This window comes from Thalassotalea litorea, from assembly GCF_043642205.1.
In the GTDB taxonomy this organism is placed as follows: Bacteria; Pseudomonadota; Gammaproteobacteria; order Enterobacterales; family Alteromonadaceae; genus Thalassotalea_A; species Thalassotalea_A litorea.
Genome location: NZ_JBHZSG010000002.1, coordinates 75,709 through 133,379, shown reverse-complemented (window position 1 = coordinate 133,379; position 57,671 = coordinate 75,709). Strand labels below are relative to the sequence as shown.

45 protein-coding genes and 2 pseudogenes (2 of these 47 only partly in view) are annotated in these 57,671 nt (G+C 41.5%); 26 read left to right on the top strand and 21 right to left on the bottom strand.

The window, feature by feature from the left end; translation table 11 throughout:
* The 4 genes from ACHUFQ_RS01715 to ACHUFQ_RS01700 form a co-directional block, all read right to left on the bottom strand.
* Positions 1-1,893: the 5' portion of a polysaccharide biosynthesis tyrosine autokinase gene (locus ACHUFQ_RS01715; protein ID WP_394172393.1), read on the bottom strand. It extends 330 nt beyond the left edge of the window; only the first 1,893 of its 2,223 coding nucleotides appear in the window; it begins with the start codon at positions 1,891-1,893; the stop codon falls past the left edge of the window.
* Positions 1,894-1,924: 31 nt separating this feature from the next.
* Positions 1,925-2,353: a low molecular weight protein-tyrosine-phosphatase gene (locus ACHUFQ_RS01710; protein ID WP_394172391.1), complete on the bottom strand. Its 429-nt coding sequence runs from the start codon at positions 2,351-2,353 to the stop codon at positions 1,925-1,927.
* A 12-nt stretch (positions 2,354-2,365) separates the two neighbouring features.
* Positions 2,366-3,487 (bottom strand): polysaccharide export protein, encoded by a 1,122-nt coding sequence (locus ACHUFQ_RS01705; RefSeq protein ID WP_455569338.1) that lies wholly within the window; start codon positions 3,485-3,487, stop codon positions 2,366-2,368.
* Positions 3,488-4,775: 1,288 nt separating this feature from the next.
* On the bottom strand, positions 4,776-5,192 hold the full coding sequence (locus tag ACHUFQ_RS01700) for a hypothetical protein (RefSeq protein WP_394172387.1): 417 nt from the start codon (positions 5,190-5,192) through the stop codon (positions 4,776-4,778).
* A gap of 755 nt (positions 5,193-5,947) precedes the next feature.
* Between ACHUFQ_RS01700 and ACHUFQ_RS01695 the strand changes: the two genes are divergently transcribed.
* The gene (locus ACHUFQ_RS01695; protein WP_394172385.1) at positions 5,948-6,502 is read left to right on the top strand and encodes an Hcp family type VI secretion system effector; all 555 of its coding nucleotides are present in this window, start codon (positions 5,948-5,950) and stop codon (positions 6,500-6,502) included.
* 178 nt (positions 6,503-6,680) lie between these two features.
* On the opposite strand, the gene ACHUFQ_RS01690 is transcribed toward ACHUFQ_RS01695, so the two are convergent.
* The 9 genes and pseudogenes from ACHUFQ_RS01690 to ACHUFQ_RS01650 all read right to left on the bottom strand — a co-directional run bounded on the left by ACHUFQ_RS01690 (position 6,681) and on the right by ACHUFQ_RS01650 (position 15,398).
* Entirely contained in the window at positions 6,681-6,950 is a 270-nt protein-coding gene (locus ACHUFQ_RS01690; protein ID WP_394172383.1) for a DUF3012 domain-containing protein, read from the bottom strand.
* Positions 6,951-7,700: 750 nt separating this feature from the next.
* Positions 7,701-9,716, bottom strand: coding sequence for a polysaccharide biosynthesis protein (locus ACHUFQ_RS01685; protein WP_394172381.1), 2,016 nt, complete (start codon positions 9,714-9,716; stop codon positions 7,701-7,703).
* Positions 9,717-10,143: 427 nt separating this feature from the next.
* Complete coding sequence (locus ACHUFQ_RS01680; RefSeq protein WP_394172379.1) at positions 10,144-11,067, bottom strand: nucleotidyl transferase AbiEii/AbiGii toxin family protein; 924 nt, start codon at positions 11,065-11,067, stop codon at positions 10,144-10,146.
* Positions 11,060-11,599, bottom strand: coding sequence for a type IV toxin-antitoxin system AbiEi family antitoxin (gene abiEi / locus ACHUFQ_RS01675; protein WP_394172377.1), 540 nt, complete (start codon positions 11,597-11,599; stop codon positions 11,060-11,062). The genes ACHUFQ_RS01680 and abiEi overlap by 8 nt, the downstream gene beginning before the upstream one ends.
* Before the next feature lie 481 nt (positions 11,600-12,080).
* Positions 12,081-12,479 carry a type II toxin-antitoxin system YafO family toxin gene (locus ACHUFQ_RS01670; protein WP_394172375.1) on the bottom strand — a complete coding sequence of 133 codons (399 nt, stop codon included), beginning with the start codon at positions 12,477-12,479 and terminating at the stop codon, positions 12,081-12,083.
* On the bottom strand, positions 12,476-12,763 hold the full coding sequence (gene yafN / locus ACHUFQ_RS01665; protein WP_394172373.1) for a type I toxin-antitoxin system antitoxin YafN: 288 nt from the start codon (positions 12,761-12,763) through the stop codon (positions 12,476-12,478). Before yafN ends, ACHUFQ_RS01670 begins: the two co-directional genes overlap by 4 nt.
* A gap of 433 nt (positions 12,764-13,196) precedes the next feature.
* Positions 13,197-14,099 (bottom strand): annotated as a pseudogene (locus ACHUFQ_RS01660) (nucleotidyl transferase AbiEii/AbiGii toxin family protein).
* Positions 14,096-14,866 (bottom strand): type IV toxin-antitoxin system AbiEi family antitoxin, encoded by a 771-nt coding sequence (locus ACHUFQ_RS01655; protein WP_394172371.1) that lies wholly within the window; start codon positions 14,864-14,866, stop codon positions 14,096-14,098. The pseudogene ACHUFQ_RS01660 and the gene ACHUFQ_RS01655 overlap by 4 nt, the downstream one beginning before the upstream one ends.
* Before the next feature lie 388 nt (positions 14,867-15,254).
* A complete protein-coding gene (locus tag ACHUFQ_RS01650; protein WP_394172369.1) occupies positions 15,255-15,398 on the bottom strand; it encodes a hypothetical protein in 144 nt (47 codons plus the stop codon).
* A gap of 773 nt (positions 15,399-16,171) precedes the next feature.
* Between ACHUFQ_RS01650 and ACHUFQ_RS01645 the strand changes: the two genes are divergently transcribed.
* The 4 genes from ACHUFQ_RS01645 (at position 16,172) to ACHUFQ_RS01630 (ending at position 22,657) form a co-directional block, all read left to right on the top strand.
* On the top strand, positions 16,172-16,669 hold the full coding sequence (locus ACHUFQ_RS01645; RefSeq protein WP_394172367.1) for a hypothetical protein: 498 nt from the start codon (positions 16,172-16,174) through the stop codon (positions 16,667-16,669).
* Positions 16,666-18,219: a site-specific integrase gene (locus ACHUFQ_RS01640; RefSeq protein ID WP_394172365.1), complete on the top strand. Its 1,554-nt coding sequence runs from the start codon at positions 16,666-16,668 to the stop codon at positions 18,217-18,219. Before ACHUFQ_RS01645 ends, ACHUFQ_RS01640 begins: the two co-directional genes overlap by 4 nt.
* Before the next feature lie 34 nt (positions 18,220-18,253).
* Positions 18,254-21,094 (top strand): hypothetical protein, encoded by a 2,841-nt coding sequence (locus ACHUFQ_RS01635; protein WP_394172363.1) that lies wholly within the window; start codon positions 18,254-18,256, stop codon positions 21,092-21,094.
* Between the two features lie 108 nt (positions 21,095-21,202).
* On the top strand, positions 21,203-22,657 hold the full coding sequence (locus ACHUFQ_RS01630; protein WP_394172361.1) for a hypothetical protein: 1,455 nt from the start codon (positions 21,203-21,205) through the stop codon (positions 22,655-22,657).
* A 136-nt stretch (positions 22,658-22,793) separates the two neighbouring features.
* Here ACHUFQ_RS01630 and ACHUFQ_RS01625 read toward each other — a convergent pair whose 3' ends face one another.
* Positions 22,794-23,309 carry a hypothetical protein gene (locus tag ACHUFQ_RS01625; protein WP_394172359.1) on the bottom strand — a complete coding sequence of 172 codons (516 nt, stop codon included), beginning with the start codon at positions 23,307-23,309 and terminating at the stop codon, positions 22,794-22,796.
* Positions 23,310-23,533: 224 nt separating this feature from the next.
* On the opposite strand from ACHUFQ_RS01625, the gene ACHUFQ_RS01620 reads away from it, so the two are divergent.
* The 3 genes and pseudogenes from ACHUFQ_RS01620 (at position 23,534) to ACHUFQ_RS01610 (ending at position 24,678) form a co-directional block, all read left to right on the top strand.
* Entirely contained in the window at positions 23,534-23,782 is a 249-nt protein-coding gene (locus ACHUFQ_RS01620; protein WP_394172357.1) for a type II toxin-antitoxin system Phd/YefM family antitoxin, read from the top strand.
* A pseudogene (locus ACHUFQ_RS01615) lies at positions 23,772-24,041 on the top strand (type II toxin-antitoxin system RelE family toxin); the annotation flags it as partial. The gene ACHUFQ_RS01620 and the pseudogene ACHUFQ_RS01615, both read left to right, overlap by 11 nt.
* 85 nt (positions 24,042-24,126) lie before the next feature.
* Positions 24,127-24,678 carry a site-specific integrase gene (locus tag ACHUFQ_RS01610; RefSeq protein ID WP_394172355.1) on the top strand — a complete coding sequence of 184 codons (552 nt, stop codon included), beginning with the start codon at positions 24,127-24,129 and terminating at the stop codon, positions 24,676-24,678.
* Between the two features lie 8 nt (positions 24,679-24,686).
* Here ACHUFQ_RS01610 and ACHUFQ_RS01605 read toward each other — a convergent pair whose 3' ends face one another.
* The 3 genes from ACHUFQ_RS01605 to ACHUFQ_RS01595 all read right to left on the bottom strand — a co-directional run bounded on the left by ACHUFQ_RS01605 (position 24,687) and on the right by ACHUFQ_RS01595 (position 28,654).
* Complete coding sequence (locus ACHUFQ_RS01605) at positions 24,687-25,940, bottom strand: type II toxin-antitoxin system HipA family toxin (RefSeq protein WP_394172353.1); 1,254 nt, start codon at positions 25,938-25,940, stop codon at positions 24,687-24,689.
* Positions 25,937-26,242, bottom strand: a complete 306-nt coding sequence (locus tag ACHUFQ_RS01600) for a transcriptional regulator (RefSeq protein ID WP_394172351.1) — start codon at positions 26,240-26,242, stop codon at positions 25,937-25,939. Before ACHUFQ_RS01600 ends, ACHUFQ_RS01605 begins: the two co-directional genes overlap by 4 nt.
* 1,095 nt (positions 26,243-27,337) lie before the next feature.
* Positions 27,338-28,654, bottom strand: coding sequence for an ATP-binding protein (locus ACHUFQ_RS01595; RefSeq protein ID WP_394172349.1), 1,317 nt, complete (start codon positions 28,652-28,654; stop codon positions 27,338-27,340).
* A gap of 243 nt (positions 28,655-28,897) precedes the next feature.
* Between ACHUFQ_RS01595 and ACHUFQ_RS01590 the strand changes: the two genes are divergently transcribed.
* The 8 genes from ACHUFQ_RS01590 to ACHUFQ_RS01555 all read left to right on the top strand — a co-directional run bounded on the left by ACHUFQ_RS01590 (position 28,898) and on the right by ACHUFQ_RS01555 (position 37,732).
* Positions 28,898-29,284 carry a hypothetical protein gene (locus tag ACHUFQ_RS01590; protein WP_394172348.1) on the top strand — a complete coding sequence of 129 codons (387 nt, stop codon included), beginning with the start codon at positions 28,898-28,900 and terminating at the stop codon, positions 29,282-29,284.
* 329 nt (positions 29,285-29,613) lie between these two features.
* The gene (locus ACHUFQ_RS01585) at positions 29,614-30,009 is read left to right on the top strand and encodes a helix-turn-helix domain-containing protein (RefSeq protein WP_394172346.1); all 396 of its coding nucleotides are present in this window, start codon (positions 29,614-29,616) and stop codon (positions 30,007-30,009) included.
* Positions 29,936-31,351, top strand: a complete 1,416-nt coding sequence (locus tag ACHUFQ_RS01580; RefSeq protein WP_394172344.1) for a type II toxin-antitoxin system HipA family toxin — start codon at positions 29,936-29,938, stop codon at positions 31,349-31,351. Before ACHUFQ_RS01585 ends, ACHUFQ_RS01580 begins: the two co-directional genes overlap by 74 nt.
* A 240-nt stretch (positions 31,352-31,591) precedes the next feature.
* Complete coding sequence (locus tag ACHUFQ_RS01575) at positions 31,592-31,870, top strand: zinc ribbon domain-containing protein (RefSeq protein ID WP_394172342.1); 279 nt, start codon at positions 31,592-31,594, stop codon at positions 31,868-31,870.
* A gap of 335 nt (positions 31,871-32,205) precedes the next feature.
* Complete coding sequence (locus ACHUFQ_RS01570; protein ID WP_394172341.1) at positions 32,206-33,435, top strand: Arm DNA-binding domain-containing protein; 1,230 nt, start codon at positions 32,206-32,208, stop codon at positions 33,433-33,435.
* An 805-nt stretch (positions 33,436-34,240) separates the two neighbouring features.
* Entirely contained in the window at positions 34,241-35,485 is a 1,245-nt protein-coding gene (locus ACHUFQ_RS01565; protein ID WP_394172339.1) for an ATP-binding protein, read from the top strand.
* 773 nt (positions 35,486-36,258) lie between these two features.
* A complete protein-coding gene (locus ACHUFQ_RS01560; RefSeq protein ID WP_394172337.1) occupies positions 36,259-36,516 on the top strand; it encodes a helix-turn-helix domain-containing protein in 258 nt (85 codons plus the stop codon).
* 1 nt (position 36,517) lies between these two features.
* Positions 36,518-37,732 carry a type II toxin-antitoxin system HipA family toxin gene (locus ACHUFQ_RS01555; RefSeq protein ID WP_394172335.1) on the top strand — a complete coding sequence of 405 codons (1,215 nt, stop codon included), beginning with the start codon at positions 36,518-36,520 and terminating at the stop codon, positions 37,730-37,732.
* A 1,015-nt stretch (positions 37,733-38,747) separates the two neighbouring features.
* Here ACHUFQ_RS01555 and ACHUFQ_RS01550 read toward each other — a convergent pair.
* Positions 38,748-41,819, bottom strand: coding sequence for a CHAT domain-containing protein (locus ACHUFQ_RS01550; RefSeq protein WP_394172333.1), 3,072 nt, complete (start codon positions 41,817-41,819; stop codon positions 38,748-38,750).
* A 569-nt stretch (positions 41,820-42,388) separates the two neighbouring features.
* Between ACHUFQ_RS01550 and ACHUFQ_RS01545 the strand changes: the two genes are divergently transcribed.
* Positions 42,389-42,964 (top strand): hypothetical protein, encoded by a 576-nt coding sequence (locus tag ACHUFQ_RS01545; RefSeq protein WP_394172331.1) that lies wholly within the window; start codon positions 42,389-42,391, stop codon positions 42,962-42,964.
* 70 nt (positions 42,965-43,034) lie between these two features.
* Here ACHUFQ_RS01545 and ACHUFQ_RS01540 read toward each other — a convergent pair whose 3' ends face one another.
* Positions 43,035-44,108, bottom strand: coding sequence for a Card1-like endonuclease domain-containing protein (locus ACHUFQ_RS01540; RefSeq protein ID WP_394172329.1), 1,074 nt, complete (start codon positions 44,106-44,108; stop codon positions 43,035-43,037).
* A gap of 205 nt (positions 44,109-44,313) precedes the next feature.
* Here ACHUFQ_RS01540 and csm6 point away from each other — a divergent pair, with 205 nt between their 5' ends.
* The 8 genes from csm6 (at position 44,314) to ACHUFQ_RS01500 (ending at position 54,789) form a co-directional block, all read left to right on the top strand.
* Positions 44,314-45,504 (top strand): CRISPR-associated ring nuclease Csm6, encoded by a 1,191-nt coding sequence (gene csm6 / locus ACHUFQ_RS01535; protein WP_394172327.1) that lies wholly within the window; start codon positions 44,314-44,316, stop codon positions 45,502-45,504.
* Between the two features lie 15 nt (positions 45,505-45,519).
* Entirely contained in the window at positions 45,520-47,010 is a 1,491-nt protein-coding gene (locus ACHUFQ_RS01530; RefSeq protein WP_394172325.1) for a CHASE2 domain-containing protein, read from the top strand.
* A gap of 2 nt (positions 47,011-47,012) precedes the next feature.
* A complete protein-coding gene (locus ACHUFQ_RS01525) occupies positions 47,013-47,867 on the top strand; it encodes a hypothetical protein (protein ID WP_394172323.1) in 855 nt (284 codons plus the stop codon).
* Between the two features lie 10 nt (positions 47,868-47,877).
* On the top strand, positions 47,878-48,696 hold the full coding sequence (locus tag ACHUFQ_RS01520; protein WP_394172321.1) for a hypothetical protein: 819 nt from the start codon (positions 47,878-47,880) through the stop codon (positions 48,694-48,696).
* A 2-nt stretch (positions 48,697-48,698) separates the two neighbouring features.
* Positions 48,699-52,022, top strand: coding sequence for a CHAT domain-containing protein (locus ACHUFQ_RS01515; protein ID WP_394172319.1), 3,324 nt, complete (start codon positions 48,699-48,701; stop codon positions 52,020-52,022).
* Positions 52,023-52,126: 104 nt separating this feature from the next.
* The gene (locus tag ACHUFQ_RS01510) at positions 52,127-53,422 is read left to right on the top strand and encodes a CHASE2 domain-containing protein (RefSeq protein ID WP_394172318.1); all 1,296 of its coding nucleotides are present in this window, start codon (positions 52,127-52,129) and stop codon (positions 53,420-53,422) included.
* On the top strand, positions 53,409-54,197 hold the full coding sequence (locus tag ACHUFQ_RS01505) for a hypothetical protein (protein ID WP_394172316.1): 789 nt from the start codon (positions 53,409-53,411) through the stop codon (positions 54,195-54,197). Before ACHUFQ_RS01510 ends, ACHUFQ_RS01505 begins: the two co-directional genes overlap by 14 nt.
* Entirely contained in the window at positions 54,184-54,789 is a 606-nt protein-coding gene (locus ACHUFQ_RS01500) for a hypothetical protein (protein WP_394172314.1), read from the top strand. The genes ACHUFQ_RS01505 and ACHUFQ_RS01500 overlap by 14 nt, the downstream gene beginning before the upstream one ends.
* 239 nt (positions 54,790-55,028) lie before the next feature.
* On the opposite strand, the gene ACHUFQ_RS01495 is transcribed toward ACHUFQ_RS01500, so the two are convergent.
* Positions 55,029-56,555, bottom strand: coding sequence for a hypothetical protein (locus ACHUFQ_RS01495; RefSeq protein WP_394172312.1), 1,527 nt, complete (start codon positions 56,553-56,555; stop codon positions 55,029-55,031).
* 398 nt (positions 56,556-56,953) lie between these two features.
* Between ACHUFQ_RS01495 and ACHUFQ_RS01490 the strand changes: the two genes are divergently transcribed.
* Positions 56,954-57,220: a hypothetical protein gene (locus tag ACHUFQ_RS01490; protein WP_394172310.1), complete on the top strand. Its 267-nt coding sequence runs from the start codon at positions 56,954-56,956 to the stop codon at positions 57,218-57,220.
* A gap of 105 nt (positions 57,221-57,325) precedes the next feature.
* Here ACHUFQ_RS01490 and ACHUFQ_RS01485 read toward each other — a convergent pair whose 3' ends face one another.
* Positions 57,326-57,671: the 3' end of a hypothetical protein gene (locus tag ACHUFQ_RS01485; RefSeq protein WP_394172308.1), read on the bottom strand. The gene runs 1,598 nt beyond the window's last position; only the last 346 of its 1,944 coding nucleotides appear in the window; its start codon lies off the right edge, out of view; the stop codon is at positions 57,326-57,328.

Here is a 57,671-nt window from a genome sequence, read left to right as displayed (position 1 = left end):
AATTACACCCCGAGTAACTAGATCTAGGCCCTCAACTGCAGTTGCTTTGATTGCACTTTTTTCGTCCAGTTGACCTAGCAATAATTCAGACAAACCATTATCCCAGTGCAAACCAAATACTTTTTGTATATAACCTTTGCGTAGATCTGCATCAATCAGGAGGACTCTCTTACCACTTTGAGCTAAGACTGTAGCTAAATTAGAGGCAACAAAGGACTTACCAACATTGGGACTTGCACCTGATATAGTAATGATATTATTTTTTGATTCTAGTAAAGCAAAATGTAAGCTTGTTCTGAGGCTGCGAATAGCTTCAACCGTCAAATCTTCTGGACTATCTGTTGACAGCAAAAATGCTTTCTCCTGAACCTTTTTGGCCTTAGAGAACTTGAGTTTTTCCTTTAGCTTTTGATTAAACCTTCTTTGTTTTTCACTTGCCGGAATATTCGCGTAAACGGATAGCCCTACATTTTCAAAGTCTTCAGAGTCTAATACACCTCTGTTAAATAGAGCACGGATGTAAGCAACAAATACTCCAAGTAAAAAACCAAGGAAAGTCAAACTCAAAATGATTAAAGGTTTCTTGGGACTTTCAGGGATTGGGAAAACTTCAGCCTGATCTAATATTCGTACATTCCCGACCGTACTTGCTTTGATAATTGCTAACTCTTGGGCTTTGTTCTGGAGTGCAAGATAGATCTGTTGATTGACTTCGAAGTCTCTCATCAAGCGTATAATAATTTGTTGTGTTTCTGGTAAGCCAGACGTTTTTTCCAAGATCCTATTTCTCTCTTGCACTAAACCTTTTTGCTGCTTCTGAAAAGATATATAGTTTGGATGTTGAGGTGTATAGCGTCTCGACAAATCTTGCTCAGAGATAACCATCTCATTTATTTGACTCTCCAAATCCACCAATTTTTCGAGAAGTGACTGAGTTTCAAAAGTCAGGTCAACTGAATCTCTTTCTAATTTATAGCGATTTAGGGCTTCTTCCGAACGGTTAAGCTCTTCGATCACCTTAGGGAGTTGCTGATCTAGAAAACTTAAACTATTTTCGGCCTCCGCAGCCATCCGTTGCACGTTTTGACTGAAGTACGTGTTGCTTATTGACTCAAGTGTTTTGGTAATATTACTTTTATTTTCACCTAGCAATGTAATATTAATAATACCTGTATTTTTACCTTGTTCATTTATTGAAAGTTCGTCCTTCAATTTCAAAAAGGTTTCCATGAATGAATATTTCACCACAGTAAAACTGTTATTTTTTCTAGCTCGAATCGAAGAAACCAAAACCGAGACTTCAAATTCTTCATTACTAGAAAGTTCTCCTACCTTACCTTTCAGTATAAACTCACCATCAAGCTCAATTACATAATACTCATCATCCATGATTATGAAGGTAAATTCTTTCCCAAGTAAACTATCACCAACATTGAAAATATCAAATTCTAGCTTTTCGCCACCCCAAGCAAAACCAGATGCAAACATAGGTTCGGCGAGGGTGTTCAATGTGTAATAGTTCGCATTGTAACGGCCCAATACGGGAAAATAGTCAGGTGTTACCTTTAGATCTAAACCAAGAGACTTTATTGTTTCGCCTAACACAAATCTAGATTTGATTATTTGAATTTCAGTATCAGCGGAACCTTCACTACTAAAAAGCTCTGAAACATCATTCAAGCCTGGTATAGCACCTGACTTTTCCTCAATCTGCAATAAAACGTTAGCTTTAAAGATAGGAGGCAAAGTAAAAGATAACACAATGGAAAAAATGAAAAAAATGCAGGATGTAGCTAATATGATTAACCGTCCATCCCAAAATGTGCTAATTAACTTCGCCCAATCCAACCCTTGTTCAGGTTCATTTTTCTGTATATGTGGTGATTCATTCATAATATTAGGTTCTATAAAGCCACTGGTGGGGTTAAAGACGTTTTTGCCAAAGCAAACTATTTGCTTTTATTAATTCAAAAGCCAGTTCAAACATTTCCTGACTGCGCTTGTAAGGATCAGGAACTTCTTCATCGTTATTCCATTTGCCAAGCAACATGGTTTTCCCTGATGCCGCTGGATATTTCTGGCGGATAGAATTTAGATGTTTTTGCTCCATCACCAGGATCAAATCAGCATTAAAAACAATCTCATTGCTGATTTGCCGAGCCTTGTGATTGGCAGAATCATAGCCTGCAGCATCGAGAAGCGCCGCAGCGTTCTCTTCAATGCCATGGTCAACAAGCGCGCCGAGACCGGCGGACGTGATCTTTTTATCAGGAAGCATGTATTGCAATATGCGCTCAGCACTGGGGCTGCGGCAAATATTGCCCACACAAACGATTAAAATATTGTTAAACATAGAAACTCTTATTTAATCTTGAAAACGGTCAATACCGTCACTTAAATTACGTATGGCAGTAAACGTTGGAACAAGTTGTAGCATTACCCGATTCCAGCGAGCGATTGGCGCCGACGTTACATAAACGATATCCATCGGTTGCAATTCAAACTGGGTACTTAAAATCAGCGCAGCACCATTCGATGCATCCAGCTGGTAAACATCTACTAACTTGTCAGTTTGTGTCGAGGCGCGAAGAACGAAGATGCCACTGGCATCTCCCGTACTTTCATTCATACCACCGGTATTATTTAGCGCTTCGGCCAGAGTCAGGCCTTCGCGGTCAATTCGTTGCGTCACAGGCTGTTCAACGTCGCCCATCACAAAGACTTTTAATGCGTCATTGCGCGGAACATGAATGATATCGTTATGAGACAACAAACGGTTTTGACTCATATCGCCTTTTTGATAAAGCGCGTATAAATCGAGTACTTCTTCTTTTGTGCCTTGTTCCGTTGAAGAGGTTAACACCACGGAGCGCCAGTCAGCATTCGGTCCCAAACCGCCGGTGGTGTTTAGTGCATCCAACAGTGTCATAGGTACGTTTGTAATGGGAAGTACGGCTGGTTGTTTGACTTCGCCGGTAACAAAGGTGCGCTGCGAGCGAAACGCGGCAACGGATACATCAATTTGTGGCTTTTCGATATAGCGACTTAAACGTTCGGTGACTAAATCACGCACTTTAGTCACGCTCAAACCTGCAACTTTAACCTTGCCAATATATGGATAGAATATTGTGCCGTCGGCATGAACCACGTTACCAGACTCACCGGCAGAGCGAAATTGCCCCGCAGGGATCGTTAATTCAGGATGATCCCAAACGGTGATATTTAAAACATCGCCATGACCGATAATATAGCTGTATTCATTCACTCGAGATTCAAGAGCTTGATTAACTTGAGCGCCAGGTTCTTGAGTTTTCAAACGATTGATTAGTTGAGGTGTAACCAGCATCGCGTTAATTTGGTTTTCGATATCAAACGCGTTTTCTGCATCATTGCGTTCAATATCATTAACATGGCCGCCAGGTACAACGGTACAAGCGGATAAGCCAGCAAGAGCGAGAGATAGAGTTAGTGCTTTAATTTTATTCATCATGCAGTTTCTTTATTATTAACTTTTAGGGGCTCGATGCGTGAAGGTTGTATTAGTCACTTCATCAAGGCACGCTTCCGCCCATGGGTTTAGCTCCCAAACAGCAAAAACAGTAATTTGTGGTTTTAAAACGAATAACATTTTTTCTTAATGAACACACTAAATCGCAAGCAGCCTTGCGCAGCGATTTATGTTTCATCGGGCAAACGAAAACAGAAAATCCGGCCATCGCTATCACACCAAAATGAGATAATGCTGGTCAATCATGATTATTTTCGTTGGACAGTATTCGTTAACGAACAATAAGTCCTGTATTTGGGTGGGATTAGCGCATCCCCCTTAAACACGTGTTTTAGAGCCATTTAATTATGGCTTTTGGACAATCGATACTAGTTGACAAGTCCCGTTTCATCAACAGATGTACAGGGCCGTATTCATTGAGGGGAGTAAAGAAAATCATTAGTCGGTAAAGGAATAGAAACGGATATCTATTCATATACTTAACATGACCTTTCCTTAGTCATTCATGCCTTCGAAATGGCTTCGAACCATTGGCAAGTCTACCTATAACGAGCTATCAAATGCTTCGTTAACCACCCTTCAATAACCTAGTATCGCCCGTTTACCTTTTATCAGGCTAAATACCTTCCAACCTGAGGCAAATTTTGAACACTAACGACTAATTTTTTTTATTGAAATGTCGTTAACACAAAACTTGAGTCCATGCTCTAAAACGAGAAAGATTATATGAAAAGTGTCGTAGAATTGCTACAAGATCCCACAGTTTTTTTTTATCGAAGCACGACAACAACGCTTGATTTTTCTAACCTCTTGAAAGGACGTGGGTTGAGGGCTAATACTTTGAGATTCTATCCCAAAGGTCAGTATCTCGAAGAAGGTGACCGATGCAGAAATCGACGCTGGATCAGGGTGAAAATTCGAAATGAAATTTCGAACGATGACGGTCTGACATCGAAGATTTCGGACAGGTGACAAGCTTAACGAAGGTGTCAGACGCTGCAAACTACACTACGTCAAGGTGACAATTCGAATTAGAATTTCGAACGGTGACAGTCCAAAATCAAAGATTCCGAACAGGTGAAAAGCCATCTTATTTCCTTTCTACAAAATCAGGCCATCCTGTGATTCTGCATACCTACTTCCGTGCAGGCAACCTTTCGACAACCTTAGACACCGTAAAGAAAGGTCGCAGGTTTCCTAGAGAGCAAAATCAAAAGCCTCTTGCCAAGCACCTGAATCCTGAGATCTGAGACCTGAGATCTGAGTCCTAGATCATCCCCTTCGCAACTTTCTGTAATGCCGGGGAAAGCTCACCAAATTTCACCACCTCATAGCCTTTATCTTTATATGAGGTGACCCCACGACCAACCGCATGGGCTAATTCTTTTTTCTGCTCATCGATAATGGCGAAACTTTGGTTTTCAAGTACTAACTTACGTGGCGCACGTTTCGTACCTGACACTTTGGTCGATTTAGAGGGTTTTGCGCCACCATTGCCAACAATGTCGGAAAATTCAAACCCTTCATTTTTTAATGCCGTTAACAATTTTTGCGAAGGAAGTTTTAATTTATTGGCAACCGACGATAATACTTTTTTGGCCTGAATCTTTTCTTCTACACTTAATTTTTTTATTTCCGCCGCTAATAATTTTTCATTTAGCAACGCATTTTTTAATACCGTCATTTAATTACCCCATTTAATTATTATTGAAATATATTAATCGAACATTAATAAACCTAATTTAAATTAATGGGTTATGCAAATTGGTCACGAGTTACATTGATAAATATATCTCTGCTTAATAGGTAAGCTTCCTGGGTTGCTACCTGCCCCGTCATTCCCAGATACTACTGGGAATCTAAAGCAAGAGCAGATCCCCACTTTCGTGAGGATGACGGCAAGGGCAAATCTACACCTGCGCAGCCACCCCGTCATTCCCAGACACTACTGGGAATCTAAAGCAAGAGCAGATCCCCACTTTCGTGAGGATGACGGCAAGGGCAGATCTCCACCTGCGCAACCATCCCGTCATTCCCAGACACTACTGGGAATCTAAAACAAAAGCAGATCCCCACTTTCGTGAGGATGACATTTTATGTGAGCTAATACTCTCATAAAGTGATGGTTCAAGCACACGATGCTGAGACAGTGAATAAACAACCAGGTTACAGACGCTACAAATAATGCAGCATCTTTAACCTTGCTTTTCAATCCCCCTAAGACCTCAAACCCAACCGTTAGGAATTAACGATTCGAAATTTGGTCAAGTCAACCGCGCATAAAGCAATACAAACATACACTTATTACTAATGGTGCTTATGTATTGCACTATGCTTAATGGGTGAGTTAACACTTACCTTTAGTTACATAAAACGAAAGTTACATGAAACGAAATTCAGTTTACACACCCTCTTTTTCTCAATCCTAAGGACTAAAATATGAAATTGCGCCGCCACCGTTCTACGTCTAAAAAACTCTCGGTGTTTAAAGCCCTGTTGCTCACTAACCTGATGGCGTTTAGCTCACTTGCACTGAGTTACTCAAATACATTTTTGCTGATAGAAGGAGTTAAGGGGGAATCTCAATACGCAAATTACAAAGGTGGCATTGAAATCGAGTCGTGGAGTTGGGCCACTTCACAGAGTGAGAAAGGTCGGTGTTTACTTGATATCCAGGATATGTCGATTACTAAATACGCGGATATCGCCAGCGCGCCATTGCTGATAGCCCAGGCCACTGGGGAAGTTTACCCGACAGCGGTATTAGTGGTGCTAGATTCATCAGCAGTAGGCACGGGTGGCGGTAATCCGGGTGAGTATGTCAGAGTGGAACTCACAAACGCGATGGTAACGTCGTTAGCAACGAACGGTACAAGCTCAGATTCCAGGTTGACAGAAGACTTAGAGTTGTCATTCGAACAATTGCAAATCACTTATACCTCACGTGATGGTAGCCAAAGCACGACCGCGGCGGTTAGTAATAATTGTAATTGATTCTTTGAAATCCCTACCTCCGGGCGGGATCTCGCGAAAAGTCGCAGGTTTCAGGTCGCAGGTCTCGGAAAGAGCAAAAGCAGCAGCTTCTTACCAAGTGCCTGAACCCTGAGACTGGAAACCTGAAACCTAGCCATTGCGAATCAACAATAAGCAATGGCGATTAAAGCAATGGCGACTAATCAATCACACAATGCTCTGCATAAGCCCCTGCCTCTCGGGTTGACCAGTCACCTTTTGACTTAGCGTCCATTTGCGCACACCATTCTTTCTTGCCAACTTCGCATTTGACCGTATAGTCCATCGATTCAAGCTCTTTAGCGTACACTTCAGGATTTTCTTTGACGTTTTCACACCAAATTCGTTCTCGTTCTTGTTTATTCTCTTCTTCGGTCATAAACCCGGTAAGAAAAAGAAAAGTTAAACAGATAAGGATGATTTGCTTCATAATTTTACTCCTGCACTAAGACTGAATAAAGCGTAGCAGAAGAAAAATAAAAGGTGGGAAACGGGCTAACGGTAAAACAGGTAGGGTTACAGCCGCGCCCTGCCCGTCATTCCCAGACACTACAGGGAATCTAGAACAAAAGCAGATCCCCACTTTCGTGAGGATGACGAAACGAGGGGTGAGCTAAAGCTAGTCTCTGGTGACTACCTGTACCGTCATTCCCAGACACTACTGGGAATCTAACGCAAGAGCAGATCTCCACCTGCACCACCTTTCCGTCATTCCCAGATACTACTGGGAATCTATAAAAAAAACAGATCCCCACTTTCGTGAAGATGACGAAACGAGGGGTGAGCTAAAGTTAGTCTCTGGTGACTACCTGTACCGTCATTCCCAGACACTACTGGGAATCTATAGCAAAAACAGATCCCCACTTTCGTGAGGATGACGAAGTTGGGGATGAGGTTGACACTTTATGTGACCTAATACTCTCTCAAAGTGACAGTTCATGCACACAATGCTGTGACAGGTGATAAACAACCAGGTTACAGACGCGACAAATAATGCAGCGTCAAGGTGACAAGCCGCGCATTTGCCTTTCTACAGAATCAAGCCATCCTGTGATTCTGCATACCTACTATCCATCTAGGCGCCCCTTAGATACAGTTAAGAACGTGCATTGACCTCAGGGGTCGAATCAAGTTTCCTGGTTGCTGAAACCTGAATACGTTGAGAGCGGCAAACTAAATGCTAAATCCGCTGCGATTTGATGTGTTTGGCTTTGGCCAAATACACCAGGTCGCAAATCTCATCCACCGGCTTAAATCCGGTCGGAGCGTTCAATAATAATTGTCGAATTTGCGTCTGGTCTTGATCTTCACAGGCCACTTTGAGCTCTTGCAAGACCGCTTGTAGCTCATACCAGGGCAAGAATTCTTCGTGCGCGGTCATGATCCGCGCATTGCCGGTTTCTTGTACGTTGTCGCCAATGAGCAACTCTTCATACAGCTTTTCACCCGGGCGCAGGCCCGTTTCGACAATCTCAATATCGCCATCTGGATTGCCAGCGTGTTTGAGGTGCAACCCGGATAAGTGGATCATTTTATAGGCCAGATCGTAAATTTTGACGGATTGGCCCATATCCAGTACAAAAACATCGCCGCCCATGCCCATGGAGCCGGCTTGGATCACTAACTGCGCCGCTTCCGGGATGGTCATAAAGTATCGGGTGATGTCTTTATGAGTCAACGTGATCGGGCCACCCTGTTTGATCTGCGATTTAAACAGCGGCACCACTGAGCCAGAAGAGCCCAGGACGTTGCCAAAGCGCACCATGCAAAACCGAGTATTGGGCACCGCATCATCGGCACGATGCGGGTATTCATCGGCCAGCGCCTGCAAAATTAATTCCGCCATGCGCTTAGTGGTGCCCATGGTATTGGTTGGACGAACCGCTTTGTCGGTGGAAATTAATACGAAGGTTTCCACCTCGCATTCCAACGCCGCAAGGGCACAGTGTAAGGTGCCAAAAATGTTGTTGTACACGCCTTCCACCACATTGTTTTCCACAATCGGCACATGCTTGTACGCCGCGGCGTGATAGATGGTTTGTACATGAAAGCTTTTGATCACCGACATCATTCGCGCTTTGTTTTGCACTTTCCCTAAAATCGCATGCAGTTCAATGGCCTGTGTCTTGGCCGAGGGGGCGCTTTGGATCACCTTTTCCAGCTCCTGATGGATGGCATACAGGTTATATTCGCTTGCCTCTAGCAACACGACCGTTTTGGGTTGTTGCATCAAAATTTGTCGGCAAAGCTCGGAGCCGATTGAGCCGCCGGCACCGGTGATCATCACCACTTTGCCCTCAATATCGGCATGCATCAATTCCGGGTTGGCCGGTACCGGATCGCGCCCGAGCAAGTCATCAATCGAGACTTCCACAAATTCATCAATTTTGGCCTTACCGGCGACAATGTCGGCAAGCCCGGGCACCGCGAGGACCTCAAGCTTGGTCTTTTCCAGCTCGTTTAACACTCGCGCGCGCTGATCATTAGTCGCCGATGGCAGCGCCAACAAGATTTTATCAACCCGTTTAGCCGCGATCACCGCTTGAATGTCGGTTGGTTTGCGCACACGAATGCCATTAATGGATAAGCCTTGCAAGCCTTTGTCATCATCGACAAAGGCGACCGGGTTGTATTCATTGCCGTTGCGCAACGCATTAACCAATTGAATACCTGAAGAGCCCGCGCCGTAGATCAGCACATTGATTTTTTGACGCCTCGAAATGCGATTGGCCCAATGGCGGATAAATAAGCGGCTACCGCCAACAAACAGCAACAAAAAGGCCCCAAAGATCACCGGGATGGAGCGTGGCACCTCAACGGCAAACACCATCGAACCAATGCCAACTAATGCGGCAGAGCCCAGCACACTTACGCTGACCGCGACCACCGCGGTCGAGCTCAGATAACGAATAACCGCACGGTACAAGCCCAGATTAATGTTAAGGATAATGGAGAAAAGAATAACAACACTCAGCATCGACCAAGTCGGGACATGGTAAAGATCGACCCCTTCACCAAGGCGTAAGAACATGGCAAACCAAAAGGCGATGATGATCGCCAGCGTGTCGATGCCGACACTTACCAGCCGTTTAAACGGACGAGACAGGGATAATAAAAACGTTAACATGGAATTTTTTCTTCTTTTTAACCGAATACAGCGCCGCACACGCTCATCGAGCCTTGCACGCCTTAGCATTGTAACAGAACCGGGTGGCGCCTACCGAAACTTTTCGGGTCTTGGCCTAGGACAGCACGCGAATACCATTGTGCCATCGCCGCTTCGATTACGCTACCCCATATTCGGCCTCTACCTCCAGCGCCCAAGAACCAAGGCCTTAGAACATAAGTTAGACACATCTTAGACAGTTTTTTATCGATTTTTCCGCGGATGGCGCTTGCCCAAATCAAACCAATTGATGCGAAAAGGACGATAAATTACGGACCAAGTTGCATGAAAATCTTCCTGCTGACGGTGTGCTCTGTCATGACAAGGCACCTCGTTCTAAGGTCCCTATCATGCCACGAACGTATGCGTATGACCTTGGCAGGCACCATAATTTGGCGAATAAGGATGCGCTTTAACCGACACTGACAGAGGCTTCCCGAAAACGGGTAACGGTCAGTTACATCGGAAAACCTGGACCGTCCGAGTTAACGCCCTCCAGCCCCTTTCTTGTGTCGGTAAGGATGGTTGTCAGTGATGCTAACAGGTAATCTTTGAATTTATCCGTTGCTAACGTGGCATCAAAGATCTCTCTTGGCAGGAATCGCTCCATCTCTTTGAGAAATGCGTCAGAGAACACGACGTCTTTTAGCGAATGGATGCGAGCATCGAGCATGTCCTCAAAGCCATCAATCTTGTAGTCTTCAATTTTCTGGCGCACCAATTCAATTTTCAGCGTAGCACCCTGTCGCTTCAAAAACACCAGATCCCAAACATCTCGGTGCCTAATGTATTTCTGAGTCGCCGGGAGGGAGATGATTTTATCAGCCATAACCTCATCCAGAGTTTCCGTGTAAATTAACGTGGATGAGTAACCATCTGGGAGGAAGTCATAGTTCTTACCCAGAGGTAAAGGTTCTTTGGTATAGGCAGGGATATTGGCAACTTCGAGTTTGATCCGTTGTTTGGGCATGTGTTTTTGCTCTGGCGACGTCACGACCGAAATTTGCCATTTATCAATATTTAGCTCAGTATACTTCGGATCTTTCATGAGCGAACTTGGCTCCTTGACGGTAACCTCAAGCCCGTAACGTTCTCCAATATAGGTCTCTATGACCTCTTTCATTTCCATCAACATTTTGCTACTGAAGTCTCTCCCACCAGCGAAATCTAAGTCTTCACTGTATCGATTGGACCCTCTGCATAGGCGCAAAGACGTACCGCCTTGAAAAACGAGCCGATCGAGCAACCCACCTTCATCCAGCGCAAACAAGATGTCGTAATGAAGAAGCTCCTTCTCAATGACAGGGCGCATATCCTTTGTCCCTCCCTGAGCGAGGGCCATCTCCACGAGCGTATCAAAATCTTCTTTGGTTTTAACCATCGGCCATCGCCTCCATATTAATCAAATGCGTATTACGTCCCACACGCTTCAAATCTCTTAAAGCGGCAACCTTCGATGCGATCCTTAGTGGCCTATTGGTGGTGATCACCTGTCTTAAAATGTCTGAAACGGAACGTTTGGTATGAGTGAACTCAATGACGCCGTAATTGGTCTTGTATGTCCCCGTTCTCCCGGTTGTCATTAAGGTGAGTCTGTCTACTGGCATTTGAGAAATAACCCCATATGAAGATAATGCCGACTCCAGGCTTACGTAGTTGTACTCGCCCCTTCTAAGCGCGATAGCAATCAACTCAATGGTCATTGAAGAGTTTTTGTTTTTTGATAAGCCGTACACATAGACACCTCTGGCGGGTCGTTCGAGTACACCTGTTTTTACTAAGCGGGCTAGGCTGTCGTTCAACGCACGGGGGGAGTCTTCGTGAAAAACTTTGGCTAAGTCTCGGTGCAAAAATACATAACGCCCTTGTAAATCTAGCTCGTTAAGTCTGCGAATGGCTAATGCTTGCTTCATCGATTAAGTCTACATTTATCACATTTATCACATTTAAAGGCAGTATAACCTGCAACTTAACCACACATCAACAAGTAGACGTGTATTACAGCTGTATACAGAATAAGTCATTACTTAAATCTAAAAATGACACCCAAGTAGTTAGTTAATACAGATTAAGCCGTAATAACCGCATACTTGATAGTTTCATTTAGCAACGAAGAGTGCTCATCATGGATGAAGTTGGCAAGCAGTAATGTGACGTGCTGAGCATATTTTTCAGTCATTTGTGGGTTTCCAGCTCTTTGGGGACTGTTTGTTGAATTGCATCCTAAATTGAGTCATTTTTAATGAAAGATTGGATTAGAAAGTGAGCCATTAATCTCCCACCAACAGGCTGATTTGTAAAACATAAGTTCATCTAGGGTGGATCAAAATTCAATGCACGTAGTGGATCAGTTTTAAGTGCAAATTAACAATTGGGCTATTAGTCCGTATCGATTTAATAGTTATGTCTAAATTTTTCAGCCATAACACCGAGTTTATACATGACATTTCTATCAAACGCTTGTTTATGCGCATTAGGGGATAAGATTGCCATCAGTAAATACGTGTCATCGTGTATCGCGGATGGACAATACAACAAATGTTGATCACTTGTTCGTTTAAACTGTAATAACTTAATTGGAAAAGGTGAATCCGCGCTCGCTAAATGGATATGTTGTACTTGCTCTGCTGTTATGATCGGTAACGTATTCGGGTGATCGTAAGCCACATCACGACCGAATAAATCAGGTAAAACACCTGTCAATTTGTATCGCTTGAAATCCTTTACTAAGTTATCGAGTTCATCGTCAGTCAATTGTTGACGTATCAATGCGCTTTTAAACACTCTTATCATTCAATAAATTCGCTTAAATCATTGTCATCCATCGATAGCAACAGCTTGGCGCCTTTTTCGGAGATTTCAGCGAATCTCGTTTGGCTAGGTCTAAATGTAGACGCAGCCGACTGTGTCTCTAATAGCTTTAACATCTGTTCAAATAAATCTGCGCTTAACGTATACCCAGTCGCTTTATTATTCGATAACACCGCAACAGGCTCATCGATAAAATAATCGCCAGGCTTTTTCCTTAACTCGGTAACAGAAACCGTTTTTTCTGCATATATAGGTTGTACGCTCATAGTGCACTCCTCAATATTATGTACAAAATTAAGTATACTATAACACACAAGAAGAGCTAATAATGATAACAAAAGCCTTTACAATGCCTTTTAGGTATTATGCCTGTTCAATTGCATCCTAAATTGAGTCATTTTTAATGAAAGATTGCATTAGAAAGTGAGCCATTGATCTCTCACCAATAGGCTGATTTGTAAAACATAAGTTCATCTAGGGTGGATTAAATTCCATTGCAAGTTGGGGATCCGTTTTAAGTGCAAATTAACAAGCCTGGTCGTTGCTATTGCCGCAGAGCCAACTTACATTGAATTTAGTGATTGTTCATTATTCGGTCATTAACCTGACCTTAGCCGTTATGCGAGTAAGCCAATAAACAAACGTCACTCGGAGGTACAACAGCTTGAAATTAAATCGGTCTCATATGTTCTCCCAACCTTATACATTTAGAACTTTCTTAAGTAGCTCCATATGCTGCTGGTGATCATCTGGTCTAGAGTCTTTAAATTTCTTAAGGTTAAGTAGTTTCCATTTTATCGATGGATAATGCTCAAAATTGTATATTGACCAGTCTGGCTCCGACATATTCAAACAAAGCAGGAAGTTCTTATCATCGTCATCCAAGCTATCGGATATTGTCTTAATTAAATCTAATCTTGTTTGTACAAAGTCAGCATACGTAAATTCAATGGGCGACATTCCTTGAAATTGATTTTCAAACGCTGAGCGTTGATCGGTTAGATTTGGATTGAGCAGTTCGTGGGTTGGTCTATTGCTGCACGCAAGGGAATACATGACGCCACGTTTGATTTCATTTGAATAATTGTTTTCTTGTAATAGTAGATGCACATCAAATAAGTCTCGTGGATGCTGTCTATCTAGCGCTGCACATATTTTTCCTCCATACAATTGTGCTAACGGCACGACATTTATTGCACAAAATGCATCGAATTGTTGTTGCGCCAATTCACACAACGGCAATTTGTTCTCAGCATCGCCAATAACGCCGCGCCCAACCATATTGACCTCGACTTTAATGTGCACACCATGCTCTTCAACCAAAAGCTTACAAATATTGTCTTTGTGTTCTACTCGTAACGATGGCCGTAGAGCAAGCACACGAGTCGCTATTTTCTACAGCGCACCATTTATGGTATCAATACTTTCTTGTCTATCTTGAATGTAGACATAGGTAAGATCGATATCAACAGACAGTCTTGGCATGTTTAAAATAAACAGGTTGATCGCCGTACCTCCATGTAACGAAAAGCAGTTCTCTTTCGCCACTTCAGGCAAAACATCAAGAAGTAACTTGACTTGCTGAGCATATTTTTCAGTCATTTGTGGGTTTCCAGCTCTTTGGGGACTGTTATTTGATACTTCGGGATATACACACCATCAGAAACGATTTGCCGCTTTCCTTTGCCAAGATCTACGTTGTCTTGATTTACATACGTCAGCCAGTCATGACCTGCTTTGTCAGCCATGTATAGAAATAATCGTTTAACTTTAACGGAAGAGCAGCTTTCTAATAACTTCTGGGCGGTTATTGGACGTATGTTATTTAGCCCTTCCATTAACTCATATACTTCGAGTAAGGGCTGTTCATTCGGGGCTAAATATAGACACTCCATTATGGCCCGAGCTGGGCTAGATATTTTTATCGAAAATGACGTATGTTGATATTCCACCATACCAAGATCGACTGGTAAAAATGATGAGATGCTACTTTCTAGTTTTACCTCCCAGTCACGTTTTTTGAACCAAGCGGGTAGCACTTCAGATTTGGCAGAGAATAATTGTGCCTTTTGAGTAGAAAATTCTAAGTAGTGAGATTTACCTTGCAGCACTAAAGCTGTCTTGGCAGCCGGGTGTACCGATAAATTGAGTTGAGTCTGTAAGGCTTGGATGCCTCCCAGATAATCAACGGTATCTCCATTGCGCACCAAGGCACCTCTGCCAAATGATTCGAACCATTGACTTTTTTTATACCTAGCTTGTAATTGTAAACTATAGCCTTGCGCTAGCAGCCATGAAGAAGTCAGTACGACGCCGTCGGGTGCGATAGAAAGCAGGCGGTTTAGTTTACTTTGATTTTTTATACTCACAGTATAAAAATAACCTAAATTTTAAACCCGATCAACCAAAAAGTTTATTTTTCATTGATTATTTATACTAATAGTAGATTTTTGATAGAAAAATTAAACCGTTTGATTTGTTAATTCTTAATAGTTCACTTTCTACGGAGTTCTCATTAAATAACTCAGTGTGAAGGGACACCAATTTCAGTAATACTGACAATATCTTGACTTTTCATTTTTATCCCCCTTACCAGTCCCGAGTCCTAGGACTCGGGACAGTACCCTTTAAACAATTTAAACATGTCAAGAATATTTAGAAGGAATACAAACAATCCCTTTTCTAGCTTGGTTATATTACTTCACCGCTTTTGCGTAAAGGGCTTTTACATCAGCTAGCAGGTTTCCAAATTTGCTTTTACGCCGTCGTATAAGTCCAGGGTGATACGCATTTCGGCGTAGTGTTTAGCTGTTCTTCGATAGTGCTAAGCTCAGCTTGTTTCTTCTCAAATGACTTGAGTTCTTTTCCGATACGCAGAGCTTCGGTGCCTGTGGCTTGCATATTGAATTGCATCCTAAATTGAGCCAGTTTTAATGAGTGAAACGGCGCGTCTAGGGACCGTTTCACGCCCTGAGACGTTCAGTCTTGGTAATTTTCGATGCACATTAACACTTCAGAGGGAGGGTTTTAGATGAGCATTTTGGTTGACTAAAAATCAGTCATGGGAGCAAAGACGAAGAGTTCCGACAGGCCCAGCAAATCAACATTCAATACGTTTGGTTGTTGATTGGAGCGAATTTGTGATTCTATATAAAATCTTTTTGATTTACTTAAGGTTAAGCAGTCGTAGACTTCCAGAATTGTTGAATTACATCCAAAATTGAGTCATTTTTAATGAAAGATGCATTAGAAAGTGAGCCATGAATCTCTCACCAATAGGCTGATTTGTAAAACATAAGTTCATCTAGCGTGGATCAAATTCCAATGCAAGTTGTGGATCAGTTTTAAGTGCAAATTAACAGGTATTGATCCAATCGGCCCTTTATTCATATTGACCTTTCACATCTAGCTCGTCATCAACAATGGCAGGCAAGCGGCCTAGTGCCGCGGCCGCTAGTATACAAAACTCCGACATTACCAGATCTGGTCATCGAACGATTCTCCATGAAGGATGTGCTCTTTTCATTATCGGAGTGAGCACACACGCCGTACCTGTCAGCTCACCAATTCAATGCCCCACGCCGAAGAAAAAAGACTAATTAAAAAAATTAATCCGTTAACGGATAAAAATACCCATAGAGAGGAGAGCGTTAAATCAAGAAAAGGAAAATACTATGCGTAAACCAACATTAAACCAGATCTGCGTCTCTAAGGTCATCGGCTACCACCCATTCTTAGAAAGGTTATTGGCGGATGAAGCGCCGCCAGCGCTACACGCGGATAACCCCGTGTTGAACGATATAGAGCTTCAACGCGCGTTAGTGAGCGCCGAGATGCTATTCGGCGTGAAAACTCCATCGGGTATTCAACTAATCAAACCCTCTTTGCTGGTTGAAGTTTGCCAACGCTCAACCGATAAATACCGCTTAAACGTTTTGGTGTTCGATCACCACTCCTCGGATTTACTCGACCTGATCCTTGCCTTAAATCTGCTTTTACCAAGTTTGGCGTATCCCTCATCACGCCACATTGGTCAGCGCCTGCACAGCCGTTTACACGCCTTAAAAACGCTAACGGCTTCCAACCAATTCCACCACTCATTGGCGATAAAAAAAACGACCCTAGAGCAAATTGCGCAAATGAGTGAAGGTGCCATAAGGAGACGCACATGAATCGTTATATCGAAAAATACCAGAGACAACGCGCCAGTGGCACCGGCATGCCCGATGCCATGCCGGTATTTAACACCCTCTTGGCCTTAATCGAGCACGGATCCGAAGACCCAAAATCCCGCAAGGCCTATACGCTGATCTTGTGGTGTTTTTTAACCGGCACGCGACCCAAGCAATTGCTCAGTTCTGCGGTGCCGATAAGAAAATATGCGACCGATCAAACCATTGGCGGTTATGGTTTGAGACTCCTTCGGTTGAAAAACACATCGTGGGTCGAGTACTCGTTAGGGGCCACCGTCAATGCGCGAACGACCTTGCTGTGGCTACCGGTGCCCCCGCCGCTCAATCCCTTTTTTGCGCAGGTATTACTCGAGGTGGACGGAGGGGATGTGGTGTTTACCCTACGGGACATCGAGCAAGCGATCCAGCTATTTAACAACATAAGGAAACAAGCGCGTCAATCGGCTCCACAGCCGCAGATGCGCCATACCATGGTTGCCACCCAACGCGTATTTTTTAGCTATATGAGCCGATGTGCTAACGCCGACTCAACGTTAAACGCGCTGTGTAAGTTGGCCTGGTTCGGTGAAGGTGCAGAAACGCATAAACATATTGAGGCGTACGTCTGCTTGCCCAGTGAGCGAGTTGCTTACGATATTTTTGACAAAAGTATGTGTTATCTCGAGCGTATCTTGAACCAACGTGAGCGTTTATCTGAGACACAATCGGCCTTTCGCCAGTCGGCGTTAAACGAAATTGCCCATTGGCATACCGCGAAGGATCTATATCCGATTATCGATCCCTTCAACCAAACGATCACCACCTTGTACGTCGCCGACAGAACCTGCAAGACCACGCTCTCGCACGATGTGCCTAGCAAGGCGCCATCCATCCCCATTGGCAGTCAAACTGTGCCAGGCGATGATGAGGTAGGTTTACTCTTTTCCGAGCTAAGGTCGCAAATTGCGACAGCGCCGAAAACGCCGGTCATGCGGCGCGACATCGCGCATACCTTTCATTGCCGGGTCGCCCACTTTGCTTGCCAATTGCAGGCACGATACGGCATTCGTCCGACCCACCAACTGGCAACGCCTATCGATTGCGCGTCAACCGAACGACTCATCCTTCAGGACAAAGGCTGGGTGCGAACCATCCAATTTACCCAGGCATTCGCAGATGAGATGACGCAGTATCTCACCCATCGACACGCGGCGATCCAGCAATTAAATCGCGGAGAACCCCATCCTTCGCTCCTGCTTATTTATGACGACGAACTCGGGGGCTTAGTCGCACCGAACGCCAAATGGCTGCGAGCCTTTTTAAAAACGCAGCATATTGGGCTTGATCCCTACCAACTGCGAAAATGGTTCGCGCAAACGCTGACAGAAGCGCACTGCCCCACCCACCTCGTCAGTTACTTGATGGGGCACGCCAATCGCGGCGAAGAAGCGGGTGTGCTCGAGCAATTGCTACCGCCCCCACAAGACACACGGCCTTGGTTAACGGCCGTTGAAAAAAAATTTTCATTATTTCGTGAAAAGTTCACATAGAGCATTAAGTATGTGAAAAACGGAGACGACCCCCATGGATGTCGATACGGTGTTGACCTTTGCTCGACGCACAAAATTAAACCTAACACAGCATCGAAATGCCCTTAGCGAAGCGTGCGACTGGCTACGTACCTATGCGTTTGACCCGGTCAAAACCGTGAGCCGTCAAGACGCGAAAACCCTCAAACACCACTTAACTGCCCGAAGCGTTGAAACCCATGCATTGTCGCGATCTATCATCACGGATACCATCGCGATCCTGCTTTTTTACCTGCAGGACGAGTGCGATTTCACCATCCCGTCGCACTTTAAAAAACGCTATAAAAATCTGCAAAACGAGCGGGTGATGACACTCGGCCATTTTGAGCGGATCGCATCGACATTCGCCGCTAGCGTGCACGAGCGCGCCGTGATGGTACTTGCGGGCAAAGCCGAGGTATCGGCCGAGCTATTAATGCTCGTGTTGTGGGTGGATACGGCACCCTTACCGTTAGCTAACCTGACGGAAGTGGTGAATGGCCCGCAAACGCGCGAGCCCACCTTACCGGCAACGGTGCTGTTACAAGGCGGTCACCTTCGAAACGAACAGTGTGCGCGATACCTCCTTGGGCCGCTATCGGCCAAACTACTGGAGATCTATCGCCAAGCGCCTCAAACAACCGTGCTCAACGAACGTCTTAAACGTGATCTTTGCAATCTTGCAAACGCTTTGATTGGGGAAGCGTTTTTTGAGCGCGCCAGCCAGATCGAGCGGTGCGCGATTCAACATTGGGTGAATAGCCATGGTTTTTGGGCCGCCCTGCAGCTCAATCAGCCGCATAACCAATGCGCGCTGCCTTTAGCACGTTACCGGCGGCTAAACGAACCGACACCAACCTTGGCCAATACGATTGGCCAATGTCAGGCTTTTTCACCGCGCGTCACGCAGCGCCCCACCAACGCGGAGACGTTGCGAGCCACGCGCACGGGTTTCGAACAAACGCTCAAGCGATTCGCTAATCACCAGATAGACAAAGACGAGGCGGTTGCCCAGCTGGCGCCGGAGCGCTCGGAGATGGATGAAGAAAACATCTTAAATTATCTGCTTGGCCACTATGCCGTAAAATTACTGACCGAAGGCGGCAGTAAAAAAACCGTATTGCGCACAAGCACCATCCGTGAATATTTGAGTTTGGCAACGGTACTCAACCAATGGCCACTGCCCTTTTCCGAGGCGCTGGAAAGCGATGGATGTTATGCCTGGGGCAAACGGGTGATCCGCGAGATCCCCGAAAACCATCTCGCCCATCTGTTTCGTTTTTTCAAATTTTTACCTTCGTTGTTGCTGTTCGATCACTTTCCGGCCAACGATCTGATTTACCCATTGGCGCCGAGTAAGGTCGACGCCAACACCGTCTCTCCCGCGGAGCACCAGTTATTGATCGAATCGCTTTACCTACAAAATGGTGAGCGCCAGCAAACCACGCATACCCATATAGCGGCCTCGCTCGCCTATCACGGCATGCTGCGCCGCGGTGAGATCCTCAGACTTCGCCTTGGGGATGTGACCGTCTGCCCAAAAACCAAGGAGATCTTGGCACTTAACATCACCAATACCGATGAAGGGAAAACCAAAAATGGCCGCTCTCGCTGGGTGCATGTGTGCCTCGATAGGGAGTCTAACGATTTGCTTCTCGGCTTGTTGGCCGAAAAATCGCCATTGCCCAAAGACGCCCCGCTGTTTGGCATTCCTGGGCAAACGCTCAGCGCCCGGGCTCGTTATCTCCTGGCTCCGATATCCCTACTGCTCAAAGCGGTATGCGGTGATCCAACCATTCGCTTTCATCACCTTCGCCACGGTGGCGCTCAGGTGTATTTTTTTCAACTGATGAAGTTCGTATACCCTTGGGCGCAGATCCCGCCTTCCTTTGCCCGTCATACCGACCGATTTGACGAAAAACACGTCAAACGACGAGTATCACGCTGGTGCGTTGACACCCCAAGGGCATCCTTTAATGTGGCGATTGTGCTCGATCAGCTTACCTTAGAAATTGGCCACGATAATATCGCCACCACCCGAAAGCACTACCTGCACGGCAGTGAATGGCTCCTTGATGTGTGTCGGCACTTACCGCTCAAATACGCCCCCGCAACAATAAACGCGCTTTTTAACAATCGCTTATCCAGCAAAGATGGCTACCGCCGGCAACGCCAACTCGCCACATTTGACATGTCCGTAATGGGCGCAAACGTAAACAACGAAGCGCCCGCAACGCAATCGGTATTTCATCTCGCACGAGCCTCGCAAACCACCACATTCGACCGTTATCAACCGCGCGATAATACCTCATTGACTTACCCTGTTGGTGCCCATACGCGCCCTGCCCATCCCTTTGATGCCTGGGCGAATCTGGCGCACGCGCGTCTTAGTGAGCCTGTTTTTGAGTCCGATCCCAGGCTACCGTTTATCGTGCAATCTAAGAAGGCACTTGAACACATATACCAATTACCCAATTGGCTACAACAAGCACCTTGGCCAAGCAAGCGCCAACAGCGCGCCTGGCGGGCATTATTGCCTCATACGGTATTCGTCGACATCGAGGAAAATACCCTTCGCATCGCCATCGAGCCAAATCGCCAATACGCGACTCGATGTCACACCGCACTATCGTGGTTAGGGGCATTAAAAGCGAGTGTTGATATTGAGATCGCGCCAAACCGGCGAACGTCGCCAGATAATTGCCTTCATTTTGCCGAAACGGCATTAAACCTAAAAAAAACACACATAAAGGTAAAAAAGCCACACGAACGCGGAAGAACGCAATGTACGTTATTAATCAGCCCAACTTGCTCGGTCCAAGATTTGCTGGCCTTTATCGAATTTTCAATACGCTAAGGAGGGGGTATGACGTCGTTTGAGTTATCGGAGTCGATTATTGACCAGATCAGCCGTTTTCTATCAGCATGTCGTATAAGCCGTCTCGGCGATGCGCCGACACTGCTCATGGAATCAACACGCAAGTCGTTAACCCTCACCTACGAGATAGCCACGGTTACCGTCCAACAAACCTTTGATATCCACAGTTTAGGGAGCGCCCATGCGATCCGCGTTGGGATCTTAGGAGATAAGTTTCGCCAGGAGCTAAAACGCCACAAGCCAGCGGCCAACGGCGTTGTGCGCTTAACGTTAACGGATGAAAGTCTTGTAATCGAGGCGAATAACCATCGCACCCGTCTCTCGGTTGAGACTGACCAGCCATTACCGCCAAAACCGCTTTATGATGACGAGACGTTGACTCGCGTGACGCTACCTGCTTACACCTTGAAGGACTTGCTGAATGCGACAACCGCGGGCGTTATCGAAAACGATACTTATGGTTTTATTGAAATTTCGCTGACAGAGCACGGCGCAACGGTTACTCGATTCAACCATACGACCAAGCTTTCCTTTTTTATAGTACCAAGGCCTCTGCCTATCGATGCGCCCTTAACCTTGCGCACCACCGTTAAGGACGTGAAAGCGTTGCTTCGCGTCTTTCCAAACTCGCCAAAAGATATGGTGCTTTGCATCCAACAACATGCGTTTCTATTGCAACAAGGCAATCGTTTTTGCGCACGTTTGGCGATGCCTAACATCACGCCAGAGCGTTGCCCGCATCGCGCCACAAAAGTACACGTAACGGTGTTGCTGAACACGCGCTATTTTGCGAAATCGTTAAAAGCTTTTATCCCGCCGACTGCCAAAAACCTGCAGCAGGCGCAATGCCTGGTTCGATTTGAACCGCAGCAGTGCATATTTCAAATCGGTGAAGCAAATAACGCCAATCACAGTCAAGAACGCCTGTTCGTAACGAGCCATGACGGTGCAAAATCACTAACCATTTCCTTTCGCATTGGTGAGGCCATTCAAAAATGGTTAGGGACCATCTATCACGATAGAAAACGTTACCCGAACGTGACCCTCGCCGTCGAAACGCTAGAGTCGGGAAAGCCCGTATTCAGTGCGTATGTCGGCAACAATCACATGGTTTTCGAGACGGAATGCGATTTAAGAGCCGATGACGCGATTGGAACGCCTCCCCCACAGGAAAAGTTGGGTCAACAAGATTGGCAGCATTGCCCATCGTCAGACACGCGCACTCGCGGTCCCCACCTATTTGATGTATGGCAACCATCGAGCGACCGGAAAAAAGGGGACAAACATCAAAACAGCAAGAGTGAAGTGCAACGCTCCTTTGTGTTTTTCGACGACGATAACGACGAATATCTTCCGGCACGTAATCCTCCCTCAGCGCCTGAGCCTCTCAATACCGAAGACCCAACACCTTTCAAAAGTGATGATGCGAAACCGAACGCCAGCATCGATGATAACGGCAAGGACGATAGCTGCGAGCACGATAACTGCGGCGATGACGACAACCATCCTCCCATGCGGCGAGTACGACGGTTTAACTATTGACGTATTACGATAGGATAGTTATTGCAACCGCACCTTCGACCGCCCGCGCACTGACTTCATCTTTGATCAGCCACATAAACGGTGAACGCAATGACGGCGATGACCGCTTCAACGTGTTATCGCCGCAAACCTTATATCACCCCGCCCTATCAATATCCCACACCACACCATCAATGCTCGAGAGCGGCCACCATCGGGCTTTGTAAATCTTAGCGTGCACCAAATCGAGTTCGATGGCACACACCGCCTGTTGCAAAAAGCGATGTTCATACACATAAAACACATTGCCACTCCCCTTCATATGCACCAGTTCATGAATGAACCGTCGACGCGAAGATGTAGGGAGCACGCGCTCGGGATACAGGCAATCGGGTTGCTCAAACAGCATGTGCAACAACATGCGATTGCAAAATTCTGGGGCAAACGGTACCTGCTCGCGCAACCACACGTACAGGCATTTTTCCGGTGTGCTTAGCGTGTAATTGACCTGCAGCCGAAACCCAACCAGTAGCGACAATTCGCGAAAGTTAAACCAAAATTTCTCAACATCTTGTCCGCGGGTAAAGCGCACTTGCGCTGCTCCCCCAACCATGGTCACGATGGACAACACCCACTTTTCACGTTTGGCCTGCTCAAGTTGATCTTTTGTCATGAAATATCCTCCCATGTTGATGACAGGCTCAGCGTATGTCGATTAATTTGGGTGACAAATGACAAGGAGGAAAACACGTTGGCTCAACGCTTTGATAATGGGTCAATTAGGCGACGTATCGCAATCTACGATATGAGGTTTCAATAACTTTCATTAGAAGTAAGTTGAGCCCCACATTAAAAGACCTATAATCAAGTCGATTAAACGGTCTATAAAGAGGTTTTATGACTACCCGTATATTGACAGAAATAGCCGCCAGCATCACCGAGTTAAAATCAAACCCGATGAAAGTGGTTTCTAGCGCTCATGGCGAGCCAATTGCCGTATTAAATAGAAATGAACCTGCATTTTACTGTGTACCAGCCAAAACCTATGAGGCAATGCTCGAAAAGCTCGAAGATTTAGAATTATTAGCACTAGCTGAAGAAAGGCAAAATGAGCCATCCATTTCGGTAAACATCGATGACTTATAAGCTTGAGTTTAAGAAGTCTGCATTAACAGCGTGGAAAAAGCTTGGCTCAACATTACAGGAACCATTGAAGAAAAAATTGCAGGAACGATTAGCGGATCCCCATGTACAGGCCGATAGGTTATCTGGTGCAGAAAATCTTTATAAAATTAAGCTACGTCAAGCGGGATATCGGCTTGTTTACGATGTTCAAGATCAAATCATAACGGTTACGGTTATCGCCGTTGGCAAGCGAGATCGCGGAAAAGTCTACGAGCGTGCGTCTATCATGCATCAGGCAAACGATGAGCTGGACATCCCCTACCCGTTTGAAAAATTAAAAGCATTACGAGAAGAAGCAAGCGAGGGTGAAACCGCTTAATAAAACCGAAGTTCAGCAATTTTTGGCCGCCTTACCGGACGCTTGGCGCGATTATTATCTCATTTGCTTTCATACGGGAATGCGCTCTTGTGAAGTGCACGGTCTATTAAAAGCATGCGTTGATTTTGAACATCGTCGCATTTTGGTTCGGCACAACGTTGTTAACACTCACACGGACGTGAAAACGCGAAAATCCCGGCGTGACATGCACATGACGCCAACGGTTTACCACGCGCTCCGGCGAGCAGTCAACGCGATGCCTAACAATCATAATGGCGATCATGATTTCATCTTTACCAATGCCAAAGGCAAACCGCTCACCACGTATTTTGTGGCCAGGCAATTGTGGTACCCCACCTTAAAAAAGGCCGGTCTTGCCAAACGTCGTCCTTATCAAACCCGGCACACGGCGGCCGTGTTGCACTTAGCCGCCCATGAAAATCCACTGTATGTATCGCGGTTATTAGGCCATGCCTGCACAGGGTTGCTTTATGACGTGTACGCGGCGTTTATGGTGCATGATAACGGCATCACATAGTAACGTTCCTAGATCCTAAATGCTTCTTGCATGCCAAGTTGCTCTTGCCTGCTAATACCAATACCCGATGCTACCGCTTGCCAGTTTTTGACGGAAAGCATCACTTCGTCATAGATTTTTTTAGCTTCAGATTCTTTTAAGTTAAAGTAATCAGCGACACTAAATGCCAAGTCATAATCAAGCTCGTTTGACATGTCGTCAATGTTAAGGTGCAAGCCGGTCTTATCGATAGACGGGTTTAAATCATAAGCAGGTGACAGTGCCCATCCTTTTTTTGTTAGTAAGAAGCCGTGATTACGTAGATGGTCATCTGTATTAGATACAGCAATATTAAAGACAATTCGGCGCCACAACTGTGCTAAATCTTTTTGAGTTTGTGAGCCATTTACGGTTAAAAATTCTGCTAGCTCTAAGTAACTCGCATCTTCTGTTTCGCCTCTGCCGTCATAGTACTGAAGCTGCGTCATAGCGGATGAAAAATGTATTCGTTGGCCTCTATCTCGGTCAAATCGTTTGGTGATAAACGTATGGTGAGTAGAGTTAAACTTTTGAATATCACATGGATACATGTCAATGCCAGCATCAAGAGCTAAAGTATGGCAGACCATTTCCCAAGCGCCGACATCTGTCGTGTCGTTACTATTGGGAAACTTGGCTATCCACAAATCATTGTTGTCATCGTGCACACAGGCTTTAGGGCGAGCGCCACCTAATGAAGAGCCGGGCGCCATAAGCATGCTTAACCAACGGTAATACTCGTCACTATCAATGTTTTCATCGTTTTCGATCATCATTGAGGCATACTCTAGTTGTTTCAGTGACGCCATTGGTGGTGCGGCATATTCCGCATTATCATCTAAGAAATTACCTTCTGGCGCTGTTTTAAATCGTAAACCGCCCATTCGGTATGAGTCATGAACACCCAGTAAATAATCCATGGCTGTCATTCTGGCTGTTTCTCTGTGGCCATTTTTAAAATCGAGAGCCGCACGTCGTTTCATGAGTAACTCACCCCAACGGTCTGGGCAAGAATCTAGAAACACGCGGAAGTTCTTATCACTTCTATCGTTGTAATGCTCTCCAGACGTTAATGCCAGTGACGGGTCAAGCTGCATACGAAACGGAGATTTTAAGAAACCCCTATCATAGTCAAAGCTAAACACGCTGCCTCGTGATGTTTCCTGAAATAAAAGGTGGCCAGCTAAAATAGGCGCTTTTATTGGCAGCCAAGAAGCATAAACTTCCGCCGTTACTCGACTCATCGCTTTTTCTCCAATAACTTCATGTCTTGAAGTTTACTTCCCAACTCATCGGTTCCGGCCATATCCGCGAAGTTACTTTCCATGCCGAACACCGCCATCACTTTTAAGTACGCGCCAATAGCAACACCAGGGTCGCCGTTGAATACTTTCGTGATGGTTTTAGGGTCTAACCCGGTACGCTCTGCTACCAATGACTTGGTGAATTCTCGGCGTTTCATGGCGAGAAATAAGTCTTCACCAAACGTAGTAAGGATCTTCTTTTGCTTTGGAAACAGCTTTTTGTGGCCTGCTACGTTTGCCATACTTCACTCGTTAGGGATTATTATCCCGTTAATTGTTGCTTAATATGGATAATTATCCCTTAAAAATATAATTATTCAAGTTTGAGTTGTAAGGTTGTCGCTTTATTTAGGGATAATTATCCGGTTAAGGGTGTTTTAATGTGGATAATTATCCTATTTTTAGTGTGATTAATCACAGACATCCTTTTCATCAACTGTGCTTTCAAAAGTATCGAACTGAACAGTATGATACTCACCAGTGCGATATTTGCATCATCGAATCGTTTGCAACCAACCTTCGTTCTGCGTCTTTCAATAAAAATCGTGTTTGAGCCTAAATTCTTTGCAGCTCTTCGGAGCCCCTATTTACTTTGTGGTCCATTATGATGATTTCTATGGTCTAGGTTAATACCCCCTATGGTTTAACCTGCTAATTTCTCTGGTTCAAACGGCGGATATTTTGCAGCTATTGGATCGTATCCAAGGAAAATGCAAAAGCCTTACTCGGCGGCGATATATACTTTCATAACGCTCAGGATAAGCCGTCTTACTTTGGCGGTGTCATTACCGATTATCGCTATGAAGAGGGCGGTGAATGGGACGGTAAAGTGGTTTTCACCTTCAAGGCAACCAAGGCCCATAAAGACGTAAAAACCCAGAAAGCCGGTTGGGGCATGGAGCGAAAACTTGTTCGGGATAACGTAACCGTAGACACAATGACAGGATCAACCTCTAGAGGTTTATCATCCATAATAAACCGTATAGCGTTGATAAATCGCTAACAAACCCAGATGGTTGATCGATCAATGTCAAAGTCAAAGTCAACTTCAACTTCAACTTCTAGAAAGTTGTGAATAGAACGCGTAGATCAAGTCGATGATTGCCCGAACGGTAAGGGATAGGCTTTTATTTCGGAAATTCAGCAAGTTGGAGTTTTATCTAATCCATCGAGAGAACCCCGTGATCACAGCGTAGCGAAGTTGCGGGGACGTTCACCTTGGCTACGCCAACAATCAACTGAAATACACCTGTACGAATATGGCTCTATTTGCCTTAATTGTTGGTCTCGCCAAACTGACTAGCTCTGCCGCCAAGGACAAAAGCGACCTTACAGAGTTAAGGCCGCCACTCATCGCACATTAATAAAAACTTCCAGGCTGGCAATATATTGATAGTGCCTTCTTCAACCTTCAGCTCTTCGTAGTGAGAGCGTGTGACTATATAGCCTAAATTAATGCTGAGTTCTTTCATTGCGGCTCTTAAACCTCTAATCTCCCTTTCTCTTGTAGATTCTTCGTCTATTCGCTCAGTGACTTGGATGAGTTTTTTTTCGCGAGAACCAGATAGAATTGATACGAAGTCGCACTCATAATTATTGCTGCTCTTGAAGTAAAAAATCTGTTCTGTAACTCGGCGCAAAGCTAGAAAGATGATATTTTCGAGTCGGTTGCCGATGTTGGCAAGAATTCGAGTGCTAGTGGAGGTCACTAGCGCGGCGTCGATGCAATACATCTTTGGATCAGCGCCAACGGATTTGGATAGCGAAGCGTCGAACTTTCGCACAGAGAAGAAGAAGAAGGCATCAATAAGGTGCTCTATATAGTTTCCGACATCGGGTCGAGTAAGGCGATGTCCTTGGCTTCTAAGGGTGTTGAAAAGTTTATTACCGCTGTACGAACTTCCAATATTATCGATAAACCAACGAGCTAGAAACTTGAGCGCGACGGGGTGCTTAACCTTATGACGTTCGATAACGTCTCTCGATAACGCAGTGTTGAAGTAATCCTGATGCATGGTTACTCGCTCTCTCGGTGTTACTGTCGCAACAGCAGGGAAACCGCCAGCTTCCCAATAATCTTCAAACCCTTTACTCAGCCTGAGGCGACTTTTTTCAGAGATCCGAGTTGGAATTTCATGTCCAAGGTGAGTCATGAATTCTTTGAATGAAAAAGGGAATAGTTCGTGTGTCAGTTGGCGGCCACGCATCTGAGTGGCGACTTCTTCAGATAAAAGCTTTGCAGATGAGCCGGTTATGCACACTTTGCATCGCTCCATTCGCATGATGCGATCAACAAAGGGTTCCCAGTTGGATAACTCTTGAATTTCATCGAAAAAGCAGTAGACATCCTCAGTACCTTTTTTATCGGGATACAGTGAGAAATACGCCTCGATAATTACTCTTGGCTCAGTGATATTAAGCCCTTGCAGGCGGTCATCGAAAAAGTTCAGTAGAAGAATGTTTTCGCGCTTAACACCGATATCGAGCAGTTCTGCAATGCGTTGGTATACCAAGGTAGACTTACCTGAGCGGCGAACACCTAGAATAACGGTGGCGGCGTTCGGGATGGAGGACACTTCAAGATCCCTTTCGCTTCCCTTGTCTAAGTTAACTTCCTGATAATCCAGGATTACCTCTTTAAGCTTTTCGATCATAAGCCATTTCTCTTTCGTATTTAAGCTGGATGTTCTTATTTATTAGCCGCAAAGCTATGTGAAATTAAATACAGAATAAGGCGAAACTGTACTAATATCAACACAGTTTATCTTGCAACTGTGTTCAAATAAAAACACTATAGGGGAAATCTATGCTGAAATTAATACACTAAACCTAACAACTATGCTGAAGTTGATAAACCTGTTGAGCTACACGGTATCGTCTAGGCCGACGAGACTTTCTTGCCTCGCAGTGACAAGGGAGCAAAAGATCTCGATAGGGAGCCGCGTTTCCGAGGCGGTGGCAATCCTCCAAAAGTTCCAATAATGATTCCGCTCAACCGCCAAGGAGCTGTCATGCACGCGGTCATGGAGAACAACTCGAAGCAAGAGATTGAGCGAGCCCTAGCGCCAGTGTTGTTGCCAAACACGATACTTTGTACTGATGGTAATCCCTCGTATTCAACGTTGGTAAAGAACTTACCCTTTGATATTGAGCATAAACGATTTAGGGGAGTGGCGACACACTATTTGGACAGCTATATTGCTTACTTCCGTTTTCTGGATAGTGATGTTCCCTCAGAATACTGGGTAACAGAAGCCTCAAAAGAGACAATCGTATTGGTGTAAACGTCTCAATGTGCCAATAGGCGACGTTAACGAATACCATTCCATAAAGCGCTATAGTCAATAGCAAATGTACTTGCTGAATCGAGAGAAAAGCGGAGATCATCGAATGTTTCTCGCTCAATATTCGTAGACAGCAAGTACGTAACCTACAAGTATAAACTATGAATATAGGGTAGGTCGGTGTTAGGGTTTTTGTGAAGCTTAAACGTAATAGTGCAAATAAGCACTGTACTGTCATCTTCTGCCACATAATAGTGCTTATTTTCACTATTAATATGTTTGCGTAATAATGCTTTTTTACGCTATATTGTCAATATTCAGACACAATAATGGAAATTTTCACTGTTATGAAGCTCGATAGAATGAGTAATGCTGCTATCTTGGAGATGATAGGTAAGCGATTCTTACAGGCGCGTCTTAACGAGGGGTTGGAGCAACAAGAGTTAGCTGATAAAGCTGGCGTAAATGTTTCAACTGTTCAGGGGTTAGAGGGCGGTAAGCGAAGCGTAGGAATGTTAAAGGTTTTGGCCGTATTGCGTGCCTTGGGCAAGTTGCATGAGATTGATAACTTTATGCCGGAGCCGCCAATTAAGTCAGCGTCGTTAATTACAGCTAGAAATGAACCGCGTAAGCGTGTGGGAAAACCGAAGGGTGATCATCAGTCATCAACTGGCTTTGAGTGGAATAAAACGATTCAACAATTACATGGAGATAAGGACAAGTAATGTAATGGCAGGAGTAATCGAAAAGGCTGATGTGTACCTGTGGGATACAATGATTGGTTCGGTAACTTGGCAAAGGGGTTTGGGGTTCTTTGAGTATTCGAAGCACTTTCAGCGTTCGGGAATTGAGTTATCGCCAATTAAGATGCCGCTGAGTGGTAAGTCATATTCGTTTGGTGGTTTATCAGAAGAAACCTTTAAAGGTTTGCCAGGAATGTTGGCTGATAGTTTGCCGGACAAGTTTGGTAACCGATTAATTGATCAGTGGTTAGAGCGAAATTCACGTAATCCAGAGTCGTTCAGTCCAATAGAGCGTCTTTGTTATATCGGCTCTCGTGGCATGGGTGGCCTAGAGTTTAGGCCGACTGTTGGTGAGATTAAAGAAAGCGTGTCCGAAATTCAGTTAAGTGAGCTTGTTGATTTGGCTAATAAGGCGCTTCAAGAAAAGACTGAGTTAAACGCGACATTTGATCATGAAGGTCAGGATGCGCGACGCGAAACTGTTGAGCAGATTATTTTGGTTGGTACATCAGCAGGTGGTGCGCGAGCAAAAGCGATTATTGCGTGGAACAAAGAAACGAATGTTATTAAAACTGGTCAGGCTCCAGCAGGCGAAGGTTTCGATTATTACTTGCTAAAGTTTGATGGTGTGGATGGCAATAAAGATAAAGAGTTGCTTTCAGATCCCAAAGGTTTTGGTCTGCTTGAATACGCGTATTACTTAATGGCTGTAGATACTGGCGTAGAAATGAATGAGTGTCGTTTGTTTGAGGAAAACGGGCGTTCTCACTTTATGACTAAGCGCTTTGACAGGCTTAATGGTGGTGACAAGATTCACATGCAATCTCTGTGTGGTATGGCTCACTATGATTTCAATGTCTCTGGTGGTTATTCTTATGAGCAGGCGATAGGTGTAATGCGTCAGCTTGGTTTATCGGCCAAAGAGATTGAGCAGTTCTATTTGCGCATGGTTTTTAATGTGGTGTTAGTTAACCAAGATGATCACACAAAGAACATTTCGTTTTTAATGGATCAGTCGGGTGTTTGGAAGCTGTCGCCAGCTTATGACATCACATACAGTAATGGTGCTGGATGGACTAGTAAGCATCAAATGACCATAAATGGTAAAACTCGCGATATACAGTTGGATGATTTATTGGCTGTGGCGAAATTCGCTGACATTGGTAAGGCGAAAGCTAAGAAGATGGTCAAGGTTGTGGTAGAGACGGCTTCTAATTGGTCTCATTACGCGAAAGAGTCTGGCTTGGCTGCCTTTGGTGATATGGATGAGCTTGTGACCGAGGTTGGTAAAGCTCATCGTTTATACTTGGGTGAGAATCTGTAGCTTCCAAAGCGGCTACATGTCGGATGTCATATTGTTCAATAAGCGCTATTTAAGGGATAGAAGTATGAAAGGAATTGACCGCTACCCACACATGAATGGAACATAGCCTCATAAATACAGTATAACGTAACCTTATGATAACAGGCATAAAATTTCAGGCAAAATCTACTTTGGAGCAAGCAGACATCTTGCGCCAGTGGCAAGGTTGTCGCACAAAAGTCAGGCTTAAACCGAAGTATCTTGTCAGTCGGATGGCATATCATTCAATCATTTACTGAATACAAAGCGCAGAGAGCAGGCAAGGCTGTTTTCTATGTTTCCCCATTCCAAACCAGTCAGGAGTGTCGACTTACCCCATTTTCGTGGACACACTACAATTGTTGTAGGAATACAACAGGAAAAGCCAAGAGTTATTTCAGTGTGTCCGCTGTAACCATGCTGACAATGCGGACAATAACGCGAGTGCTGTTATTAAGAAGCGAACAATTAAACTTATTATGGGCTGTGGAACGGAGCTGACGGACAAAGGCTTATTAAAGCCTGCGGATGATGTTATCGGACGTGAGTTTGATCGGAAGTCGCAGCCTTCAAAAGAGGCTTCGTAAATCAAGAAACGTCAAAAAAGAACGTAAAGCCTCGCGGCTTAGCTGGAAGCTCGTGAATTCATTCACGAGTAGTTCACATAGGTTGAACGAGATCGCTACCTCGCTTCTCCACTGGTCACGTTTCCACTATTTTGATGAGAACAACAATCAACCGAAATACTACTGTACAAATATACAGCACTCGCATATAGTGACACAAGGTATGTGGTTGATGATACCTGATCTCTCCCCTTGCACAGGAGCACGTCTATGGCACACCTTCGATTTCCGAAAAACGGCAACATTCAATTTGACCTACATATCTACGGGCACCGCTTTCGCGAGAGCTCGGGCCTGGCCAATACCCCGGCAAACTTAAGCAAAGCGAGAAAACGGCTAAAACGCATCAATGCCGAAATCGCGTTAGGAACATTTGAATATCGCCAGCACTTTCCAAACAGTCGTAAAACGAGCTTGTTTACTCAGTTAAAACGGGAAAAACTTACCGGCACCAGTGCGGTCTTTTTTGATGATTACATGAACGCTTATGTGGCGCGCAATCAACATCAGTGGCGGACCACCTACGTTCGATGCCTGAAAAGCACGTTAAGTAATTACGTACTGCCCTACTTCGCACATTTGCGTATCGATGACGTGACGCTGGCCCATGCGCAACAATTTCGAGATCAACTGTGTCAATTACGAAAACAGGACGGCACGCGTAAGCTTTCCAACAAGCGCATTAACAACATTTTGGTGCCGGTGATCTCACTGATGCGCCTGGCATGTGATGAATTGAATATTCGTTATCCGTTTGACCGGTTAAAAGCGCTGCGCGAAGAGCCAAGCGATCCCAGCCCATTAACTCAGGACGAAGTGCGTCGGTTTCTTACCTACCTGGATCCGCATTGGCACGACTATTACCTATTGCGCTTTCACACCGGGATGCGCAGTTGTGAGGTTCATGGGTTGCTCAAAGAGTGTGTCGATTTTGAGCACCGACGAATTTTAGTCCGCCGCAATTTTGTCGAAGCACTCACCGATGTCAAAACCCGGAAATCGCGTCGCGACATTCATATGACCCCTACCCTTTATCAGGCTCTACAACGTGCCGTTAACGCCATGCCCGAAGGCCGCAATGGTGACAAGGACTTTGTCTTTACCAAACCCTCCGGTAAGCCGTTAACCACCCACTTTGTTGCCCGAAGCCTGTGGTATCCCACACTGAAAAAAGCCGGCCTTGGCAAACGCCGTCCCTATCAAACCCGCCATACCGCTGCGGTATTGCATCTGGCCGCCCATGAAAACCCCTTGTATGTATCGAGATTGTTAGGCCATGCTGGCACCCGCATGCTCTATGAAGTGTATGCGCCGTTTGTGCAAAACCTGTATCACCACGATGGCAGCGCCTTTGAAAAAATGATGCGAGCACAGACGCAAAGTACGCAAGCCGCGGTCAATGAAGTAGTACCGTTTGACGATAAAAAACGCGCGGGATAAGGGCGATAGCGTGGTTGAAAGGAGTAATGTGCCCGGTTTATTCGGATCTTGGTTTTGAGCCACCGCCATAATGCGATGATTCAGCAAGCATCAGATACAAGAAAACCCGATTGGTAGTTGGGCTGATAACGAATTCGGGATCTAAATGATCTCGTTTTTTATATCCGTATAAATGAAAAACACATAAATTCAACAAGATAGATATTGACGTTTTGTATCGGCACGATAGAATTATTCATAAAAGGTATTTATAATCAATCGCTTGCAGAAATTACAATCATGGCAATTTAACGGGCTTTGTGAAATAGGCCATCTACTGGCCGTAATTGTCATCAAAGTGGTAAACATATACTATTTTCTCAGAACTTTATTAGACCCACTAACTTATTCTGTTGTTTATAACGCCTTTGTAGTGCGTAGAACCAGGCATTACAAGGGGGTTCAAGCTTAGGATTAGCTGACGATCTATCTTCATAACAAGAGGTTACAATATTATTTGACATTCCAACTGGTTTCATTACGATGAAATCAAGGGAACGGCAGATGCGTCTGCTTCGAGCGATGAGTGGACGTTGATTGTTTCGTATAATCGCCTACCTTAAACACCTCTATTTGTATTTTACCACCACCTCTATTTGTATTTTACCACCACCTCTATTTATATTTTACCACCACCTCTATTTGTATTTTACCACCACCTCTATTTGGATTTTACCACCACCTCTATTTGGATTTTGCCACCATCTGAAGTATTGTATTACACAAGATATAAAATTTATAATTAAACTAGTAATTGAGACGGAAGTTGGAAATTTATACAAGACCAATTAAAAAACTTGTTGAGGAAGCATTGATTGACACGCCTGTAGTGAGCATCCTCGGCCCTCGGCAAGTAGGGAAAAGTACGCTAGCCAAAATAGTCGCCCCAGATAGGGAATATGTAACCTTGGACGATCAAAACCTTCTGCACCTAGCGCTTGAGGATAGTATGGGTTTTGTCCAATCGTTGCCGAGATTTGTCATTATTGATGAAGTCCAGCGAGCGCCCAAGCTAATGCTTGCGATAAAAAAAAGCGTTGATGAAGACAGAACTCCTGGGCGCTTTTTATTAACAGGTTCTGCAAATTTACTTCTTATGGAGCAGATACAAGACTCGTTGGCTGGCAGGCATGAGCCGATATACTTGTTTCCACTAACAAATCATGAAATTTCGAATACCCCCGCAAGTAAAAGCTTTGTGGCAGCATTACTATCGGGCAGCATTAAGCCAAAAACCAATGCGTATTCAGATACTTTAGAAAAATTAAAAGTTGCTGTATGCCGAGGCGGATACCCAATACCGTTAACAAGAACAGAGCGACGGGCTAAACGTTGGTTTTCAGTATACTTAGAAGATATTATTAATCGTGATGTCAAGGCTGTTGACGACATCAGAAATCCAGACGCATTATTAAAAATGTTTAAATTGTGCGCTGTGCGATCAGCCACCTTGCTCGAAATGAATTCGCTGGCAAAAGACGTGCAAATCAGTGTTGAGACAGCCAAGAGTTACCTATCAACATTGGAAAAATTATTCTTGATCAGAGTTCTTCCTGCGTGGTCAACCAACCTAGGAAAAAGATTGATCAAGTCTCCAAAGATCCACCTCATTGATTCTGGAATGCTCAGCGCTCTTTGCGGCTTAACATCCGAAGATTGGCTAACCAAACCCAAGCTATTTGGGCATCTAATTGAGAGCTATACGGTTCAACAAATCCTTACGCAGATTGAATGGATAGACGACGACGTAGAATCTTATCATTTTCGAGATCAAAAAAAGAGGGAGGTAGATTTGGTACTAGAAAAAGCAGGCTTAGTATGGGGAGTCGAAATGAAAAGATCTACGTCCATATCCGAGGAAGACTACAAAGGTCTTAGAGCGTTGGCCGATATAGCAGGAAAAAACTGGAAAGGAGGTGTTATTTTCTATAGCGGAAACCATATTATACCCACCCCTATTGAAAATACATTTGCTGTTCCCTATAGCGCTTTATGGGACGGTGTTCGTTAGCGTTGCCTAATGGCACAAAGCAGGCATTCGTAGTGCGCGTCCCTGTTAGTTAACTAATAACGCCAACAACCAAAAAACCAGGCAAATAACGTAACCTCTTGTTTTATAAGCCTAAAGCAAGATAATTGTAATCGTATTTATCTTTTTATCGTTTTTAACCTACTGAATTGTTTACAAAAAAATTAGGGAGCTCTAAAAAGAGATCCCTAATTCGTTATCAGCCCAATTGGTAGTCGGGCTTTTTTGTATCTGATCTTAAGTAAACAATCATATTATACACAAGATAAATACTACAATTAGATCGTTGGTTTTACAAGTATTTCAACATATTTGCGTCTAGTAAAATCTATTCGATTCATACAAGAAGATGCTGGCTAAGGTCAATGTAAAATTATTAGAAAGCCCACTTTCTTGCGGGCTGATATGAAATTAAGGATCGATATAACGTAGATCCTTTTTTATTTATCATTAAAATCAAATGCTCATCAATATGGGTAAACGCTAAAAACGCTCCATGTCAATCATAAATACCCCGGTAAACAATGAGTTAATGTGTTTTTGAACTAGTTTGTGAAAATCTGAATTTAGATTAGAGGGAGGGACTGGACTCTATCGCTAGTTTCTATTTTTGACTTTGAGGCAGATAATTTTATGCCACCTCATTACAGCGAAATGGTCAACAACAAAAGCCCTTAATTATCACTATATAGTGATAATTTGCTATAAACATATCCATATATTACTATATAGGTATATTTAGCGGGAGAAATGTTATGTTTAACCTAAGTGAAATAGGGAGCTGCGCTGTTCAAAAAAGAAAAGAATTATCAAAATCCCAAACAGAAATGGCAGGCATTACTGGAATAAAGCAATCCGTTATCTCTCGAATAGAAAGAGGTAAATTTGATGGTTCTTTAAAGATTATAAGCAAATATTTAGGGGCACTTGGACTGAAGCTCACAGTATCTTCAATAGAAGATGATATCCCTGACTTTGATGAACTTGAAAATTTCTTCAAGGATGACGAATAATATGAAATTACCAAATGACATTAAGCAGTTAAAAGTTCTATCTAATAACGAATATATTGGATTGCTCACACGGACTGCTCATTATAATTACCAGCCGAATACGATAAACACTCCCCCCTCTATCACCATGAATAGGGGGAACCTAGAGCCGTTTAATCACGGTGTTTTACATCCTATTTTTGCACAAAACCTACCAGAAGGTAGCAATAGACGTTACATAGCTGACAAGCTTGCAAGATATGCGAATGTTGATGATATGTATTTATTGGCATTGCAAGCTGATAATGGCATAGGGCTGCTATCTTATGAAGGTGACATTGTGTTGCCAGAAGTTGAGCACACCCCGATTTCGGAAATAATTAATTACGCTGGTGAATCGCCCATCTTCCCATCTTTGCTGGAACGTTACTATTTGAGAAATATGGTAGGGGGTATGCAGCCAAAAGTATTACTATCATCGGATTTTGGGAGAATGGTTGAACAGAAAAATTTTATCGTTAAATCTTCAAGTGAAGAGTTTCCACTATTAACTATAAATGAGTATGTGTGTATGCAAGCGGCTAGAGCTTGCAATTTAAACGCGCCTCCAACGTATTTATCTGCGAACACAGAGCTATTCGTTATTGAGCGCTTTGATAAGCCCAATGGAACGCCTCTTGGGTATGAAGATTTCACTACTTTAATGAAGAAAGGTCTAGAACCTACGGCTAAATATCAAGGCTCATACGAGCACCTTTTAAAAGCAACTCAAATTTTCACAAAGAATATCGATGAAACAAAAAAAATGTATGAGTACATTATCTTTAACTGTCTAATTGGTAATGGCGATGCACATCTGAAAAATTTTGCTCTACAGTACACGCCAAATTACAAACATGTTTTTGTTTCGCCTATATTTGACGTGACTCATACACAGATTTATGCAAAGCAGGGCGTTATTGACAGTAAAATGGCGTTAAAGATGTCGAACTCTAAAACCTTTCCAGGTAGGGAACGGTTATTGTCGTTAGCTGCCGCAGCAAACATTGGAAACGATATTGCTAACAACATTATAGACAGGCTAGCTCAAGGTATTATTGATTACATATCTAGCTCTGATGAAGTAAAAATTTTTAAGGGATTGTTTGAATCAATAAGTGAGTCAGTAACTCTAGCCACTGGCACACAATATAATCCTAAAGGCTATGTATATGATCGAAGACTGAAATTTGAGTAATCGGCCACTTATACGCTCTCTTCCTGTTAGGCAGCCCTTGCCACCACACAACTACCTTAAGAAACACGAATTTTTCGCCATTCCTTAGTGAATTATGTATTTCACTAAGATGACCTATCCCCCTACGATAACTGGGTTTTGCTGAGCTTTAACCCTGTTTTGCCGTTTTATTGCCTTAACACTAAAGCCAGGTTTTTTGTAAACGATATTTTGTCATCCGATGTCACTGAATCACATCACACTGTTCCAGACGTTGACCGGTCGGCGTTAACGTTTGAATATTCCGCTTAACAAACTTTGAAAAAACCACTTTTTTTCCGCTTAACTAACTTTGAAAAAGCCACTTTTTTTCCGCTTAACTAACTTTGAAAAAGCCTGATTTTTACCTCTTAAAGTATCGTTAGGTGATTGTCGTAGTCACCACAATGCTTTGTTTACGGGGTCTCGAGTGAATATCATGCTCTTTGAAAATTCCGCTTAACTAACTTTGAAAAACCCACTTTTTTTCCGCTTAACTAGCTTTGAAAATGCCTAATTTTTACCTCTTAAAGTATCGTTAGGTGATTGTCGTAGTCACCACAATGCTTTATTTACGTGTTCTGGAGTGAATATCATGCTCTTTGAAAATTCCACTTTTGACGTCACTTATTTATTGGGGGGACTACCGAAAAACCCGGCATTATGCCGGTTTTTCTCGACGAGATTCGTCTGGTGGGATTTTCCCCTGCAGCCCTTTTATATCAAGACTAAAACAAATTTATGTGGCAATCGCTATGTCACAATTTTTTTCGGTCTCTGTAAGAAAACCTGAATATGGGTGTGCACTAGAGTACACACTAGCGCATAAAAAAACGTCTTTATGACGTCTTTTACATGGTATATCGAAGGTGATTTCAAGCCTAATAAGGACCTCAAAATGCACCTTTTTCTTACCCTTATCATGGCACGGTTCGGGCATCATTTCAAAATACAATTTACAGAATGAATATTGTCAGATATTAATGAGCCCACGCACCTATCGAGTATAAGCTGAAAATGCCGCCCAACTCCTCGGGTGACCATATAATGGGTTGCCCGAATTAATCATGTCGATCTGAACCTCGCGGATTGCATGAAATAAGTCCCTATCCGTATTTTTTAATCGCTCAAAAACTTTTACGATCATTTCTTCGGTTGATTGAGAGTAGACGTTCCAATGAGAAACTATTACAGCTTTAGCGCCTGCATCAAAAAAGCTTGCTGCCAACCCAGTTAACCCTTCATACCCTTTAGATTGACCAGAAATCGTACTGCATGCGGATAAAAAGACCGTCGCCGGACCGAGATCTAATTGCTTTATTTCAGTTGCCGATAGAAAATCTTGCTTCCCATTATTATCTGGAGACAACATTAAACCCGAATCAACTAATCCATACTGGTTTGTGATCCAAGATGCATGAGTAGCAAAATCAATGAACTCAAAGCCTTTTTGCAATAAATTAAGTGTATTTTCTTTGGTTAAGTTGCTTGCTAATAAAGATTCAGAATGCTCAAATATATTCGATATGCGTTTAATTTCACTCGCGGTTTCAGGTAATGCAGCTAATGCCCCCCTTACGCTGTTATCATTATTTTTCGATGTAGAAATAACGGGATCACCCAACCCCAAGAAGCCATTACCAACGGATTTAGCTAGCATAGCTTCTTCATGTATTACATCAACCCTAGGTGCATAACCTAATGCATAGTGCTCTATTAGCCATTGATTTTCACCATTCACCAACAAAGAAAAAGGCAAGTTTATCAGTTCAGCATCAGGGACAACAATAATATTTTCTTTACCTTTAATGATGTTTTCGACGGGTAACATCAAGTCTAAATATAAATAACTCGCAATGTCTTTAATATCAGAAACAGTATCAGTAACATCAGCTGCCGTAATTTGTTTTATATTGTCCCGTATCTCTTCAATAATGATCTCATGTTGAGTTAGTAAAACGCCCTCACTCGTAATACTCCAAATATTCACCATATCATCAATAATAAAGTAAAATAATTTAGCTGTATTATTAGGGACATTAGAGACTAGTTGTTCTAAATTAGTGTCATTAAAATAAGGATTGAAAAAATATTCATTATGCAACGTTTGCAATGAACTTTTTGGTGTTACTATTTCCTGATAAAAACGAGACACCAACATATCAATATCTTCATTCGTTTTACTTAATGAATCATTAACAAATTGGTCTAATGTAATTTTAAAATTCGATTGATTATTGGCAAACTCCGCAAGCTTTTGATTCTTTTCCTCTAAAATACGTTTATCGCTTGCAAACAAAGAAGCATTAACTTCTAATAAATTCCCTACTTGGGCAAGTTTTAATAGATTAGCGGCATTGACACCTTGAGAAGTTTTACTCTCAATTTCTATGCGTCTTTTAATAATTTGCGTGAATAGTCGATCAATTTCGACGTTCGCATACTTTATTGCAGAATCGTCATGTCGGAAAACATTCAAAAGCCCCTCAGAAGCTATATTAAGAGCACTTAAAGCTTGATAATATTCATTATGTCTGTCATATGTATCTACCAATCGCATCAACAGTTGTATGTTTGTTACGACTTGAATAAGCCCTTTCGAAGGTCCTTTATTAATTTCATCATATAGCAATTTTAGTGTCGCTTGTTCGGCGAAGTAGTTATTACGATGAAATTCAAGTTTGTAATTTAATAATGAAGGAAAATATTGATCTGTTGCTTTACTAAACCAAAAATCACTGAAGTTTGATGTATTATTTACATTCCACCACGCTGACGACTTTTCTATATAGTTTTTGAGTTCAACGTTATCATTTGTTTGGCCGGTTTCAACACCTAGATCAAAATACAACATATCCCAGATTGGATTTCGTAACTGCTTATTTAGCGCATAATTTTCAAGCTCAGCAAAATAACGATGAAATTCTTGCGTTTTTCCAAGTTTCCTTAAAATTAATAAATTTCCAACCGACAAACTATAAAAAATACGCTGATAAGTAGCTGATTCAGGTAGTTTAGAAACTAATGACAATGCTTCAGATATTGCAGTGTATGCTTTTTTATAATCTGTTGCTAAATAGTATGCTCTCGACAGAGCGTCAATGTACATTAATTTTTCTAATGGCTCCTTCTCTTCTTTTGCACGTACAAGCATTAACTGTTGAGCTAATATCAACGCATCAATCGATCCTTTAAATATAAACTCGTTAATTAATTTATCGTATTTTGTGTACGTCGCATTCTTTTGTACTTGTTGCCACTTGTAAAACTGCCTTTCTCTACTTAAGTTACGAATAAGATTTTCCATGCCATCATACTGACAATAGATTGACTCTAATTCGCATGGAGTTTTGTTCTTTTCTAGATGCATTTTAACTCTTCTGTCGTATTTATGAGTTAAATATTCGCCGCCAACTTTATATTGTTCTAAAGAGCGAAAGCTTTGACTCATATATTGACAATATTGTATACCGCTTCCTACTTGCGCTGTTTCATATTTAGCTGCCAATTCAAAGCTTTTCGTAGCAAACGATATTGTATCAGGCTCAACTAACACACTATTTTTCAAAACCTCCTTCCACTCTTTACATTGTTCTTTGATTTTTTCAGAGCTTTTTTCAAATGTTTTTGAATAGATATATTCTATTTTTGGTTGCGTAGATGAAACTTTTCTATAGTCATTAATTAAATAGTAATTGGCCCATTGACACGCTTTATTCTTTACATCAGTTTCATTACTTAAAATATCTTTATAGAGGTCGGAAAGCTTTTCAGATTTAACCTGTTTATTTATTGCTTCAACAATTATTTTACACTGCGGTCCCTTTTTAGATTGCGTAGCTGATTGATTACCATTTAGTAGCTTACATATTTGGGTTCTTTCTTGATCGGTAGCAGAATTAAAACTTTGTATAAAAGCTTTAAAGCGAGGAGAGTTTTGATTCTTTCCATCAAGCAAGTTCGCTAAACATTGTTCATGCTGTTTTTTTAAATCAGATTCAAATGCAAGTGCATTGATTGAGATGAAACTTATTATTATTAGAACTAGAAATGGGAGTTTTTTATCCATGAAAAACCTATTATTATTTTTATAAACGCACAATGAAAGCGCACTTTTCGTTATTCGTTTTATATTGTTCGCCGTTATTGTTTTTCCATATAACTGACACTCTCGATATACAATCAAGCTTTAAAGCAAAGAATATCGGTTACTAAAAATTCACAGGAATATTACTCACTCGCAATAATATAATCAATAAAACAACTTAACCTTACATAAGCCTCGCTAAAACTTACAACCGATAACAGCGGTATAAATAAAAAGATTTTTTCTATTACAAACAATAAATTAACACTCATTTACACCATCATTTGATGTGGTTTTATCGGTCATCAATCCCCAAAAAATCATGTTCAAAATGTACGCCTATATCAAGGTAAGTATTTTTCTCGTTTGATTCGGTAGGCTTCTTCATTCCTTTTTGCCCTTAAGCCAACTGAAAATTTGATGCATTTTATTGTGTGAAAAGATTCAGCATAAATCACAATGCCCTACTCGTCTGGAACACAAACTTGTGATCCAGACAGGCATTTCTGCACATCGTATAGTGCTTAAGAACTCAATAAAAAGGAGACGTAATGAAGTTAATTATGGGTTTGGCAATATTGATTGGTTCGGTGTGGATGTTTGGCCCAATCGCGTTATTTATAATAGTGCCGTTGGGATTTTTAGGCGCATTATTTTCAGATTTATCACCAAGTACAGGAGCGTCGTATTCAACGACTAAAAGCGCCAGCACTACCTCAGATCCTGATTCTTGGAGCGCGAGCAAAAATACTGGTCAGAATTCGATGTTTGACGATGACTCAATTTATAACATGCACTCGACAAGTAGCATAGACTCAACGAGTTCGATAAACAGCATGAATGATGATTTTCAAGTCAATCCAGCGACCGGTTTACCAATGGTTGGAGGCATTGGTGGGGTGGATGTACAAGGAAATCCTTATGGTACCGATTTACATGACGATCATTTTTCGTCAACCTGTTCAAGCATGCACGACTCTATTCACGATCCAATCTGCTCTTCAATGAGCGTATTTGATGATTCATTTTCCTCATCAAGTTCATTCGATTCAACGGATTCGTTCAGCTCATGTGATTCGTTTTCGGATTCATTTTCATCATCGTGCGGCATGAACGATGATTGGTAATGTCAAAAACAAATGTGATTTCACACAAGCAACTAACACGGGTTGCTTGTGTTAATATTCGTTATCTTTGTTAAGCTTGCTCTATCCAACGTTTCATGTGCGCTTTTAAATTCGGTAAATGGTTTGGGCCAAAGATTTTGATCCCAAGCTCTTCCGCTCGAAGGCTGTCATTACTGCTCACGGGTTTCAGCGATACCAGCGCACCTCTTGCCGAGTAACCACCCATCAGATCTGCTAGCACTTCCAATTGATGAATAATGGATTTAACTTCACCACTTTGATACTTCTTGGTTTTACACTCAACAACGTGCAGTTTATTGTTTGCAAGGAAACACACATCCAATTCATTTCGGAGAGAATCGTTATGGCGCATCACTTCTACGCCCCAACCGATATCTTGGATTGTAGGAAGCTCTTCTCTCAAGTCATCAACCAGCGCAAGCGTTATATATTCTAACCACATGCCCATCCCCATCTTTCGGCATGTTTCATTCGTATAAACTAACTGTTCTTTTTCGTTTTCAATCGCATAGCCTAAACGAATAAGATCGCTGATGAGCCTTTGCGTATCGCCCAAATGATTAGGCAGTTTTCCAGTTACATGGTTTGAGTTCGCTTTTGATGTAATAGCGTTTAATCGACCAAACGCATTACTATAAGCATTCGCTTTTTCTAGCCATTGCTTAAAAATGCTAAAGGCTCTATCTGAATGCACTGATTTAAAATCAATGTATCTAAAAACCTCGGTTTGATAGGCTTGTAAGAATTGCGAAATCTGTATTTTGTCGGCCACATCAACGCTGTCATATAACGTTGGTGCAACCCAGCTTATTCTGTCTTGTGTCGGCTCAACCACATAAACCGGAATATCAAACTCTGAGCAGACATGACTTGCGGTTAGTACAGCTAACCGACTTCCACAGCTGGCGTTAAACACAAGACTGCCTTCCAATCGATTTAACGAGTTAAGCTTTTCTTTCAGCGCCCTACCAAACGTCTCAGACTTGATCTTTTCTTTCACTTCAAAGTATTCCACTTTAATTTTATTTGCAGCTAAAAGTCCTCTTAGCGCCTGTGCTTTTTCAATTTGCAGGTGCGTTCCGACAAAAACAACTTCATCGGAGGGAATTTGACAATCAATCAAAGGCGTTAATGTAAAAATTGGATCATGGTCTAACAGGCAAAGGTGCCTAACAGGCGAAGAAAGTGAGGAAAAATTCATAAAAACAACGTGATTATTTAGTAAAAGACTTGTTACTAAATTGATAATTAAATAGAATGCAAAAGCATTAAATCATAAATATGTACAAAAAACTAATAACAATAATAAAAAATTAAGTTGTATTTTTATGTCTCATTCTCAAAAGGATTTGGGTCCTGAAAGCCACACTTTATTGGCTCTAGTGGGTGGCTCCCCACAAATTATCAGTGAATCTATTTACGCTTTATATGAACAAAAAAATGTACACATAAGTGAAATAAAGATCATCACAACAGCAAAATATAAAGCTCAGGTCTTAGAGACTTATTCTGAAGTTCAAGATAATGGATTAACCATTCTTGAAAACCTCGCCAAAGATTATAATTTACCCGTTTTAAAGGTTCACTCTGCAGATATTTTGGTCCCTACCGATTCATCTGGTACCGCCATTTCGGATGTGAAAACAGAAAGCGAAATGAATGCGGTTGCTCAATGCTTATTAGATAATGTAAAGCACCTAACTAATGATCCGCAAAGATCACTTCATGCTTCTTTGGCTGGTGGACGCAAAACCATGACGTTTTATTTAAGCTATGCGATGAGTATATTTGCTCGTCCGCAAGACACACTTAGTCATGTATTTGTATCTCAACATTATGAAAATAATGATTTTTTCTATCCTACACCCTATTCAAAAAAAATAATATCAAGTAAGCAAATTATTGATGCCCAAAAAGGTAAGGTTACTTTAGCTAACATCCCATATGTTCAATTGCGACCAAGTTTACCAAAACGATTTTTGTCTTCACCTATAACAATGAAAGATACGGAATTAGTCTTTGACATATTAAACCGACCTCTTTCGCTTAAAATCGATATTACTCGTTGTGAGCTAAAGTGCTCCGGGGTCACCATTCAGCTGACCAAAGCCAACATGGCTTTTTATTTGATTATGCTTGATGACCTATTAAACGGTCACGAAGGGTTCGACTGCCCGACTACGGCTGATGAGTCTTTAGCAGTCTTGTATATCGAAAAGCGATTAAAAATAGAAGGTATCGAACACAAACTTGTCAACCTGACTGACGCTATCGAAGTAGTAGAAAATAAATACTTAATATTTAAAGACAACGAAATATCCGGATTAAAACAAGGCTTAAAAAAATCTTTTTTCAATGATCGCAAGAATAAAATAAGTGATAGCTTACGCGCAAAATTACCAGAAAATATAGCCGAGCATTACGACATCGACATCATTAGTAAGGTGAAAAAAGCCGGCTCCACTAAACCATACAATTATTTTGGTCTTAATATCGATAAAGCGGTTGTGCGACTTTAATTTGTAAAATACATAATGAAAATTTATACGTTACTCTACCTAAAAAACTTACTTGTTAAGCCTGAAACCAATCCTACTAAAGTAATTTACGCATTCGGATTTTCATTAATCGTTGCATATTTCCTATCTATTTTATTGTTAGTAAATAAAGACAAGATAAGTTGGGCTTTACCATACGAGCATTGGTTGCAGGATATCATGTTTACGTATTTGCATATTCCTGCAAAAGAAACAATAAATGGTCATCATGATATACCAACATCTGTTATTGCTTTTGATGATTACTCATATCAAAAAACGGGCCGTCCCAGCCAAATTCCAAGAGAAGAAATAGCAAACATCATAGCTTCACTAACTGACGGCAAAAGCCCTACGAAAAATGCTAGGTTTCTAGCATTAGATATTGATTTATCGGCTAACTCTAGTGGTTTAGTGACTTCTTTTTCACGTCACGATGAGAAAATATCATCTGCATTAAAGGGAACTGAAGCTAGCCAATTACTGGTCTTCCTTTCTCGCTCATTTGCTTACCCCATTGAGTTGAATAATGCTCAGCAAATAGCCTCAACAAGAAGCAACAATAAACTACCTTATTGGGATCCTGCTTGGATAGACAGCTTAGTCGAAAATCAAAACAACGTATTTTTCACCTCAACAAATTATCTCGCCTCTTCCGATGCGGTAAGAAGAAAGTTCAGCCATAGCGAGTTCGTTTGCAAGAATGACGTTATACATTGGATACCAGCTATGTCGTTGTTGCTAGCAAGCGCAAAATTAAACGAAGAAAAGCACACAAACAAAGAAATAATCGAGCATTTAGAAAGCCAAATAAACCTTATTAATGAGCAAGTAAGTCAAGTTAAATGCAGCGATTTTGAAAAGCGACCAAAATTGACTTACGAAAGCTTTTGTAAATTAAACAATCAATGTATTGAATCTTTTCAATTAGATATAGAAGGTTTGCACAACGTTCATTTAACTTCAGAATTTAGCCGTTTTTATTTTGAGACATACCCTCCTGAAAAAGGCACTCAAAGCAATATAAGAATGTTTTCAATGAAAAATGTCAATGAAAGTGGATGGTACAACCAACTTCCTATTTCCTCAACGCTCTTATTAGGTGCTACTTATACGAATTCTCAAGATTATCATTCCGTTCCAGGATACCCCGTGACCATACCTGGTATATATCTCATTGTTAATTCAACAAGCTCTATAACTAAGTATCCAAGTCAGCAACATGCGCCACTGTTGGTGCACGCAATATTTTACCTTTGTTTATATTTAGTTTTATTTGGCTTGTTCTTAAAAAGTGAATCTAGCCTTTTCAGTTTGATAGCTATTCCTGCATTACTAGCATTGCATCTTGCAGTTTCCATTTGTGTTAGTCATTGGGGATATCACTTTATTATATTCATTCCAGAAACCATGATAAGCGTCTTAATTTTGGTTTTTGATGTTATCCCTATAGCCACTTCATATATTTCAAAACGTTTTAGAGAGTAATCATGATAAAAAAAATATTATTAAGCTTAAGTGCTTCAGTTTTATCGCTAAATTCACTCGCTTGTGAGAGTGTCGCATCCTTGACCCCATTTGATGAAGTTACAGTCTCAACAATAAAGATAAAACGGAGTAACCCTGAAACCAACTTACCTAAATATGAATTTTGCGAAGGCGATGTTGTCTCGACAAATAGTAAAACAGAATTAGCCATTAGATATTTTGATTCAATTTCTCTTTCACCATTAACGGAAAATAATCCGGTAATCATTGAAACTATTAAAGATTGCGGAGCAATGTGTGGTGTAAAAAAACTGCTGTTGTCATTTATTGCGCCTAAAACTGAAACTACAGTGCAAGCAAGACATAGAGGTGAAGGGTCAGATACCATTGCTTCTATAGTGCTACCGTACAGTTTCGGGGAAGGAAACAAAGAACCGTTCTATATTGATTATTCAAGGAAAAATTTAGAAATTATATGGCAAGCAAAAAAAGCTACTTATAGTGTAACCCTGTCTCAATCTGATAAATCAATTTCAAAAACAGTCAATAGTATGGCTACCAATTTTGATATCTCAGAGTTTAATAAAGATGAACTTATTACCCTTGAGATCAAAGGAGATACTCAACTTCTAACAAAAAATATTTCTTACGCAAACATTCCAGAAAACTCGCCAGCTAATGACTCTGCTCAGCTCGGGTACTTGATAAACCTTCTATTAGATGGCGATAAAAATTGGTCACTAGAAGTGCTAAATCGACTATCCACAGCATCAGAGCCTGAATTAAAAGTTTTATATAACCAGCTAGCCACTGACAGTAATTTTTTAAACACACTAATTTACTCTACAACAGAATAAGGAAAACTTAATGAGTACAATCTTCAAATCCATTTTATTATCAATCTGCTTTGCATCGCTTATTGGCTGTGTTAGTACCAAACCTGATCCTGTACCAGTTTCACAAATCAATAAATTGGAAGACAATCTATTAAATGCAATTGCTGAACATGGGATTATAAGTGAAGAGTATAACGAATCATTCAAGGCATTTTTTAACGCTGTGGCTACATTAGAAGATTCAAATTATGCCTTTGCTCGTCAAGACCAAGCTCTCGAGAATATCTATCAGTATCACTTAATGGAATTTGGTCCTGAGCACGAATTGACAACACGAACAGAAAGTTTTTGGAAAAAAATCCAATGGGCACATAAGTTTGCGAAACGTGCAGAAAAACACGATAAGACTTTATTTACAAATAGTGAACCAAGTGAAGACGAATTATATTTAATTGAATTAAGCCGAAAGTCTTTCAACTTGAATCTTGAAGCTTACCGAAAACAAGAAAAGCCATTCATGCATACGGGAGACTTTGGTAACGGCACTCAATACAGCTACGATGTAGGCTATAACGAAACCTTTTCGTCCGGAAAGGCACTGATGGACCTCTATAAGCGTATTGGTGATGAAGAAAAAATCAGAGAAGTATCATCTGAACTTATGGCTGTTTTGAAAGAGAAGAAAGGGGAACAAGACAAAGGGGTTCTTTTGCTTGCAACTTTAATCGAAGATTTAGATGAGCGCTCTGGTTATATAAAAAACTCAGCGAATGGACTCTCTTTATCACAAAATTCATTGGACAAGATAGTAGACTCTTTTAAAGAGGAAGCTGAAGAGCTGGTATTCTAAAAATGCCCTTATCATCATTTTTAGCTCGAGCATATCTTACAGCAGCGCTTGCCATTTTCTTATCTGGCGTTCCAGCGTTTGCTAGCGGTATTCTTTCAAATAATGATTTGGCTTTTAAGGAGCTGTTTCAAAATTGGAAAGCTAATGAAGAAAAATTTGGTGATAAGGACAGTAGAACACTAAAAAGTCTTTTTATATTGGCGTCATCTGAAAAAACTGCACGCCGATATAAAAAGGCTGCAGTTCATTTTCAATTATTGTTTAACCTACTCAGCAATAAGGGGGAAAATGTACAAAAGACTCTAATTAAAGTTTCTCAACAATTAATTGAAACATACCTTGCATTAGGTCAAAAGGAAAATGCTTACAAAACATCCGAGTCGCTTATAGATATACAAGAAAGCATTGGACTTAAAGATTACTCATATTATTACACCCTATATTCAGCTTCAGCCTATCTTCTCGATAACTACATGCCCAAGCAGGCTAAACAATATCATGACATTATAATTGCAGATCACGAAAATCAGGTATCAGAAAATATAGAACAACTATACCGATCCGTTAAAGCTGCTCAAATTGAAATTATGGTACTTGAAAAACAGTTTGATACCGCAATTGAGAGCGCAAACTTGCAATTAACTTTACACGCAAATGATACAAGCAAGTTTTCATACTCTATAAAACAGTACTTAAAATCAATAATAGCATTAGCCCATATATACAAAGGTAATGAGCATGAAGGGTTTGAATTATTAGATGCGTTACTATTTGAGAAAATAGAATCCTCAAGTGGCGCTCTTTCTCAAGTAGCTCCCAATATTGATGAGTACATTGATTTAAATGTGCATTATTTTCGACAAAATGCTTTAGATTCAATATTTAGCAAATTAAATGCATTGGCCTTAAGTTATAACAACCATTCATTGACATATTTAGAGTTACGACTGCGCTATAACGAATACCTGCTCAATAAGGGAATGTATGATACAAGTCTAGCGATAGGCAGAGAGCTATATAGCAGTGCATCTAGAGCTTACGGTTTTAATTCTGACATCACAATTAAATCACAACACCAATTAGCCAAAAGCTACTATGCCTTAGGTCTAATTGATGAAAGCGTTGATTTGCTCAAAAAGGCCTTAAAAGAAGCAGCTCTGCAAAAGCAAAAATTTTCAACATTATATGTAAACCTTCATTTGCTTTTGGCTAATATTTATAATGAATCAAATAGAGTGTTAGATGCACAAACTCATATTAAGATTGCGCACGCTCATGCCGAATCTATTTTATTCAACCCGCCAATTAAAGAGAAAGTACTCGCGTCATATCTTGCTATCATGGCATTAGAGATAGAAAACAAACAGCCCTATATAAATCAAGCTAAACAGAGTGCAGAGCTAACGAATGACTTGAATATATTGCTATCTTTTCTTAGCTTTGGAAAGGCGGTGAACTCAGACTCTTTAATAAACAATATTATTGAAAAACTTGAATACATTTATCACAACAATTCAATATCAACAAAACAAAAAGCACATTTAGCTCAGGCTTTGGCAGAACATTTTTATGATATGAATTATTTTAAAAAGGCAAAAGAGTACTATATAGCCCTTGAATATCTGGTAGAAAAGTCACTTCACCAAACGACAGCATTGTTTGACGAACACAAGGTCGGCCTGTATAGCCAATATCAGCCTAGCTTTGACAAGCTATTCAATATTTACCGGAAAAACAACAACGTTGAAAGTGCTTTTTTACACATAGAAAAGCACAAAAGCCTTCTTCTAAAAGATAAGCTAATTAATAAAATAACCCTGGAACAAGCCAAGCTTTCCGATAGTGAAAAGCAAGAGATAAATGCCTTATTTAGCCAGAAAGAGGCAATTACTAATGAGCATTTATCAATATTACAATCTAGCAAGCTAGAGGAAAAAGTTAGGGATAGAAAACTTTCAGCGATAACGAAGAAATATCTTGAAACCGACACGGAACTGAATGAACTAAAGAAATTAATCACTAAAGTTGATAGTTCAGTATTAAATGAGCACGAGTCCACAGCTTACATTGTTTCCAAGTCAGACATTAATCTCGCGGCGTTAGAGTCGGTATATATTAGCTTCCACTTTGACGAGAACCGATTATTTAGCTTTGTAAAGAAACCTAATCAACCTGTTATAACTCAATCTGTTGATAATAGTGTCGCCATAATTAATACAATCAAGTCGTATTCTATGTTTTTGGCATCAGGCTTATCGCTGAAAGATTACACTCGAGAAAATAACGCACAGCTTTGGAAAACCAAGTCTAATGGTTTCGTATTTTCGAATAACAAACCTGAAAACACACATCGAATTAAAGACAGGGTCCTTAATATTAAACAGCTCCAAAAATATTTGGCACAAAAGTTACTATTCCCTATATGGGAGCATCTAAAAAATGAGAAAAACGTTATTTTTTCTTCCGATAATGCGTTATCCCTCCTTCCGATAGAAACACTTCCTTCACCAGATGGAGCTATTTTCCTCTTATCTCATAATGTCAGTTATACCCCGTCACTATCTATATGGAATTTAACTATTGAAAGAGAAAAGTCTCAATCTAGAGGGACAAGTAATGATATATATGCCGTTGGCAACCCTAATTACAGTATTAAAAATCAATCCTGCTCAGTTAATCTCGCCAATGAACAAAGAACTGATACTCTCAATAGAATAGCGAGTACAAGGGGATTGAATAGAGATGAGCTAGTCTGGTGTGATTTACCAGGAAGTGCACGAGAATTATCATTTTTGAAAAAACATTTTTCAAATACTAACAGTACATTCTTAGATAGAAATAATGCCTCTGAATTCCAAGTAAAAAAAGATAATAAATCAAATTTCCTTTCTAGATACAATTATATACATTTTGCCACTCACGGTTATTCTGATGAAAACACACCTCAAAATTCATCCATTATTTTAAATCAAGACGATCAATTTAACGATGGTTATTTAACTGCGTCAGAAATAGCTTCTTTAAAACTTCAAAGTGAACTTGTCGTTTTGTCTGCCTGCAGTACCGCATCCAACCCGATAAAGCCAGGTATGGGGATAAGTGGCCTACCCTATTCATTTTATGTGGCCGGTAATCAAAGTACTCTAATGACATTGTGGGCAGTAGATGATGAAGCAACTGCAATTTTAATGGATATATTTTATCGAAAAGTATTGAAAGGAATAAAACCTAGATTAGCGATTAATGAAGCTAAGAGAGAGCTTATTAATACTGAAAGATATAGTAATTCATATTTTTGGGCTCCGTTTATATTTTACGGCGTTTAAAAAAATCACTGTTATCAAATGTTCTAAATACTAAGTATTAATCAGCAGACGTAAAGACTAAAAAACACACAACGAAACAAAAATTAAAAGGTTATAAAAAACAAATGAACAGAAGTTTATTTCGCTCACATAAGTTAAAGTTCAATACTGTTTATATATGTGTGGCCGTGTTAATTTGGGCCGCATTGACCATATTTGCTAAACAATTACCTATATTTAAACAAATACAATTTAATTACACGGACTTTATATTAGATGCAAGTCGCTTTATTAAGCATCAAATAACTAGAGGTGAAGATAATAAATATAATAATTTTGCCGTTCTAACAATTGACTATGAGACTTATAAAAACTGGAAAAAACCTTTAATCACTCCTCGACATGAAATTGCCAAAATCGTTCACAACCTTAGCCTAAAAGGCGCAAAGGTTATTTATCTAGACTTTTCGTTTTTAAGAAATGAACAAGGATTGGTAGATGTTTTTTCAGCTGAGCAAGACCTTGCTTTATTAAACTCAATTGAAAAAGCTTCAAAAAACTCACTAGTGATTTTGAATTTACCAATGGTTAGAAGTAATGAGCTGCAATTGCCTTCTGTTCCTGAGGTATCCATTTTCCAACAATTAAAATCAAAAAATATAGTTTGGGTGGATCATTATTTGCCAGTCTTTGAAGACGCTAAAGTTAGAGAGTATAGATTAGGGTCTTTAGTTTGCATTAATGGCAAGATTCACATTGTTCCTTCAGCCCCCCTAGTTTTATCTAAAGCAATAGAGACCCCGAATCTAGTCGCGAGAGAGTATGTTCCTGATGAGACCTCATTTAAATGTTCAGAATTAAGACACTTCTCTAATGAACAATTTGAAAAACTTCAACGACATAACCCTATTCATTTTTCTGTTGGGCAAAATTTTGCAGATAAAGCAGGTGCTATGCCAAACAAAATTCCACTTTCAGACTTTCTTTTTGATTTAGAGTATCAAGAAGACTTAATTGAAATTCCGAGCGTTGTACTTTTAGGATCTGAAGTTGATAGACTAGACATCCATCCAACCGCCCTTGGTTATGAGCTACCAGGAATTTATCTGCTTTTGCATGCAGCATTAAGCCATAAAGAGCAATCTATTGGGGAAATATTCTATAAATATCTGATCTCTTTTATGTTGCTTTTAACCGTCGCATTTGGTCATAAATTTTTAAAATCAAAATCCTCTACTTCATTGTCAGAACATGCTTTCCATCAAAGCTTCTTTTACTTTTTGATAACAGTAGTCATATTCATAGGCACATTAACTTTTATTCCATTAATCATACCACTATGGGCTTCCGTTGCACTGAGCTATAGAACCACTATTTATATCTTTAAAATTCTACCTAAGGATTCATATGCACCGTTTTAATTGGCTGTTATATACAGCACTACTTACAATATCACTACCTACTTTTGCATCCGATAATTGCACGGTCGTGGGCAGTGCCATATTAACTAAATTTGAAAAAAAAATAAAATCCCGCCTGGTGAGTAAACAGTTTGGTAGAGTCAAACTAACAGAAAATCAATCATTCGACGTTTGTAGTGATGATCGCATAATCGTCGCTCGAAATGAGGAAGTCCGATTAATGTATAAAGGGCAGGAAGATGACCTTACTATAAATGGTTTTCAGAGTTATCAAGTTAAGGAACCATTTGGAACCTGGCAGTATTTGTCGAGCCTTGTTGCACCAAAGTTATCCAAAGATAACGCCAGTTTTTCGTCGAAAGAAATGGCTACAAGAAACGATGAAAAAAAAATTAGCATAAATGGAATTGATATCGACCAAAAGAACTTCTTACTTCTCAATAACCAAGAACGCTATGAGCTATCGCTTAAGAATGTGAGCTACCCTGTAACAGCGATCATTCAATCGGCGAGTGGAAATACCATTGAAAAAGAAATTACAGAATCTGAGTTATTCATACTTCAATTCAAAAATGACCACCCTTTCCAATCTTACGACATATCCCTTGTCGATTATGCTCAGAAAAGTGTGAGTTTTTCCGTCTCATATCAAGGCATATCAGGATCGATGGAAGAGCTTCCAACTGACAAGCAAAAACAAATTTGTGAATACATGAAAAACCATACACTTTGGTTACTACTACATACGGTAAAATGCTCTAATGAAAATACTTAATATAATTATACTAATAACCATAAGTTTAATGTTACCAGGCTGTAATTTAGCTCCAAGTTATTACAAGCACTGCAAAGATGAATGGAACGAGTGTGCTATAACTGAATTTGAAAAGCACGGGGCGTATAATAATAAACGCCCTATGACAGAGTTGAGTTCTTGGGGGGACGGATCTGAATTTAATGGCAAAATGACTTTTTATAAAATCTGTAAAGCTTATATCGAAACCAAACGATACGCAGCGGCAGAAAACTGCATTGCAAATTATGAAGATTATATATCTACGTTCATAAAAAATCCTAAAGTCGACGACTACTATATAGAGAAGCTTCCACAATATCTTAAGAAAAATAAAGGGCAATTGGCTTTAGCATATAACGATTTCAAATCGGCGTTAGAGTATTTCAAAGATTTCGAGGATTTATATTCAGTTAAGTATTCGGCAATAAGTGCCACAATCACGAAAAATAATGCTCTATACAATGAAAAGCTCGCGATAATGGAAGAGCGTTGGAAAAACATTGAACCAGACAGTGTATATTTTTTCAACGAACATAAACATGCGCTAATTGATTCGTCTAGTGGGACATAACGCCATAACCTGTTGATTTACCGATAAATCCACATCTATGTTAGCCAACCGCTTAGCCAGTTTCGATTTTACGACCAGCGTTTTACAACCGACCACAGAAGCATGATTTGTGAAACCCGGTTCTCGATGGTTGCGTGAATGAGCCGGGGGTTTGCGGGGAAGGCGTGGGCAAAAAGCAAACCGTTACCTTGAGCGGTTGCTTTTTTGCGGACTGCCATAGCGACGTTAATCGAGATATTTTACTCTATAAAGCTATCATCTAACTTTCTATTCAATGGTTGAGTATGTCCCTGATAGCGGTTCCTAAGTGACGCTAACTCTTTATTTCGTTCAACCATAGATTTAGACACATCATGCTCGATAAGTGCATAAAATTCCTTCTTAAGAGATTTTTGGAGATCTTCCAGTCCCCCCCCCCTTTTAATAAACGTATTTAAGTAATCAATCGGCGTTGTGTGCTTTTGACTGGAGGATTGGAAATTTTCAAAAGCGTCTGGCAGTGTTTGTTTCTCCATCAATGGAACGAAGGGAATAATTTCTTTCAGTTCATTTAGCCTTTTTACAGGTAGCTTAAATTGCTCAGAACTCGCTATCGTTACCAAAAGCTTTTCGAATACTAACCGTTCATCTTTAGCCGACGGAGAACCGAACTCTACCAAATCAGCAAAGGAAAAAGACCTAGACCAACCAGATTCAAGATGTTCAAAATATGAAAAATATACGTGGCGAACATCGCGTTCTAGATCAATCAATGACTCGCCACTCCAAGGGGTTAACAGGTTAAACAGGTTTGGCGCGTTTGTGAATAGCCTTCCAGACGCACTCGAAACATAACCATAAAAGCCAAGATCCATTAATTGACTTTTTTCAACTTTTTTCCCCTCCCAAACGGCGAGATAAATCTCTAGCTCGTGTCGACACTCGTTCGGAAATTGCTCTTTCCACTGAACCCATAGAGACTGTAACACGTGCAGTTTTGTCCTAGGGAGTAGCTTTGTCGTCACCCATGCCCATTGCTCATCATCAGCACCACCATTGAGCATCTGCGGAGGGAAGTGCATCTCCTTAAGACAATCAAAAAGCTGGACTTGAAAATTCACTGGAAGGATCGCTTTAAGAAATATACCCAACATGTGGTCATGACGAATATTTTCCAGCTCCTTGGCGGCGATTTGCCATTTACTTACATGCGTTAAATACGCAGTTTTCGCTAACTCATAATTTTGCTGAAGCAATTCTTGCTCGTACAAATGAGCGTGCAAACCGTAAGCTTCTATTTTGTCTAATTCATTATCAAACTCCAGTTCGCCGACGTCAAGCGGGGGTAGCGTTTGAGGTTTTCTTTGGCTTGCTAAGAATGCATTTTGTCTCTGAAGGCGTTGGTTATTTATCTCTAAAATGTCGATCTTTGCACGAAGCTTCATCATCATTTTATTTTTCTTGATCGGGGCAATATAAGGTGCCAATTGTTGTGGGAGGTAGGCTTTGAGTAATTCACCAACGTAATAATCCTTCTCTTTTTCTGTCAAAGGAAATGAGTCCAATAGAGGCTTTATATCTCTTAACGGCAACTTTCTTGGGTTTGAGGTCGAAATCACATCTGAAATCTTGCTCACACCACCAACACTATGGTGCGTAGGTGAATTTTTTTTCATCCTTTCAATCAACTGAGCTCTGTTGATTTTGTACTTGAGCATTAAGCTTTTGATCAGTTCACCAGGTGATATTTCCACTAAACTGTTTGCTTCAAGAATTTTGTTATTCATTCCAATCTCCATACTAAAAACTCTCCCTATCATACAGAAAACCCAACCAACCAAAAGACTCAAATTTGAGTCTTTTTATTCGGAAAGACTTTGGTTATCTTCAAGCTCAACTTGTCAAATTAAAGGTTACTTATGTATTCGAAACATGCACTTATACGAATGAAACAAAGAGGCGTTACGATATCAACCGTTGAAGCGGTGATGGACTTTGGACGTGAATACCAATGCCGCAAAGCGATCATTTATCTCGCGACAAATTCTACTATCGATAGAATGAGACGCTACGGTGTTCCAATGAGCCAAGCGGAGAAATGCAAAGGGATCTACGTCGTCTATTGCGGTGGATGCATAAGAACCGTTGCGCACTGCACAAATCGTTTTAAGCACTAGGAGATGTCATGATCAAGCACCTTGATAACGAGACCATTCAACAATTACAGCGTCTCAAAAATGAATTGAGCCCTAATAAAAGAGCCAAGAACTCTTATACTGAGCGGCGACAACCTCATTCATCACCGGCACCTAAACAACGGCTTTTGAGTGAAAATCGCTCGCTAATTGGCTGCAAAAATGCGCGTAAAAATGAAAACAATTGTTGCCACAAAGCCCTACTAAGATCCTTAACAAGAAAAGGGTTGGGACACCAAACTGCGACCGGTTACTAGCCTCCCATCAAATTAGCTGAATTCACCGCAGTAGCTTCGATTTACCGTCATCAGCAGATCCTTGTTTATATTAAACACCAAAATCTGTTGTCCTAAGGCCCGTGTTCAACCGAACGCTTTATCCTGAAACGCTCTTAGGTATTTGAATGGGAAGGGTAATACGGTTGAACCTTGGTGCTTCACAAAATAGGTCTGCATCAATGCCAGACACGTTGCCTTTAAGTCCGGCGTACCTTCCAGGTATCGAATATGATTGAATTGTCCTTTGGAAAACTGAAAATTACCGGACTCCATGCCAGAAAAATATACCGACTGGTCTGCATCATAAAAATGTCCTGTAAAAGCTGTGAGATAATCATTTTGCTTGCCGGTTAATGACGCTTTAAGCAACACCCCCGTTTCCTCATAATATCCATCAAACAACGACTTTTCGTCCTTTGAACGATACGAG

Coding starts and splice junctions, on each gene's coding strand:
- abiEi (WP_394172377.1), bottom strand. CDS start 11,599: ATGAAGCAAGCATTAGCCATTCGCAGACTTAACGAGCTAGATTTACAA.
- ACHUFQ_RS01560 (WP_394172337.1), top strand. CDS start 36,259: ATGTTTAACCTAAGTGAAATAGGGAGCTGCGCTGTTCAAAAAAGAAAA.
- ACHUFQ_RS01605 (WP_394172353.1), bottom strand. CDS start 25,940: ATGAGTCGAGTAACGGCGGAAGTTTATGCTTCTTGGCTGCCAATAAAA.
- ACHUFQ_RS01550 (WP_394172333.1), bottom strand. CDS start 41,819: ATGGATAAAAAACTCCCATTTCTAGTTCTAATAATAATAAGTTTCATC.
- ACHUFQ_RS01545 (WP_394172331.1), top strand. CDS start 42,389: ATGAAGTTAATTATGGGTTTGGCAATATTGATTGGTTCGGTGTGGATG.
- ACHUFQ_RS01710 (WP_394172391.1), bottom strand. CDS start 2,353: ATGTTTAACAATATTTTAATCGTTTGTGTGGGCAATATTTGCCGCAGC.
- ACHUFQ_RS01705 (WP_455569338.1), bottom strand. CDS start 3,487: ATGAATAAAATTAAAGCACTAACTCTATCTCTCGCTCTTGCTGGCTTA.
- ACHUFQ_RS01670 (WP_394172375.1), bottom strand. CDS start 12,479: ATGATAAGAGTGTTTAAAAGCGCATTGATACGTCAACAATTGACTGAC.
- ACHUFQ_RS01630 (WP_394172361.1), top strand. CDS start 21,203: ATGGAATCAACACGCAAGTCGTTAACCCTCACCTACGAGATAGCCACG.
- csm6 (WP_394172327.1), top strand. CDS start 44,314: ATGTCTCATTCTCAAAAGGATTTGGGTCCTGAAAGCCACACTTTATTG.
- ACHUFQ_RS01650 (WP_394172369.1), bottom strand. CDS start 15,398: ATGCAAGCCACAGGCACCGAAGCTCTGCGTATCGGAAAAGAACTCAAG.
- ACHUFQ_RS01600 (WP_394172351.1), bottom strand. CDS start 26,242: ATGGCAAACGTAGCAGGCCACAAAAAGCTGTTTCCAAAGCAAAAGAAG.
- ACHUFQ_RS01570 (WP_394172341.1), top strand. CDS start 32,206: ATGGCACACCTTCGATTTCCGAAAAACGGCAACATTCAATTTGACCTA.
- ACHUFQ_RS01625 (WP_394172359.1), bottom strand. CDS start 23,309: ATGACAAAAGATCAACTTGAGCAGGCCAAACGTGAAAAGTGGGTGTTG.
- ACHUFQ_RS01700 (WP_394172387.1), bottom strand. CDS start 5,192: ATGACGGTATTAAAAAATGCGTTGCTAAATGAAAAATTATTAGCGGCG.
- ACHUFQ_RS01530 (WP_394172325.1), top strand. CDS start 45,520: ATGAAAATTTATACGTTACTCTACCTAAAAAACTTACTTGTTAAGCCT.
- ACHUFQ_RS01505 (WP_394172316.1), top strand. CDS start 53,409: ATGCACCGTTTTAATTGGCTGTTATATACAGCACTACTTACAATATCA.
- ACHUFQ_RS01520 (WP_394172321.1), top strand. CDS start 47,878: ATGAGTACAATCTTCAAATCCATTTTATTATCAATCTGCTTTGCATCG.
- ACHUFQ_RS01685 (WP_394172381.1), bottom strand. CDS start 9,716: ATGCTAAGGCGTGCAAGGCTCGATGAGCGTGTGCGGCGCTGTATTCGG.
- ACHUFQ_RS01635 (WP_394172363.1), top strand. CDS start 18,254: ATGGATGTCGATACGGTGTTGACCTTTGCTCGACGCACAAAATTAAAC.
- yafN (WP_394172373.1), bottom strand. CDS start 12,763: ATGAGCGTACAACCTATATATGCAGAAAAAACGGTTTCTGTTACCGAG.
- ACHUFQ_RS01680 (WP_394172379.1), bottom strand. CDS start 11,067: ATGGTTAAAACCAAAGAAGATTTTGATACGCTCGTGGAGATGGCCCTC.
- ACHUFQ_RS01555 (WP_394172335.1), top strand. CDS start 36,518: ATGAAATTACCAAATGACATTAAGCAGTTAAAAGTTCTATCTAATAAC.
- ACHUFQ_RS01515 (WP_394172319.1), top strand. CDS start 48,699: ATGCCCTTATCATCATTTTTAGCTCGAGCATATCTTACAGCAGCGCTT.
- ACHUFQ_RS01585 (WP_394172346.1), top strand. CDS start 29,614: ATGGAAATTTTCACTGTTATGAAGCTCGATAGAATGAGTAATGCTGCT.
- ACHUFQ_RS01645 (WP_394172367.1), top strand. CDS start 16,172: ATGCGTAAACCAACATTAAACCAGATCTGCGTCTCTAAGGTCATCGGC.
- ACHUFQ_RS01620 (WP_394172357.1), top strand. CDS start 23,534: ATGACTACCCGTATATTGACAGAAATAGCCGCCAGCATCACCGAGTTA.
- ACHUFQ_RS01525 (WP_394172323.1), top strand. CDS start 47,013: ATGATAAAAAAAATATTATTAAGCTTAAGTGCTTCAGTTTTATCGCTA.
- ACHUFQ_RS01510 (WP_394172318.1), top strand. CDS start 52,127: ATGAACAGAAGTTTATTTCGCTCACATAAGTTAAAGTTCAATACTGTT.
- ACHUFQ_RS01640 (WP_394172365.1), top strand. CDS start 16,666: ATGAATCGTTATATCGAAAAATACCAGAGACAACGCGCCAGTGGCACC.
- ACHUFQ_RS01695 (WP_394172385.1), top strand. CDS start 5,948: ATGAAATTGCGCCGCCACCGTTCTACGTCTAAAAAACTCTCGGTGTTT.
- ACHUFQ_RS01595 (WP_394172349.1), bottom strand. CDS start 28,654: ATGATCGAAAAGCTTAAAGAGGTAATCCTGGATTATCAGGAAGTTAAC.
- ACHUFQ_RS01495 (WP_394172312.1), bottom strand. CDS start 56,555: ATGAATAACAAAATTCTTGAAGCAAACAGTTTAGTGGAAATATCACCT.
- ACHUFQ_RS01500 (WP_394172314.1), top strand. CDS start 54,184: ATGAAAATACTTAATATAATTATACTAATAACCATAAGTTTAATGTTA.
- ACHUFQ_RS01690 (WP_394172383.1), bottom strand. CDS start 6,950: ATGAAGCAAATCATCCTTATCTGTTTAACTTTTCTTTTTCTTACCGGG.
- ACHUFQ_RS01490 (WP_394172310.1), top strand. CDS start 56,954: ATGATCAAGCACCTTGATAACGAGACCATTCAACAATTACAGCGTCTC.